This window comes from Granulosicoccus sp. 3-233 (genome assembly GCF_052681095.1).
In genome coordinates this window covers 230,686-288,356 of record NZ_JBQYLE010000005.1, presented here as the reverse complement: position 1 = coordinate 288,356, position 57,671 = coordinate 230,686, and the positions used below count along the sequence as shown (strand labels likewise).

At 58.5% G+C, this 57,671-nt stretch carries 51 protein-coding genes (2 of these 51 only partly in view); 27 read left to right on the top strand and 24 right to left on the bottom strand.

Annotated elements, in window-relative coordinates:
- Both ACUNV4_RS15395 and ACUNV4_RS15390 read left to right on the top strand, forming a co-directional pair.
- Positions 1-458, top strand: the 3' portion of a protein-coding gene (locus tag ACUNV4_RS15395) for a hypothetical protein (protein WP_430879469.1). The gene continues 346 nt to the left of window position 1, outside the view; the window shows 458 of its 804 coding nt (coding positions 347-804); its start codon lies off the left edge, out of view; it ends in the stop codon at positions 456-458.
- 250 nt (positions 459-708) lie between these two features.
- Positions 709-3,171, top strand: a complete 2,463-nt coding sequence (locus tag ACUNV4_RS15390; protein WP_430879468.1) for an alpha/beta hydrolase — start codon at positions 709-711, stop codon at positions 3,169-3,171.
- A 128-nt stretch (positions 3,172-3,299) separates the two neighbouring features.
- Here ACUNV4_RS15390 and doeA read toward each other — a convergent pair whose 3' ends face one another.
- From doeA to ACUNV4_RS15350, 8 genes are all read right to left on the bottom strand, one after another.
- Positions 3,300-4,466 (bottom strand): ectoine hydrolase DoeA, encoded by a 1,167-nt coding sequence (gene doeA, locus ACUNV4_RS15385; protein ID WP_430879467.1) that lies wholly within the window; start codon positions 4,464-4,466, stop codon positions 3,300-3,302.
- Between the two features lie 39 nt (positions 4,467-4,505).
- Positions 4,506-5,363 (bottom strand): ABC transporter permease, encoded by an 858-nt coding sequence (locus ACUNV4_RS15380; RefSeq protein ID WP_430879466.1) that lies wholly within the window; start codon positions 5,361-5,363, stop codon positions 4,506-4,508.
- Between the two features lie 3 nt (positions 5,364-5,366).
- On the bottom strand, positions 5,367-6,983 hold the full coding sequence (locus ACUNV4_RS15375) for an ABC transporter permease (protein ID WP_430879465.1): 1,617 nt from the start codon (positions 6,981-6,983) through the stop codon (positions 5,367-5,369).
- Positions 6,984-7,133: 150 nt separating this feature from the next.
- Entirely contained in the window at positions 7,134-8,264 is a 1,131-nt protein-coding gene (locus ACUNV4_RS15370; protein ID WP_430879464.1) for an extracellular solute-binding protein, read from the bottom strand.
- Between the two features lie 220 nt (positions 8,265-8,484).
- A complete protein-coding gene (locus tag ACUNV4_RS15365; RefSeq protein WP_430879463.1) occupies positions 8,485-9,600 on the bottom strand; it encodes an ABC transporter ATP-binding protein in 1,116 nt (371 codons plus the stop codon).
- A 270-nt stretch (positions 9,601-9,870) separates the two neighbouring features.
- A complete protein-coding gene (locus ACUNV4_RS15360) occupies positions 9,871-11,598 on the bottom strand; it encodes a sensor histidine kinase (protein ID WP_430879462.1) in 1,728 nt (575 codons plus the stop codon).
- Positions 11,599-11,898: 300 nt separating this feature from the next.
- The gene (locus tag ACUNV4_RS15355; RefSeq protein ID WP_430879461.1) at positions 11,899-12,150 is read right to left on the bottom strand and encodes a hypothetical protein; all 252 of its coding nucleotides are present in this window, start codon (positions 12,148-12,150) and stop codon (positions 11,899-11,901) included.
- A gap of 190 nt (positions 12,151-12,340) precedes the next feature.
- Complete coding sequence (locus ACUNV4_RS15350; protein ID WP_430879460.1) at positions 12,341-14,194, bottom strand: SLC13 family permease; 1,854 nt, start codon at positions 14,192-14,194, stop codon at positions 12,341-12,343.
- A gap of 418 nt (positions 14,195-14,612) precedes the next feature.
- Here ACUNV4_RS15350 and ACUNV4_RS15345 point away from each other — a divergent pair, with 418 nt between their 5' ends.
- Entirely contained in the window at positions 14,613-15,185 is a 573-nt protein-coding gene (locus ACUNV4_RS15345) for a hypothetical protein (RefSeq protein ID WP_430879459.1), read from the top strand.
- 49 nt (positions 15,186-15,234) lie between these two features.
- Here the strand turns inward: ACUNV4_RS15345 and ACUNV4_RS15340 are convergent, their stop codons facing one another.
- The gene (locus ACUNV4_RS15340; RefSeq protein ID WP_430879458.1) at positions 15,235-15,579 is read right to left on the bottom strand and encodes a RidA family protein; all 345 of its coding nucleotides are present in this window, start codon (positions 15,577-15,579) and stop codon (positions 15,235-15,237) included.
- 157 nt (positions 15,580-15,736) lie between these two features.
- Here ACUNV4_RS15340 and ACUNV4_RS15335 point away from each other — a divergent pair, with 157 nt between their 5' ends.
- A complete protein-coding gene (locus ACUNV4_RS15335) occupies positions 15,737-18,202 on the top strand; it encodes an endonuclease/exonuclease/phosphatase family protein (RefSeq protein ID WP_430879457.1) in 2,466 nt (821 codons plus the stop codon).
- Positions 18,203-18,247: 45 nt separating this feature from the next.
- Here the strand turns inward: ACUNV4_RS15335 and ACUNV4_RS15330 are convergent, their stop codons facing one another.
- On the bottom strand, positions 18,248-19,270 hold the full coding sequence (locus ACUNV4_RS15330; RefSeq protein ID WP_430879456.1) for a DnaJ domain-containing protein: 1,023 nt from the start codon (positions 19,268-19,270) through the stop codon (positions 18,248-18,250).
- Positions 19,271-19,414: 144 nt separating this feature from the next.
- Here ACUNV4_RS15330 and ACUNV4_RS15325 point away from each other — a divergent pair, with 144 nt between their 5' ends.
- A complete protein-coding gene (locus ACUNV4_RS15325; protein ID WP_430879455.1) occupies positions 19,415-20,350 on the top strand; it encodes an SRPBCC family protein in 936 nt (311 codons plus the stop codon).
- Here the strand turns inward: ACUNV4_RS15325 and ACUNV4_RS15320 are convergent.
- From ACUNV4_RS15320 to ACUNV4_RS15280, 9 genes are all read right to left on the bottom strand, one after another.
- Positions 20,319-21,818, bottom strand: a complete 1,500-nt coding sequence (locus tag ACUNV4_RS15320) for an aldo/keto reductase (protein ID WP_430879454.1) — start codon at positions 21,816-21,818, stop codon at positions 20,319-20,321. The genes ACUNV4_RS15325 and ACUNV4_RS15320 overlap by 32 nt on opposite strands.
- Positions 21,819-21,873: 55 nt before the next feature.
- Positions 21,874-23,160, bottom strand: coding sequence for an ABC transporter substrate-binding protein (locus tag ACUNV4_RS15315; protein WP_430879453.1), 1,287 nt, complete (start codon positions 23,158-23,160; stop codon positions 21,874-21,876).
- Positions 23,157-24,173 carry a branched-chain amino acid ABC transporter permease gene (locus ACUNV4_RS15310; RefSeq protein ID WP_430879452.1) on the bottom strand — a complete coding sequence of 339 codons (1,017 nt, stop codon included), beginning with the start codon at positions 24,171-24,173 and terminating at the stop codon, positions 23,157-23,159. Before ACUNV4_RS15310 ends, ACUNV4_RS15315 begins: the two co-directional genes overlap by 4 nt.
- Positions 24,170-25,081: a branched-chain amino acid ABC transporter permease gene (locus ACUNV4_RS15305; RefSeq protein WP_430879451.1), complete on the bottom strand. Its 912-nt coding sequence runs from the start codon at positions 25,079-25,081 to the stop codon at positions 24,170-24,172. Before ACUNV4_RS15305 ends, ACUNV4_RS15310 begins: the two co-directional genes overlap by 4 nt.
- Complete coding sequence (locus ACUNV4_RS15300; RefSeq protein ID WP_430879450.1) at positions 25,062-25,820, bottom strand: ABC transporter ATP-binding protein; 759 nt, start codon at positions 25,818-25,820, stop codon at positions 25,062-25,064. Before ACUNV4_RS15300 ends, ACUNV4_RS15305 begins: the two co-directional genes overlap by 20 nt.
- Entirely contained in the window at positions 25,817-26,614 is a 798-nt protein-coding gene (locus ACUNV4_RS15295; RefSeq protein ID WP_430879449.1) for an ABC transporter ATP-binding protein, read from the bottom strand. The genes ACUNV4_RS15300 and ACUNV4_RS15295 overlap by 4 nt, the downstream gene beginning before the upstream one ends.
- The gene (locus tag ACUNV4_RS15290) at positions 26,611-27,663 is read right to left on the bottom strand and encodes an aldo/keto reductase (RefSeq protein WP_430879448.1); all 1,053 of its coding nucleotides are present in this window, start codon (positions 27,661-27,663) and stop codon (positions 26,611-26,613) included. The genes ACUNV4_RS15295 and ACUNV4_RS15290 overlap by 4 nt, the downstream gene beginning before the upstream one ends.
- A 6-nt stretch (positions 27,664-27,669) precedes the next feature.
- Entirely contained in the window at positions 27,670-28,044 is a 375-nt protein-coding gene (locus tag ACUNV4_RS15285) for a TIGR04076 family protein (protein ID WP_430879447.1), read from the bottom strand.
- A 145-nt stretch (positions 28,045-28,189) separates the two neighbouring features.
- Positions 28,190-29,611 carry an alpha/beta hydrolase gene (locus tag ACUNV4_RS15280; RefSeq protein WP_430879446.1) on the bottom strand — a complete coding sequence of 474 codons (1,422 nt, stop codon included), beginning with the start codon at positions 29,609-29,611 and terminating at the stop codon, positions 28,190-28,192.
- Positions 29,612-29,824: 213 nt separating this feature from the next.
- On the opposite strand from ACUNV4_RS15280, the gene ACUNV4_RS15275 reads away from it, so the two are divergent.
- From ACUNV4_RS15275 to ACUNV4_RS15260, 4 genes are read left to right on the top strand one after another with little or no spacing between them, the layout of a single operon-like run.
- A complete protein-coding gene (locus tag ACUNV4_RS15275; protein ID WP_430879445.1) occupies positions 29,825-30,697 on the top strand; it encodes a MipA/OmpV family protein in 873 nt (290 codons plus the stop codon).
- On the top strand, positions 30,687-31,202 hold the full coding sequence (locus tag ACUNV4_RS15270) for a DUF3019 domain-containing protein (RefSeq protein ID WP_430879444.1): 516 nt from the start codon (positions 30,687-30,689) through the stop codon (positions 31,200-31,202). Before ACUNV4_RS15275 ends, ACUNV4_RS15270 begins: the two co-directional genes overlap by 11 nt.
- Positions 31,203-31,205: 3 nt before the next feature.
- Positions 31,206-31,904, top strand: coding sequence for a response regulator (locus tag ACUNV4_RS15265; protein WP_430879443.1), 699 nt, complete (start codon positions 31,206-31,208; stop codon positions 31,902-31,904).
- Positions 31,904-33,241, top strand: a complete 1,338-nt coding sequence (locus ACUNV4_RS15260) for an ATP-binding protein (RefSeq protein ID WP_430879442.1) — start codon at positions 31,904-31,906, stop codon at positions 33,239-33,241. The genes ACUNV4_RS15265 and ACUNV4_RS15260 overlap by 1 nt, the downstream gene beginning before the upstream one ends.
- On the opposite strand, the gene ACUNV4_RS15255 is transcribed toward ACUNV4_RS15260, so the two are convergent.
- On the bottom strand, positions 33,242-33,667 hold the full coding sequence (locus tag ACUNV4_RS15255) for a putative quinol monooxygenase (protein ID WP_430879441.1): 426 nt from the start codon (positions 33,665-33,667) through the stop codon (positions 33,242-33,244). It lies immediately after the preceding gene.
- A gap of 129 nt (positions 33,668-33,796) precedes the next feature.
- The gene (locus ACUNV4_RS15250; protein ID WP_430879440.1) at positions 33,797-34,534 is read right to left on the bottom strand and encodes a DeoR/GlpR family DNA-binding transcription regulator; all 738 of its coding nucleotides are present in this window, start codon (positions 34,532-34,534) and stop codon (positions 33,797-33,799) included.
- A gap of 189 nt (positions 34,535-34,723) precedes the next feature.
- On the opposite strand from ACUNV4_RS15250, the gene deoC reads away from it, so the two are divergent.
- The 7 genes from deoC (at position 34,724) to ACUNV4_RS15215 (ending at position 43,682) form a co-directional block, all read left to right on the top strand.
- Positions 34,724-35,743 carry a deoxyribose-phosphate aldolase gene (gene deoC / locus ACUNV4_RS15245; RefSeq protein ID WP_430879439.1) on the top strand — a complete coding sequence of 340 codons (1,020 nt, stop codon included), beginning with the start codon at positions 34,724-34,726 and terminating at the stop codon, positions 35,741-35,743.
- 5 nt (positions 35,744-35,748) lie between these two features.
- Positions 35,749-38,121: an aldehyde dehydrogenase family protein gene (locus ACUNV4_RS15240; protein WP_430879438.1), complete on the top strand. Its 2,373-nt coding sequence runs from the start codon at positions 35,749-35,751 to the stop codon at positions 38,119-38,121.
- Between the two features lie 49 nt (positions 38,122-38,170).
- A complete protein-coding gene (locus ACUNV4_RS15235) occupies positions 38,171-39,115 on the top strand; it encodes a ribokinase (protein ID WP_430879437.1) in 945 nt (314 codons plus the stop codon).
- Positions 39,115-39,990 (top strand): carbohydrate ABC transporter permease, encoded by an 876-nt coding sequence (locus tag ACUNV4_RS15230; RefSeq protein ID WP_430879436.1) that lies wholly within the window; start codon positions 39,115-39,117, stop codon positions 39,988-39,990. Before ACUNV4_RS15235 ends, ACUNV4_RS15230 begins: the two co-directional genes overlap by 1 nt.
- Positions 39,987-41,015, top strand: a complete 1,029-nt coding sequence (locus ACUNV4_RS15225) for a carbohydrate ABC transporter permease (RefSeq protein WP_430879435.1) — start codon at positions 39,987-39,989, stop codon at positions 41,013-41,015. The genes ACUNV4_RS15230 and ACUNV4_RS15225 overlap by 4 nt, the downstream gene beginning before the upstream one ends.
- 27 nt (positions 41,016-41,042) lie before the next feature.
- Complete coding sequence (locus ACUNV4_RS15220) at positions 41,043-42,491, top strand: extracellular solute-binding protein (protein ID WP_430879434.1); 1,449 nt, start codon at positions 41,043-41,045, stop codon at positions 42,489-42,491.
- 105 nt (positions 42,492-42,596) lie between these two features.
- Positions 42,597-43,682, top strand: coding sequence for an ABC transporter ATP-binding protein (locus ACUNV4_RS15215; RefSeq protein WP_430879433.1), 1,086 nt, complete (start codon positions 42,597-42,599; stop codon positions 43,680-43,682).
- Between the two features lie 12 nt (positions 43,683-43,694).
- Here the strand turns inward: ACUNV4_RS15215 and ACUNV4_RS15210 are convergent, their stop codons facing one another.
- On the bottom strand, positions 43,695-43,904 hold the full coding sequence (locus tag ACUNV4_RS15210; RefSeq protein ID WP_430879432.1) for a TOBE domain-containing protein: 210 nt from the start codon (positions 43,902-43,904) through the stop codon (positions 43,695-43,697).
- Between the two features lie 250 nt (positions 43,905-44,154).
- Between ACUNV4_RS15210 and ACUNV4_RS15205 the strand changes: the two genes are divergently transcribed.
- The 8 genes from ACUNV4_RS15205 (at position 44,155) to ACUNV4_RS15170 (ending at position 52,557) form a co-directional block, all read left to right on the top strand.
- Positions 44,155-44,904, top strand: coding sequence for a FadR/GntR family transcriptional regulator (locus ACUNV4_RS15205; RefSeq protein WP_430879431.1), 750 nt, complete (start codon positions 44,155-44,157; stop codon positions 44,902-44,904).
- A 218-nt stretch (positions 44,905-45,122) separates the two neighbouring features.
- The gene (locus ACUNV4_RS15200; protein WP_430879430.1) at positions 45,123-46,187 is read left to right on the top strand and encodes an ABC transporter substrate-binding protein; all 1,065 of its coding nucleotides are present in this window, start codon (positions 45,123-45,125) and stop codon (positions 46,185-46,187) included.
- A gap of 1 nt (position 46,188) precedes the next feature.
- Positions 46,189-47,004, top strand: coding sequence for an ATP-binding cassette domain-containing protein (locus ACUNV4_RS15195; protein WP_430879429.1), 816 nt, complete (start codon positions 46,189-46,191; stop codon positions 47,002-47,004).
- Positions 46,991-48,175, top strand: a complete 1,185-nt coding sequence (locus ACUNV4_RS15190; RefSeq protein ID WP_430879428.1) for a sugar ABC transporter permease — start codon at positions 46,991-46,993, stop codon at positions 48,173-48,175. The genes ACUNV4_RS15195 and ACUNV4_RS15190 overlap by 14 nt, the downstream gene beginning before the upstream one ends.
- A 20-nt stretch (positions 48,176-48,195) precedes the next feature.
- Complete coding sequence (locus ACUNV4_RS15185; protein ID WP_430879427.1) at positions 48,196-48,657, top strand: hypothetical protein; 462 nt, start codon at positions 48,196-48,198, stop codon at positions 48,655-48,657.
- A 28-nt stretch (positions 48,658-48,685) separates the two neighbouring features.
- Entirely contained in the window at positions 48,686-50,305 is a 1,620-nt protein-coding gene (locus tag ACUNV4_RS15180) for a GMC family oxidoreductase (RefSeq protein WP_430879426.1), read from the top strand.
- Positions 50,306-50,475: 170 nt separating this feature from the next.
- The gene (locus ACUNV4_RS15175; RefSeq protein ID WP_430879425.1) at positions 50,476-51,645 is read left to right on the top strand and encodes a mandelate racemase/muconate lactonizing enzyme family protein; all 1,170 of its coding nucleotides are present in this window, start codon (positions 50,476-50,478) and stop codon (positions 51,643-51,645) included.
- Positions 51,646-51,759: 114 nt separating this feature from the next.
- Entirely contained in the window at positions 51,760-52,557 is a 798-nt protein-coding gene (locus tag ACUNV4_RS15170) for an SDR family NAD(P)-dependent oxidoreductase (RefSeq protein ID WP_430879424.1), read from the top strand.
- Positions 52,558-52,591: 34 nt separating this feature from the next.
- Here ACUNV4_RS15170 and rnk read toward each other — a convergent pair whose 3' ends face one another.
- Positions 52,592-53,002 (bottom strand): nucleoside diphosphate kinase regulator, encoded by a 411-nt coding sequence (rnk, locus tag ACUNV4_RS15165; protein WP_430879423.1) that lies wholly within the window; start codon positions 53,000-53,002, stop codon positions 52,592-52,594.
- A gap of 430 nt (positions 53,003-53,432) precedes the next feature.
- Here rnk and ACUNV4_RS15160 point away from each other — a divergent pair, with 430 nt between their 5' ends.
- From ACUNV4_RS15160 to ACUNV4_RS15150, 3 genes are all read left to right on the top strand, one after another.
- Positions 53,433-55,304, top strand: coding sequence for a dihydroxy-acid dehydratase domain-containing protein (locus tag ACUNV4_RS15160; protein ID WP_430879422.1), 1,872 nt, complete (start codon positions 53,433-53,435; stop codon positions 55,302-55,304).
- A gap of 284 nt (positions 55,305-55,588) precedes the next feature.
- Positions 55,589-56,551: a 2-hydroxyacid dehydrogenase gene (locus tag ACUNV4_RS15155; protein ID WP_430879421.1), complete on the top strand. Its 963-nt coding sequence runs from the start codon at positions 55,589-55,591 to the stop codon at positions 56,549-56,551.
- 159 nt (positions 56,552-56,710) lie between these two features.
- Positions 56,711-57,220, top strand: coding sequence for a BLUF domain-containing protein (locus tag ACUNV4_RS15150; protein ID WP_430879420.1), 510 nt, complete (start codon positions 56,711-56,713; stop codon positions 57,218-57,220).
- Between the two features lie 14 nt (positions 57,221-57,234).
- Here ACUNV4_RS15150 and ACUNV4_RS15145 read toward each other — a convergent pair whose 3' ends face one another.
- Positions 57,235-57,671, bottom strand: the end of a protein-coding gene (locus tag ACUNV4_RS15145; protein WP_430879419.1) for a polyamine aminopropyltransferase. Its footprint extends 1,099 nt past the window's final position; 437 of the gene's 1,536 nt are visible here — the last part of the coding sequence; its start codon lies off the right edge, out of view; it ends in the stop codon at positions 57,235-57,237.

Genomic DNA, 57,671 nt, shown 5'->3' with positions numbered 1-57,671 from the left:
GGTCGAAGGATTGGGAGTCACGATCACGCTGGATCAGCCAGGACCGTCTGGATTCGATGCAGCTGATGGGGTCGGAAGGGGAAGGTTGCCTGAGAACCGAAACCTATGAAGTCACCCCGACGGATCGGATGGGCAAGCCTTTGCCGTTCTCGAAAACCAGCCTGACATGGTTGCCGGAATTGCAACTGGTGGAACGCTATCTGGTGCGTAGCACCGATTCACTGGGGCAGCGCCGCATCACCCAGTGGCGCATGGATGAACTGAAGACCGACAAGGCGTTGGTGCAACGCTCGTTGCAAGCCTTCGATGATTTTGCCGCAACGGACTATGCCGATGTCGGTGACAATGAGTCCGACCCCTTTCTGATGAAGATGATCAGGTTGGGATTCGTGCAACACGGTGCATCGGGATTCTACAATGCCGACGGTTCCCCGCTGTCTGGCGGGCACGTTCACTGATTCGATCCGGCCGTTCGAGCGTCATTGCCTCAATGCTCCAGCGGCCTTGACATCGTTTTTGTTTCCTATCCGGTATGCGAGTTGTTACAGCAATGTGACAGTTCCGGGCAAGTCTGTGTGCCCTGTTGAAAACTGGGTACACTGACTGCAGGCCCTTTCTGTCTGGCCGTAGCACTACCGCGGAGGTGTGATCTCCAGCTGAATGCCGTGCAACGTCTGACAGCGCCTGATTCATCTTGATCCGACGATAGTGGGAGAGGCCGTCATTCGCAGAACATTTCAACGATTCGCTTGTCTGGCAGCACTCGGCCTGAGCCTGTTCTGCTTCACGTCACCGCTACGTGCGGAATCTCTGCAAGTCAGCGTGGGAGAGCTGGGCGAGGCCATCGACAGGCTGGACAGCGAGCCTGACGCCGTGCAAAGGCTGGTTCTGCAGAAGATCCGCGATGAGTTGTCTGCTGCGGATCTGACGCTGCGCGAAGGTGAATTGCTGTTCAGCGATGTCGCCACAGATCTCGTGGCCAGCGGTAGTTGCAACCGCACCGAGGTACGCACGCTGAACACGAATGTGACGTTGGCCTCGAATACGCATCTGTATCTGTCGCTGGAGTCCATCGATCAGCCCATTACACTGGGGCTGGAGCTGGATGCGCAAATCGTGGCACAGGGGCGGGCGAAGCAGGTCTTCGGTGTTCGCCTTGGTGGCTGTCAGGAGCTGGCCAGCGACAGTTTCAGTTTCGACGCCAGTGGTACTGCCTCCTTGTCGCTGCAACTGGAACTGCAGCTCAATCCCGTGCTGGAAGCCGACAGGCAGCGCTTGATTCTGCGCCCCGACATCAACTTGAGCGGCAATCTGATCCGGCATGATATCCGCGCCGACGTGGATGATTCACTACTGCGCGATGTGCTGGAAAGTGTGCTGGAGGACGAGATCGAAGATGCGCTGGATCAGGGGGAGATCAGACGCATGGTGGATCAGTTGCAGCAGGATCTGCTCTCGGCGCTGGATGCCGAACTGGGCAACGGCTTGCTGATTGTCGATCTGCCGGACCCGTCCGATGAGCAGATCAATCGGCTGTACACCCTTCTGTCTCCGGAGGGGGACTTTTCACTGTCCCTCGGCTATCTTCGAACGCATCGTCAGGAGCTGCTGGCGGCTCTGATACTTGGTGATGACGAGCGTCTGGAAGAGCTCTTCGGCGGCGCTGCGCAGTGCGAAGCTGCCGGTATCCTGCAGGTGCCATTGTTGCATCAGCCGGTTTATGCCCTTGATGAGGCAGGGTGTTCGGCTGTGCAGATTCCCGCCACTGCAGGCCCTGATGAGGAGCTGCTGGTCGAACAGATCAACACCACCACCTGGTACGCCGACGAGTCCTGTCAATTACCTGTGGATTTCAAGGCGAGCAGCACCGTGGATTATTGCCAGGCAGTACTCGATCCGCTGCGTCTGGGCAATGCGGCCTCATTCAGTAATGAGCTGGAACGCTGGACGCTGTCCCCCGGAACGCGCTTCGACATCGGCGCCGTGCCGCTTGACGGCAAATTGCAGCCCTTCACCCAGCGTGTGAACTACAAGAGTGTCAGCACGGACATGGGCCAGTGCGAACTGGAAATGCGTATCCATGCACCACAACCCACGCCTGACGACCAGTCTGTCCAGACTTCGGCGTTGCGTCCCTTGATCGCGTTTCACGGCGGCAGCTGGCAGCGGCGTTCATCCGGTGCGCTGGGTATCGAGTCGTTTGCCACGCAGCTGGTCAACCAGGGATTTGTGGTGTTCGCACCGTTCTATCGGCTTATCGGTGATGCAGAAGGCACGATGGAGTGCAACAACGCCACGCTCGAACAGTTGCTGCAGGATGCCAGTGACGCACTGACCTGGGTGTTGCAGAACGGCTCGGCCTACGGTGTCAGTGGCAAACCGGTGCTGTTCGGTCAATCGGCCGGTGGCCATCTGGCCGGGGTGCTGGCCGTGGAACGCGCCGCAGAGATTGCCAGTGCCGTACTGTTCTATGCACCGGTGGACTTCAGTGACTTCGTGAGACAACTGCTCGAAGGAGAAATCGACACCCGGACGGGGCAGCGTATTCTGGAAGCCGTTGTCGGGCAGACGCTGGAGAACGTGGATGTGACTGCGCCCCTGATTCAACGCAATACGCTGCCGGATCGCGTGCTTATCGATTCGGCTGCCAGCCCACCCAAACCTCTACCGCCGTTCTTTCTGCTGCATGGTGAACAGGATACGGTATTGCCCTATCAGCAGTCGGTTCGACTGTGCAATGCGCTGGCAGACATCTCTCTGGATACACCGGCAGTGCTGCCATCGGCCACTGGTGAGTTGCGACGCATACGCCAGTGCGGGACCTCAGGCAGTCAGTTGCATCTGATTGCCGAAGGTGAACATGCCCTGGATTTGTGCATTGCCGACGAGCTGTGCCTGGCCGGCAGCCCTGCCAGCGCAGAGCTGACCCGGGATTCGATCGAACAGATGCTCGACTGGATCACGACAGTGGCCGAGACCTCGGTTGCCGATGATGTCCCTGCGGATGATGATGCCAGTGGTGCGGGGGCAGGGCAGTTGGCCGGTATATCCAGTGGTGGGGGGAGTCTGTCCACAGGATTGTGCGGCGGGTTGCTGTTGCTGCTTGCCGGGCGACGACTGGCTGGGCGTGGTCATCGCAGACCACCTGCCCGCAATACAGCCACCCGCTGATTTTCCAGCAGTTCTTCAGGCAGTTCTTCAGGCAGTTTTTCAGGCAGTTTTTCAGGCAGTTTTTCAGGCAGTTTTTCAGGCAGTTTTTCAGGCAGGCGCTGTGGCGCTGGCGAGATGATTGCCAGCTGCTATTTGACGGTAAGGCCACCGGGGGTGGTGCACAGGCATTCCACACCGTTCTCGGTGATGAGTATGGGTTCGGTCATTTCGATGCCACCATCGTCGAGCCACAGCGCCGGCATGAAATGAAAGACCATGCCTGCTTGCAACAGAGTGCGATCACCGCGACGAAACGACATGGTGCGCTCACCCCAGTCAGGCGGGTAGGACAGTCCGATGGAGTAGCCGCAGCGGCTGTCCTTTTCGAAACCCAGCCTGTTCAGCGTGTCATTGAAGGCATTGGCAATGTCTTCACAGTAGTTGCCCGGTCGGGCCATCGCCAGGCCGGCACTGACCGCTTCCTGCACGGCATTCTCGGCCGCTCGATATCTGGCCGGCGGTTCGCCGAAGAACAGGGTGCGTGATTGCGGACAGTGATAGCGGCGGTAGACGCCGGCGATTTCGAAGAACGTGCATTCACCGGCCTTAAGGGGGCTGTCATCCCAGGTCAGGTGAGGAGCGGTCGCATCCATGCCGGATGGGGTCAGTGGGACAATGGCCGGGTAGTCTCCCCAGCAATCATCCACGCCCTTGATGCCTGCCGCGTAGATGGACGCCACCAGTTCATTCTTGCGCAGACCCGGTTCGGCCTGTTCGACGATGGTCTGGTGCATATGCTCGACGATGCGTGCAGCGCGGCGCATGCAGTCGATCTCTGCCGTGCTCTTGACCGCCCTTTGCCAGTTGACCAGTCCGGTTGCGTCCACGAAGCGATGTTCCTTCAGCCGAGTGCTGAGGCAGGCGTGGGCGGCAGCCGAGTAGTAGTAGTTGTCCAGTTCCACCCCGATGCTTTCCGCCTTCCAGCCCCGCTCCAGAATCAGGGCGGCCAGAGTCTCCATCGGATGCTTGTCCGGGTTCTGTACATAGCTGTCTTCGTACCCGACGACATTGTCATCGCTCATGATGACGGTTCGCAATGCGCCCAGAGCATCCATGGAGCGACCCCACCAGACGGGTTCTCCCGATGGTGCGATCAGCACGGCCTGATGCACATAGAAGGACCAGCCGTCATAGCCGGTGAGCCAGGCCATGTTGGATGGGTCCGAGATCACCAGCAGGTCGATACCTTGCGCCTGCATTGCCTGGCGTGTGGCACTCAGGCGAGCAGCGTATTCAGCGGGTGTGAAAAAGGCCATGATGGTATCTCCAGGTCAGCCGCTGTGTGTGGCAGTTGCTCAGTTGGGACTGAGTCCGCGCAATCTTTCGGATCGACGCCGCAGCATTTCGAGCACGCTCAGCAAGACAATGGAGATGGCAACCATGATGGTGGCCACCGCCAGAATGGTTGGTGATATCTGCTCCCGGAGTCCGGTGAACATCTGCCAGGGCAGGGTTTTCTGCCCTGCCGACCCCAGAAACAGCACGACCACCACTTCATCGAAGGATGTGATGAAGGCGAACAGGGCGCCGGAGACGACACCGGGTATGATCAGTGGCATCTGCACCTTGAAGAAGGTCGTGACAGGGTCTGCCCCCATGCTGGCAGCAGCCCGTGTCAGGGAGCGATCGAAGCCGACCATGGTGGCCGTGACCGTGATGATGACAAAGGGTGTGCCCAGCGCTGCATGGGCCAGCACAACGCCCCAGTAGGTGCCCTGCAATCCGATGCGGGAATAGAAGAAGTACATGCCGGCGGCGGAGATGATCAGCGGCACGATCATCGGGGAGATGAGGATGGCCATGATCGCCCGGCGAAAGGGTACATGGCTCTGAGACAGACCGATGGCGGCCAGAGTACCCAGAGCCGTGGACAGGATGGTGGCAGCCGGGGCGATCAGAAACGAATTCTTCAGCGCCTGCTGCCAGTCACTGTTGGTGAAGAAGTCATGATAGTGCTTGAGCGAATAACCTTCCGGGCTCAATGACAGCATCGCCGGGGTGAATGTGAAGAAGTTCTCGGCGTTGAATGACAGCGGAATGATGGTCAGTATCGGTGCAATCAGAAAGAACAGGATGAACCCACAGATGACGTAGCGGAAGGTGTAATGCCAGATACGTTGTCCGGTCGAGGCATAGGGAGGAAGTGCGCTCATGGATTACCCCAGCTTCACGTTGTCGATGCCCACGATACGATCGTAGGTCCAGTAGAGTGCCAATACCAGAATCAGCAGAATCGAACCCAGTGCGGCTGCCAGACCCCAGTTGAGTGACGAACTGATGTGATACGCGATCCGGTTCGAGATGAAGACTCCCGTGGTACCACCCACCAGTTCGGGTGTGATGTAGTAACCGATGGACAGGATGAATACCAGGATGGAGCCGGCACCGATGCCGGGGACGGTATTGGGAAAATAGACTCGCCAGAATGCCAGTGAATCGCTGGCTCCCATGGACTTGGCGGCTCTCATGTAGGTGGGCGAGATGGTCTTCATGACCGAGAACAGCGGCAGAATCATGAACGGCAGCAGGATATGCGTCATGGCTATGATGGTGCCGGTCATGTTGTTGATCATGACCAGTCTGCCGGCTTCGTTGATCACGCCCGCCCAGACCAGCAAGTCATTGATGACCCCCTGTTGCTGCAGCAGCACTTTCCAGGCGCTGGTTCTGACCAGCAGTGACGTCCAGAATGGCAGCAGCACCAGTATCAGAACCATGTTGGATGCACGTACCGACAGATTGGCCAGAAGATAGGCCACCGGGTAACCCAGCAGTATGCAAGTGCCCGTGATGACCAGACTCATGAAAATGGTGCGCACGAAGAGCTTCAGGTAGAGGCGTTCGTTGTCCGGTTTGCTTTCGATGCCGTCTGCGGTGCGCTCGGCATCGATGGCGGCCAGAAAATAGCTGTCCACGATGGGAGGGGACAGTCGCTGCATGGCCTGCCAGTTGTCGATGTCGGCCCAGCCTTTCTCGATGTCGGCAAACTGCGCCTTGAAATCATCGCTGGGAATGGTGTCGATCTGACCGAGCAGATTCCTGAACAAGGCTGCGGCTTCGGTATTGCTGCTGTTGGCAAAGGCCTCGATAGCGGAAGCCGGCTGGCTCGCAAGATCGTGGTACAGCGCTGCGTAGGTGAACCCGTGGGGCACCGTGGTGGATGGGTCAAGAGGCTCCTTTTCCTCGGATTCGTACCAGGCATTCCAGTTTTGCCATGACTGGGCCGTGGCCGGAAATTTTCCTGGCCAGGCCTTCATGTTGCGCAGGGTGGTCCAGGCTTCAGGCGTCCCCCAGGCGGGGTCGATGGCAATGAATCCTGCCATGGCAGCTTCGTTGTCCAGGCCCTTGATTCTGCGTCCGCTCTTGCGGAATACGCTGGAAATGCCGGGTTGGTCGTAGTTGAGACGGCTGCCCAGTCGGGTATGTATCTTGACTTCCTGCGCCAGCATCATGTCATCGGCGAGGGCGGCGAAAACCGCTTCGTCGGGAAGCTCTCCGCTGTCGGCGTCCCAGCTGGCCAGCGCTCGCACGGTACCGGGAAGGGTCTGTTCCACGATCTTGTTCTCGACGGAGCGGAACAGCATGTCACCGATCGGCAGCACGAAACTGACGAGAATGAAAACCAGCAACGGAGCGATGAGTAGCAGTGCGCGAAGCTTTTCGCGGCGCAGGGCGCGGGCCAGACTGCGTTTGAGAGGTTGTCCATCCTTGGTCAGTGGGTCTGACTCCTGGCTGGATCCGGAATTTGACGATACCGTGGTAGATGCGCTCAAGGCCGGGGTTTCCTCATTCCGATTTCAGTATTGGGGCTGACCATGAAGGCATTGTCCGGTCGCCGCGGCGAGGCAGAACGACCGGTCTGGTCAGGGTGTGTATCAACTGTCGGATACACACCCTGAATCCTTCCACCAGATGGTGAGGTTTTACTGAGACAACCAGGACTGGAACTTGGCGTCCAGATCATCGCGGTTGTCAGCCCACCATTCGTAGTTGTACAGGAAGGTATTGGTCGCATTGGCCGGGTCGGTTGGCATGTGTGGTGCCATGTCGATACCCAGATCGGCATGCTGTCCTACCAGTGGTGCCGAGGATTTTCGTGCCGGACCATAGGAGATGTACTTGGACTGATCGGCCAGACGCTGCGTGTCGGTCGCGAACATGATGTAGTGCAGTGCGCGGTTTCTGCGCTCTTCACTCAGGCCTTCCGGAATGATCCAGCCGTCGAGATCGAATACCTGGGCGTCCCACAGCATTGCGACCGGTTGCTTCTGTTCCTCGATCACCGAAAACAGACGGCCATTGTAGGTGGAACCGATGACCGCTTCACCATCTGCCAGCAGTTGCGGAGTTTCCGCACCGGCGGACCACCAGATGACGTCGTCCTTGATGGTAGCGAGCTTGTCCAGTGCCTGAGTGACACCTTCATCGGTGGACAACACATCATAGACGTCGTCCTTGGCAACGCCGTCGCAGATCAGTGCCCATTCCATGTTGTTGATGGGCCGCTTTTCCAGCGCTCGCTTGCCGGGGTAGGTGGCTGTGTCGAAGACGGCACAGACATTTTCCGGAGTCTTGCCACCCCAGGCTTCGACGTCGGTTCGATAGCCGAATGTCGTGGAATAGACGATCTGTGGAATGAAACACTCGGATACCAGCAGGTCGCCGAAATCTTCCGATGCAGGGGTTCCATCCGGCGCTGCAGCCAGTTGCTCGTCCGGATCGATTTCCATCGCCAGTCCTTCATCGCACAGGCGAATGGCGTCGGAAGCCACCACGTCGACGATGTCCCAGGTGACATTGTTGGCTTCGTTCATGGCGCGCAGTTTCGGCACTGCTTCATTCGATGATTCATCGTTGATGATCTTGACGCCGGTCAGGGCCTCATACGGCTTGCTGTAAGCCTGGATCTGAGAGTTGGAGTAAGCGCCTCCCCAGGAGACGATGGTCAGTTCGTCCACACAGTTTTCGCAGGGAGGGAGCTCGTCTGCTGCCGAAGCAGTCAGAGCAACTGCACTCAGCGCAAAGGCGCCGGTGAGTCCGTATATGATCTTCATGCAGTAATTCCTCGTTGAATTCATACAAAAGCCTAACATAGCCGGCACGACTGTCGTGAATCGTGCGCACCAATCAGGGGCGTTATCGCGCCCTGAAACATTGTTTTGCGAACCCGTTTGGTGCAATCGACCAAAAAACCGGAAATTTCATATCAGTTGTTCCATGTAGCCGGCTGTCGATCAGTGATTTGGGATAGTCAGACCATCATTCAGCGGAACATCAGCTGACCGGATCCAGTGCCTTGGCATCGAGCGCACTCCAGCCCAGTTTGTAGACCTCGCCTTCCACCGGAAGCGTGCTGCGGCCCCCGTTGGGTACCTTGACAATGAATTCGTCATTGCCCGCGACACTCATGACGATGCGCAGGTGATCCCCCAGATAGAGCACTTCCTTGACCACGCCATCGACGAGATTGTCGCGGTTCTCCGACGGCTGCAGTTCGATGCGTTCCGGCCTCAGGGAAATGGTGGAACGGGAACCCGGTTCACCGATATTGACCGCTTCGGCCTCGATCTGCGTCCCGTCATCCAGCGTCAGACTGCACAGATTGCCGTTGCGTGCCGTCACCTTGCCGGAAAGCTTGTTGTTTTCGCCGATGAACTGGGCAACGAAGGAGTTCTGCGGGCTCTCGTACAGTGCATCGGGCGATGACAGCTGCTGGATGACACCATCCTGGAAGACGGCGACCCGGTCGGACATGGTCAGCGCTTCGGTCTGGTCGTGCGTGACATAGACCACGCTGACACCCAGGCTCTCGTGGATGTGCTTGATTTCATACTGCATCTGCTCGCGCAGCTGCTTGTCCAGAGCCCCCAGTGGTTCGTCCATCAACACCAGATCGGGGTCGAAAACCAGTGCCCGAGCCACGGCGACGCGCTGCTGCTGGCCCCCTGAGAGCTGGGCCGGGCGGCGATTACCGAAGGCACCGAGTTCTACCATGTCCAGGGCACGCTTGACCTTGGCATCGCGTTCGCTCTTGCCCAGTTTGCGTATTTCCAGTGGAAATGCCAGATTTTCGGCCACGCTCATGTGCGGGAACAGCGCGTAGTTCTGGAAGACCATGCCGATGCCCCGTTTTCGAGGTGGCACGTTGTTGATGGGTTTGTCGTTGAGAAAGATTTCCCCGTGGGTCGCTGGCTCGAAGCCGGCCAGCATCATCAGACAGGTGGTCTTTCCCGAACCCGACGGGCCGAGCATGGTGACGAATTCACCCGGGGCGATATCCAGGTTCAGATCCTTGACGACGAGTGTGATCCCATCGTAGCTTTTTTGCACGTGGTCGAAGCGCACCGCCGCGCCGCGTACCTCCGTGGAGGTCTGGGCTGTTGCATTCATGGTGTCTGTCAGTCTGCTATTGCTGGAATATCAGGAACTACGGGAGATACCATACCGGCTTCGAAAAGGAATTACATGCTCCCGTGTGATCCCGGACAAGTACGAATACTTGAACCGATGATGCAGTGCACTTCACCATGGGTCAAGTGCTCCAGCCACTTTGATCAGGTAACGTGTCGTTGCGCACACTCGCCTCGATGAGACATGGAGGTCAGCTCTGTCTGCTGTGGAGTGCACGGTGGACAGAGAAGCCCGGGGGACGCAGTTTTCTTATTGATGTTCCGTCACTGTACTGCCGAGTTCTCTGTCCGGGGTCTGCTCGCTGTTTACCAGGTAGTCCAGCAACTCCAGCAGATCATGGTTGTTGACCGGCTTTTGCAGCAGCAGAACATCCGGATACTCTCGGGCAACCTCTCCCTCGGCCAGAGATTCTCCGGTCACGATGGCGATCGGCAGATCGGGCCTGTGCTCATTCACCCAGTCGACGACCTTCAAGCCCGAGTCGTGGTTCTGCAGCCTCAGGTCGATCAGCATGACATCAGGGGTCTGCTGAACCAGAAACTCCAGAGTGCTGCTCGAGCTGGCCGTGATCGTCACCTTGCAACCGACCGATTGCAGGAACATCTCGACGCTTCTCTGTACGGCTTCTTCATCCTCGACCAGGTGGACCCAGATGCCCGGCTGCAAGGTGATGTCCGGGCTCGAAGGTGACTCTGCTGCCACTGCTGCCGCGACCTGGCTCTGCGTGCAGCGTTTCAGGCAGATGGTCACGTCAGTACCCTTGCCGACGCGAGACGTCAGCTTGATCGTATGGCCCAGATTGCGAATCAGACGCTCGACGATGGACAACCCCAGTCCCATGCCGCGCCCCTTGTCCCGTCCCGGGTTGGAGACCTGGTAGAACTCTTCGAAGACCTTGTCGCAGTCCGCGTCGTCAATGCCGATACCGGTATCGCTGATGGACAGAGTGACCGTTGATGGGCTGGCCGATGCCTGTATGCGGACATGACCCGTGAACGTGTACTTGATGGCATTGCCACACAGATTGCGGATGATCTGAGACAACATGGCCGCATCGGTCCTGACATACAGATCAGACGGAAGATCGCAGATGAGCTCGATACGCTTGTCGGCAGCCAGTTGCTGCATTTCCAGTTTCAGCTTGTCGGCCAGAGCGGACAGATTGACGGAGCGAATGACCGGTTTGACGGAGCCGGAGTCAAGCTCCGAGATATCCAGAAGCGCGTTGAGCTGCGAGGACAGTGACGTGACGGCGATATTCATGTTCTCGACGATATCACTGGCACGCGGACTCATCTTCTCTCTGGCAATGGCGGCGCCCAGCATATTGAGCACATGCACCGGCTGGCGCAGATCGTGGCTGGCCGCGGCGATGAATCGCGTCTTGGACTGGCTGCTGGCCTCGGCCTCGCTCTTGGCCTGTTCGGCAAGCTGCAGCGCATCCGACAGGTGTCGCGACTGTTCCTCCAGTTTGATGGATGATTCGATGGACAGGGCAAACACATCGAACATGAACTTTCCGTTCAGCAGCATCGTGAGTCCGACTATCAGCACCGAAACGCCCACGGCCACTGCCAGGGCAGGGTGCATGAGCTGATCGATATTGGCTATCCACAGGATTCCGAGGGTACCCAACAGTGGGCCGATATAGCTCAGCAGAATGGGACGATAGCCGAAGTTGGTGCTATGGGAAATGGTGCACAGGCCCAGCAGAATGGCGGTCAACATGGCTCTTTCAAAGGTGCCGACATGAGGGTAGAAGTACAATACAGACCCTATGGTGCAACCGAGCACCAGCGTCAGCAAGGTGGCTACCACCCGTTTTCCTGCCTCACTGAGATCGGCATGTCGAGTGACTGCGCGCAGCAGGATGACACGCACCACAATGACACTGCAACTGGCAAAAACCCAGAGTTGCAGAAGTCGATTGTCAACCTTGTTGGTCAGAACCAGTGACGTGAACAGGATGGCGAGCATCAGGGGGATTGCAGCTCGGGCACTGTTCCGACTGCATATCCGCAATAGCTGTTCGCTGACTCGATCGGATATCCGGAAATGGAGCATCATTGCAATACCGTGCGTATGCTGGCCAGCACTAGTATTGCACACGGCAAGCATGCTGTGGGCCGAAGCCGCCACCTGCTACTCGATTGTACAGGTGGTGCTGGCATGCTGGCGTTCAGCGGTCCCGGTCATCCGTGCCGGTTGCCGGGGCCGCTCCGGCAACATCACCTCCGTGTCATGATGCTGCCGGTCGGGCTGTCTTCTGCGCGCTGTCTAGCGCCAGTGATGGCGGTTGCCGCCGCTGAAATTCTCGCTGTCGTACCAGTCGGACGGCAACTGCTGCGAGCCGTGAGAGTAGTGTCTGGCAGAGTGGTCGCGTTTGCTGCGTTTGCCCTTGCGGCGTCTGGCCGACGTATCCAGCAGCAAGGAATCCATTTCGTCATCGAGTTCCACTTCATCCAGGTCATAGCTGGCAAAGTCGTCGATGAAATATTCGTCAGGCAGAGTCTTGTAGGTTTTTCCCATGTCCATACTCCAAGAAAATGTGCGCTCGCACGAATGCAATATCGGCTGGGGCGGGGTCGGGGTCAAGCACCCGACATGGGTTGAAAACGACAGGAGTTAGCTAACTGCGACCTTTGCGGCAAGCCGGGCGTTTCATGGGCTTGCGATACCGATGGGAAGAGGCGGGGTGCGCTCCGCCGCCGGTGATCCGTTACATGAACAGATTCATGACCACCAGGCTGACCACGAGGTACAGCACGGTCATGATGCCGCCGACGCGCATGAAGTCGGCCACACTGTAACCACCCGGACCCATGATCAGGGCGTTGACCTGATTGGTCGGAATCAGGAAAGCGTTGGACGTGGAGATGGCCACCGTCAGGGCGAACATGGCCGGGTCGGCACCGATGGTCACCGCGATATTGACGGCCAGTGGCACCAGCAGCACCGTTGCGCCGATATTCGACATCACCAGAGTGAAGAAGGTCGCAAGGCCAGCGATGACTGTCTGCATGACCCAGATGGGCACGTCGCCGATGACTGTCAACAGATGATTGGCTATCCAGATGGCCGCGCCCGAGTGATCAACGGCAATACCCAGCGGAATCAGGCAGGCGAGCAGAAAGACCGTCTGCAGGCTGACGGCATCGTAGGCTTCATCGATGGTCAGTACGCCAGACAGGATCATGCCCAGCGCACCGGCCAGCAGCGAGATGGAGAGGGTGTCCGTGAGCAGGAACAGGACCAGCGACAGAACGAAGAAGATGATGGCCGGCCGCAGCTTGTTGGTGCGGATGTCCTCGTATTTGACATCGGTGGCGACCACCACATCGCGGTTGCTTTTCAGCTTGTGCAGGTCTTTCCAGCTGGAGTGCACGACCAGCGTGTCACCTGCCTGCAGGACCGTATCGCGAAAGCCACTCTTGATGACGTGATCGGCGCGGTAGATCTGCAGGATGTTGGCGCCAAAATTGCGCCGTGGCTTGATTTCGCCAATGGCCTTTCCGACCAGCGTGGAAGCAGGGGGGATGACCACCTCTCCGATGCCGCTGTATTGCTGGTTGAGAACCTTGGCAAATCGATCCGGTTCACCGCGCAATGTCCAATGGTATTCCTTGCAGAAGGCCTCCACCTCTTCCGGATCGCCCAGCAGGCCCAGACGCGTATTCACCCAGACGGTCTCTTCCCTGTCGGGCGGGATCTTGACGACATCACCGCTGTACAGTGCCAGGATGAAGGGTGTGTTTTCGTAGGTCTCCTCGATCTGGTGGATGCTCAGGCCCACCATGGGACTGTCAACCGTTACCTGTGCCTCCAGCAGGTCTCCACTGATGCCGTACAGGCTCTGGAAATAGTCATCCGTTCGTGATGTCCGGTTGGAGTCGGGATCGTCCTTGGGTAGCACGAATCGTCCGGCCAGAACGAAGTAGAGCACGCCGGTAATGCTCAGGGCGATACCGACCGGCAAGACCGAAAACAGGCCGAAACTCTTCATCTGCTGGTCGGCAGGCAGCTGCTGGTTGGACGACAGCAGCAGATCGTTGAGCAGGATCAGTGGGCTGGAGCCGATCATGGTGGCGGTTCCACCCAGGATGATGCAGAAACCGACCGGCATCAGCAGGCGGCTCATGGGAATGCCGGTACGCGTCGAAACGCGACTGACCACTGGCAGGAACAGGGCGGCAACGCCGATGTTCTGCATGAAGCTGGAAGCCAGAGCTGCGATACCCGACATGAGCGGGCTGATACGGTTTTCGGTCTTGCCTCCGATGGAGAGTATCAGCTGGGCCAGTTTGCCCATGAGGCCGGTCTTGTCCAGACCCTTGCCGATGATCATGACGGCGATGATGGAGATCACCGCGTTACTTGAAAATCCCGAGAACAGTTCAGTCAGACTGAGGATGGGATCCAGACCGGGTACGCGGGAAACCAGTCCGAGTGTCACCATGATCATCAGGGCGGCGACATCGACCCGCACGACCGAAAATGCAAACAGATAGACCGTCGCGGCAAGCAAGAACAGCACAATTGCCATTTCTGCCGTTAGGACTACCATATCGGTCATAGTGAATTCAGGTTTCCAGATACTGTGGTTGGCAAGCGTACAGAGACAACGGACGCTGTGGTGACTGGCAGATGAAGCGTCAGTGCCACCGAATGATCAGGGCAAAAAGCACGCCATCCATGACACCGGAAGCGATGGGATAATGCCGGAGACTGGTCTATAGTCTAGCCAGAAGGACTCGCATTCCGAGATGATCGACTTGTCCGGAGCGCTTGCAGCCAGTGTACCAGCAGGGCCGGGCGGTTTGGCTACTGTCAAGTGTCAGCAATCTGTTAATTCTTACTATTGCGCCCGTATATCCTGTTTTCTTCGTCGCCCGAACATGATTGATCAGAATTCGAACTATATTCAACCCTAAGTCTGGCCCGCAACTGTCGTTCAATGACGGTAACGAACAGTCGTCTTCCGAATCGGATACATGAAAATACAACTCTCCAGTACTCTCCCGTTTACCCCGGTGCAACTCGACTCTCGGCATGACGCGCCGCGCCGGGCGGTTGGCCAGCTGTTCGGGTTCGACGGAACACGAGAATTCCGCACCGCCGTCTACGAATTCAGCCACGGAGATGACGATCGCATCCAGTACCAGATCGATCCGCGGGAACGCGTCTATCTGGATGATGTGGCCGCCAATGATGCCGATGCGCCGGCCTTGCCAGTGGACACTTCGGACAACGAGCCCGACGGTTCGCTGGAATGGGTCACGCACGACGAGTCACTCACCTACAAGCCTTACGCGTTTCTGGTCATGAACGCCATGACGAAGCTGGTCGGGCAGTGGGATGGTGTCGTCTACCAGGCGCCCAGTGGCGAACGTCTGCGAGATTCCGTCTGGAACGCTACCTTGCAGGTGGTGGACGCCTGCGTCTGCAACAAGCTGGGTCTGTGGGTCAAGGTCGACATGGCGGCCGACAAGGGGACTGCGAATGAAACGGTGCAGGCCGCATCCCGCTCACTGGGTTGGGTACCCTTGCAGGCGACTGCCAGCTGACAGTCTTGCAGCGCGCGCCGCACGAGCTGTGCGGCGACGCCTCAGCGACTCATTTTGCCGCAACGACCATCATTTCCACCCTGAACTCGGCAGTCGCCAGTCTGGGGGATTCGACACAGGCGCGAGCGGGCGGGTTCTCAGGGTCGATCCAGGCATCCCAGACTTCGTTGAGCTCGGCAAAATCGTCCATGCTGCACAGCCAGATGGTGGTTGTAAGCACCTTCGATTTGTCCGTGCCGGCCTTGGCCAGCAAGGCATCCACTTGAGCCAGAATGCCGGCTGACTGCTCGGCGACCGTCTCGCCCGAGGCGACCTGGCCTGCCAGGTAGACCGTATCGCCGTGTACCACGACCTGTGCCATGCGCTGGTTGGCGTCCATTCGGGTAATGCTCATCGTCTTGTCCCTATCCTGTCATTGCTGTTGTTGCCGAGCGGGCGATGATACACCGGGTCATGATGCTGTCACTGCGTCTCTATAGGCTGTGGACGCGAAATTGGGCATCATGTAACTTCCGGACCAGGGTCCGGCAAGCTGCGAGGGAAAAAAACGGATGAAACAGTACTACATACCGACATCGTTTCTGTTACTGGTTGCGGCCGCCTGGGTGCCATCATTGCGCGCAGCGGGTCAATGCGGTGAGGACACCGCCATCTTCGAGATCCAGGGGGCGACGCATGTCTCCGTCTTGCAGGGGCAAACGGTGGATACCTGCGGTGTGGTCACTGCCACCGCCTTCAACGGCTACTATCTGCAGGATGCAATCGGTGATGGGGATGACGCCACGTCTGATGGCATCTTTGTCCTGAACAGTGGCGAGCAGCCGCCGGTGGGAAGCGTGCTGGAACTGCGGGCCACGGTTGCGGAATTCATCGCGGGCGGCGTGTCGAGCGGAAATCTGTCCACGACCACACTGGTTGATGTCGAGGAAGTGAGCATTCAGGGCGAAGCCGAGTTGCCAGCGCCGGTGTTGCTGGGTCTGGATGGACGGCATCCTTCATCGACTGTCGTGATCAGTGACAGTGAAACGCTCACGGACATCAACCTGCAGCTGGCAAGCGATGCCGCGGAGACGCCTTTCAATCCGGATGTCGATGCCATCGACTTCATGGAGTCGCTCGAGGGCATGCTGGTCAGCGTGTCGAATCCGGTGGCTGTCTCCGGCGTGCGTCAGTTTGGCCGCTTCAGTGCCGAGGTTGTTGTGTTAGCCGATCGTGGCGCCCTGGTGGAGCCGGTGGAAGCGCTGGGCGAGCGTGGCGTTCTGTTCCTGCAGCCAGATATCGACAACCGAGGCGATCAGAACCCGGAGCGCATTCAGATCCAGTTCGACGGCACCCTCTACGGCAGTACCGATTACCCGAACATCAAGGTGGGCGACACGCTGGAAACCATCACCGGTGTCGTGGGGTACAGTTTCGGCAACTATGAAGTCAATGCACTTGGACCGGTAACGAGCGTTGATGGAGGTCTGCAGGCCGAACGCAGTACACTGGTGGGCAGCCCGTCCGACCTGTTGCTGGCCAGCTACAATGTACTCAACCTCAGCGCCGTGGAGGCCGATGCCGAGCAGCGACAGGCCATCGCCAGCCAGATTGTCGATTCACTGAACGGGCCGGATATCATTGCCTTGCAGGAAGTGCAGGACAACAATGGTGATATCGGCGATTGCAGCGGTGATGACACCTCCGACTGTGCCGGTGTGCTGGATGCCTCCGACACCTTGCAGGCGCTGGCCGATGCCATCGAGGAACAGGGCGGACCCGCCTACGCCTTTGTCAATGTCGATCCGCTGGTGGAAACCACGGATGACAACCGCGATGACATCGATACCTTCGGTGGCGCCTCGCTGGGCAATATCCGCAACGCCTTTCTATACAACCCGGAACGTGTCACCTTGCTGGACCATCAGGGCATTACCCGGGAACAGCTGGCCGAGCGAGGCTCGAGCGTGCCTGATGCCTTCGATACCTCGCGTGACCCGCTGGAGGCTGTCTTCGAGTTCAATGGTCGCCGTATCACGCTGCTCAACAATCACTTTTCCTCGCGCTTCGGGTCAAGCCCGATCTTTGGCGGACCGCAGCCCTTCGTGCAGGCCGGTGAAGAGGCGCGCGCGGCGCAGGCCCTGGCCATGCATGAACTGGTTGCCGCAGAGCTCGACGCCGATCCGGATGCCAGAGTCGTGGTTCTCGGCGATCTGAATACCTTTCAGTTCACGGATGAGCTCAGTGAGGTTCTGCCTGCTGCCAGTGATTCGCGGCTGTTGCACAACCTCATCGAGACGGTGCCCGGTGGTCAGGCGTATTCATTCAACTTCGAAGGCAATGCGCAGGCTCTGGATCATGTGTTCGTGACCGACTCCTTGTTGCAGGGCGCTCAGGCAGATTATGTCAACGTCAATGTCGATTTTGCACGGCTGTTCGATTCCGTGGTGGCCAGTGACCATGAGCCGGTGCTTGTCCGGGTCGACATGAGCGGTGCCGTGCAAGCCGAGACGCTGGCCTTGACCGGCGCGGTGTACTCCAGTACCGCCCTGGAGCTGTTCTGGAATTACGATGACCTGCAGACAAGCCCTGTTGGTGTCGACATCCTGCGAGACGGGGTTCGGATCGCGGGTAATGATGGCCGCAGTTTCTTTCAGGAGGGGCTGTCCCCGGACACGGTATATCACTATGAGGTCTCGGCCTTCGATGCCCGGGGTGACATCGTGGCGAGCGGCAGCATCAGTCTGCAAACAGCCGTGGGCTATCCCGTTGCGCCGGCAGTGCAGGTGGCCAGCCTCACCGGCCTGGTGTATTCCTCTTCCGCACTGGAACTGTTCTGGCAGCCGCCGGCGGACAGCGATGAGTATTACCTGTACCAGGTGGTGCGCGATGGTCACTTGCTGGAGACCAATGACGGACGCAGCTTCTTCGATTCCGGATTGCAAGCGGATACCGACTACGCCTACGAAGTGCTCACCGTGGATCGGCAAGGCATGGCCGGACCGGCGGTGTCCCTGTCGCTGAAGACCAACCCCTGATGCTGATGGCCGAGCCACCGTGCCTTGTTGACGGTGGCTCGGTGCTCAGGCAACCGTGGAGAAGACGGTTCCCGGTCGTGCCTTGATATCCAGGGTCAGAAATTCCAGGCCTGCCTGGAAGGTATCGCCGCCATTACCGGGCTTGCAATACCGAACCTGACAGATGGCTGTCAGGAGACTGGTTTCCAAAAGCACCTTTGCATTGCCTGTCAGTGCCTGCGCGCAGCCAATGGCACAGCCCGCCAGGGACAGGTCCTGCAGATTGCCGGTTATGGCAATATCCTTCGGCCAGCGTGTCCAGAGCGTTACCGTATCCCTGACATCGTGACGGTAGATGCGCCGAAGTTCGTCGGACAGGGATTGTGGCAGTTCTTCCATTGGCAGCGATGGAGCCGCACAGCGCAGACAGTATTTGGTGGCTCCGTAGGGCTGACGTCCAAGCGTGGCATTGGCTCGGGTGGCGCCACAGAACTGGCAGTGAGGTCGGGCGGGCAGGCTGCTGAATGTCGTTGCAGCCCGGTCTTCGTCGGTGTGCTGTCGCTGTCCGTTCGTCTGCCGGTAATGCGCCTTGCCCGAGTCTCCGGTTGGGCGGTTCGGCGAGTCATGCGGAGAGCTCGCTCGTGATTCCCGGGAGGTTTCATCGGTGGATTCGCGTGATTCGCGTGATTCGTGTGATTCGTGTGATTCGTGTGATTCGTGCGAAGCCTTGTTCGCGGAACCGCGCGACGCATCTTCCGTCGTGTGCGAGCCGGGCCGCTCCGCTGCCTGTGGGCGCGGAGTGCCGCCTGCGTTCTCCGAGGACGGTCGAGTGCCGGCAGCCGCTGGTGCGGACTGAGCTGCGGCCCGTCTGGCCATATCGCGCAGCTGCTCATCGTAGCGGGCACGGCGTTCCGGATCGCACAGAGTGTCGGCCGCCAGATTCAGCAACTGGGCCAGTGACGGATCGCCACCGAGATCCGGGTGATGTCGCAGTTTCTGCATCATTGCACGGTAGCTGGCCTTGATGACCGGCGCAGGGGCATCTGGCAGCACATGCAACAGCTGATAATAGTCTTGCCTGGTATCCACACCTCTCTAGCGGCGAATGGGGGTCTGTGCTGAAGGGCGCCTGCCGCAGATTCGGCATCATGCTGCCGGTATCCCGATTCTGGCTATACCCCCGCATGCCACCGTTTGCTAATCTGGGCAGGTTGCTATTGTGGAGTAACCAGCATGCCAGCACTCAATGCTCAAGCGTCCATCGATATTTCGGCTCCCCTGAAGGATGTCCATGATGTTCTGGTGGATTTCCACACCTGGCCAGTGTGGTCTCCGTGGCTGTACCTCGAGCCGGATACGCAGGTGAGTTATCGAGGAGAGACCGGTCAGACGGGTCATGGCTATGACTGGGTGGGCAACAAGGTGGGTGCCGGCGGCATGACGCTGACGGCAACCACGGGGGACAGGATCGAGTGCGACCTGCAGTTCCTGAAACCCTTCAAGTCCTTTGCCCGGGTGACGTTCGAATTGCAGGAAACGGCGCCGTCGAGTACTCGTGTGGTCTGGCTCATGGACAGCCGCCTGCCTTTCTTCATGTTCTTCATGAAGGACACCATGAACGGCATGATTCGCTCTGACTACCGTCGCGGGCTGGCCCTGCTGAAGGATCATGTCGAATCGGGAAAAGTGCCTTCCCACAGTGAATTCGTGGGTACCGTCACGGTTGATGGTTGTGATTACATCGGCTGCCGGTCCAACACCGACATGACGAACATCGCCGAGTCCGTGGAGCACAGCTTTCAACGCTTGTACGGGTCAGAGGCCGGCAGAAAGTTTCACAGCGGTGGCAGAGCGTTCTGCTTCTACGAGCGCATGGACTACAAGCGTGACGCCTGCGTGCACATCGCTGCACTGCCTACGCAGGGCAGGGTCGAGGTGGAGAGCCCGCTGCTCTCGGGCAAGCGACCCTCCTGCAATGCCCTGAAGGTGGTGCATACCGGTCCCTACCGACATCTGGGAAATGCCTGGTCTCTGTTGATCAGCGAGTCACGCCATCAGAAACTCAAGGCGTCCAGAACCGTGTCTCCGTTCGAATGCTATCTGAACGATGCGGAGACCACGGCAGAGGACGAACTGGTCACCGAGCTGTTTCTGCCGTTGCAGGGATGACGGCCTCTGCTTCGATCTCCACCCGGTATTCGCCGACCAGTCGACTGACCTCGATCAACGTGTTGGCTGGCATGCAGTGGCCCAGATAACGGCCATGGACACGCGATACCGTTTCCCAGTCATCTGCATTGCTCAGGTAGATGCGAGTTCGCACCACGTCATCCAGGCTGGCTCCCAGCGAGGACAGGCTGGCTGATATCTTGTCCATGACATAGGTGGTCTGGGCACGCAGGTCGTCAGCACCGATGACCCGGTCACTGTGGTGAGTGGCGGTGGTGCCACTGACAAGCACACGATTGCCGTCACGCACTGCCCGGCTGTATCCACAGATGGGTTCGAATTCGCTTCCACTGGAGATACGCCAGCGATCGTTGCGACCTGCCACAGCCTCTCTGGTGAAGACCGGCGGCAGGGAATCGAGATGGTCACTCAGATCCCCCGAGGCGGTGAGAAAGGGTGGGCGCCTGTACTCGGTGCCGCAATCCCCGGCGATCGGAGTCAGCTGACGGCTGCTGTCCGTGATGCTTGCCATGTCATCCGACGACAGATTCAGTGCCAGCAGTTTGCGGTTGTCTTCCCGGTGCTGACTGTCCGTCAGACGCGCGCCGACAATCACCCCGGTGACGGCCGCCTGCTGCATGACCCAGCGTGTCGCCACGTTGGCGATGGACACCTGGTGCCGTGCCGCGATATCTGCCAGCAGCTGCAACATCTGTTGATAGGCCTGCCAGCCACCCGCCGCCTGTATGAAGCGCTGATACTTCATCTTGCTCCAGTCGGGAACGGCCGCCGGTTCCGCAGCGCCGAGCCAGCGATCCGAAAGAAAGCCGCCCGCCAGAGTGCCGTAGGCCAGCAGACGCACGCCGCTGTCCCTGCACAGTTGGGTCATGTCGCCCAGTGCGCGAGGATCGAGTACCGACAGGCAGACCTGGTTGGAGACGATCTCGTGGCCACAGCTGAGCAATACGGCGAGATGATCGGTATCGAAATTGGTCAGACCCAGGTGACGTATCAGGCCTTCCTGACGAAGTTCCATCAGGTGATCCATGACATCGATGTATCCGGGATGATCAAAGCTCCACCAGTGCAATTGCAGCAGATCGATGGTCTCCATGCCGAGCCGCTCCAGGCGTTCCTCGATGCCGGTACGCACAGCCTCCCGCGTGCATTGGTGAGGCTGTGGGCACCATTTCGTGAAGAGTTGTATCGGGTTGTCTCCACGGTGGCTGGCATCGATCAGCTTCTGCCGGGCAAGGCCGGCAATCAGTTCGGCGCTACCATAATGATCCGCCATGTCGAAATGCGCAAAGCCTGCGGCCGCGTAATCCATGAGATCTGCGGCGGCCGCTTCTCTGTCCAGATCCTGACCACCACGCTCGAGGTCGGCGACCTGCCACAGACCGGTGATGAGGGGGGTGTCCTGCAGGCCCAGCGAGTGCAGGGCCTGCGTCTTGTTCTGATCTGTCATGTGCAGTCGTATGACTTGGCTGATTCTTCGTGCGTGTATCGAGAGAGGTCGGATTCTACTGGTTCGCCAGCGTACCGATGAAGGCGTCGACGTCAGCCAGAGGGTAATAGGCCGCTTCTTCCACACCGGTTTCACTGAACGTCCAGGCCACGGCCGGGGCGGAGACATCGCCATTGGCATCGAATACCACGGCACCGGTCGCGCCCTGATAGGAAATGTTCTCACCGGCTGCCAGCAGTTCGCGCGCCTGCTTCAGTCCTGCCACATCCGGGAAGATGGGCGTGCCATCGGGATCGGTGACCCGGGGCACACTCGCCGCAATGGTGGCACCTTCGAGCTCTGCGGCCGCGTCCATCGCCAGCAGGGAGATCATGACCGCATCAAAGCTGTTCGGCAGTCCGGGACCATTGGGCTCGGCACTGAACTTGGCCTTGTACATGTCGACAAAAGTGGTGGCCGAGTCGGTCCGCGGCGGGGCAGAATCATGGCCGATCAGTTTTTCCAGATACTGCATGCCGACGCCATCGCGAAACTCATCGGATTTGAGCGAGTTGGCTGCCACGAATTCCTGTGTGCCACCCAGTGACAACCATTCCCGAACCAGGGCGATGCCCTCGGTCGGGTACAGAGCCAGATAGATTGCCTCGGGTCCGGTCTTCAGCATCGAGGTCACTTCTGCCCGGTAGGATGGCTGTGCATCGTTGATTGCCGCAGAGGTCGTGACCTCGATACCCAGGGTCTCCAGGTCGGCGGCGACCAGCTTGCCGATATCCTGGCCCCAGTCATCATTCTTGTAGAAGATGCCGACACTCTTGTATCCGCGATCCTTGATCAGCTTGGCCGCGATGGCGGCCTGGTTGCGGGTGGTGGCAAAGGTTCTGAACCACAGGCCTTTGGTCTTGCCCTCTCTGGCGACATCGGTAAACGCGGTTGACGAGGAGCAGCAGGACATCTGCATGACACCGGAAGGCGCAGTGACCGATGTCAGGATGGGCATGGAGACGCCGCTGGACACGGCGCCAATCAGCACGGGCACCTTGTCCAGATCCACCAGCGCCTTGGCCGCATCCACACCGATCTTGGGATCGGTCTGCGTGTCTCGCAGCACCATCTCGACATCGCAGCCCTTGACACCGCCGGATTCATTGTAGAGCTCCACCGCAAACTGGGCGGTAGCAGCGATCGGTCGTCCCCAGTCCACCGAGGTCGGCAGAACGGCACCGATTTTCGTGGTGCAGTCGGCAGCCTGTGCAGAGGCAAGAGGCGCCATCAGGGACAGGCCTGCGAGCAACAGCAGGCAGGTTGAATACAGACGGGTCATGAATGCAATGCGTTTTTTCACTGTGTATTCTCGGCTGGGTGGCTTGGGGAACGGGATGAGGCTGATGACTGAGCTGCAGCATCAGGGTTGGCTGGTGGGTAGGGGTGGACACTGAGTTTCTCCGGCAGCAGGCCGCGAGGTCGCCACAGCAGGGAGAACACGATGATGGAACCCACCAGGATGTACTGGATGGAGCCGGTGTACAGCTGCAGATGGGTCGGTACGATGGCGGTCAGCAACCAGCCGCTGCCGACCCAGGCACCCCAGACCACCAGCGTACCGAGCACGGCTCCGGCATTGTTGCCACTACCACCGACAATCAGCATGGCCCAGATCTGGAAAGTCAGGATGGGGGCCAGATCCTGGGGACTGATGAAGGCGTAGAAGGTAGCGTACAGGGCACCGGACAGCCCCATGATCATGGCACCGATGATGAAGGCCGTGAGCCGTACCGCGGAGGGTGATTTACCCAATGAGCGGGCCGCCCGTTCGTTTTCCCGCACGGCCCTGAGCAAGCGGCCGAATGGGGAGCGCACCAGAATTTCCAGAAACAGGAAAACCAGACTGACACACAGCACCACGAAGAACAGAAACAGCAGGTTGTAGGCAAAGCTGTTGCCGACCAGCGCTTCGAACGGGCGTTCGAAGCCGCGCAATCCGGTGGCCCCGCCGGTCAGCCAGCTGGCATTGCGCATCAGGGATTCCATGGCGATGGCCACGCCGAAGGTGGCGATTGCCAGATAATCGTGGCGCAGCCGCGTGGTGGCCAGGCCGACGAGCAGAGCCAGCAGACCTGCGAGCGCTATACCGCCCAGCAGGGCAACAGGGTAGGGCAGGGAAAAGCCGCCTAGACCATCGATTCTGTCCGGCCCGCCCAGCAGGATGATGCCATAGGCGCCGGCCCCGAAGAAGGCAACGATGCCGCCATTGAACAGACCCGTATAGCCCCATTGCAGGTTGAGACCGAGCACGGCTATGGCCATGATCAGCGCGATGGTCAGAAAGAAGGCGAGATAGGAAATGATGCCGATCACCGTTCTTCTCCGAACAGGCCATTGGGGCGCAGATAGAGCACCAGCAGAATGATGAGGAACGGCACCGCCGGTTTGTAACCGGCAGGAATGATCAGCAATGCCAGGCTGGATGCAAGGCCGACGATCAGGCCGCCCAGGGCCGCGCCATGGATGCTGCCGATACCGCCGACGATGGCCGCGGCAAACAGCGACAGGACCAGATCACGGCCCATGACCGGGCTGAGCTGGTTGTTCAGTGCATAACAGACACCGGCGATGGCCGCCAGGGCGCCGCCGAGCAGCCAGGCCAGCCGTACCATCGACGCCAGATTGATGCCGTTGATCTGTGCCAGCACCGGATTTTCGGAAATGGCCTTGAGTGCAAAGCCCACCGAGGTTCTGGACATGAACAGGTGCAGTGACACCATCACCAGCAGTGTCAGTGCCAGGATGAACAGCTGGTCGGCCTTGATCAGCAACAGGGGATCGCTGCTGATCATCATCGCGAAGGCTATGTCGTTGTTGTAGTGAACCGACTTCAGGCCGTAGATTAGACCGATGACGTTGCGAATGATCAGACCGATACCAAAGGAGGCGAACACCATGGTCAATGGGCCGGCCTGTTCTCGCAGGCGCTTGAACACCAGCTTGTCGATGATGGCGGCAAGCACGCCAGTGATCAGCAAGGCCGCCAGCATGGCCAGCATCAGCGACACGGACACACTCAGCATCGGCAGTTTGCTGGACAGGGCACGGGAGAATGCAGTGAAAACGGCATCCAGCGTCAGGGTGAAATAGGCACCCATCGAAATCAGCTCGGCGTGAGAGAAATTGGCGAAGCGCAGGATATGCATGATCAGGGTCAGGCCTATCGCTCCGAGCGACAGAATCGAGCCCACCAGGATTCCGTCAAACAGACTTTGCAGCATGTGCCTCCACGCGTCGCGCGCCCATGTAGATTTCACCCAGAACAGGGTCATTCATCAATGCTCGGGCATCGCCCTCGTGCTGGTTGCGACCTTCGGCCAGCACATAGGCCCGGTCGGAGACTGTCAACGCTGCTCTGACATTCTGCTCCACCATCAGTATGGCAACCCGCGTGCGGGCAAGATCCGGCAGCATGCCAAGAACTTCCTGCGCGGCCTTGGGTGACAGACCGGCGCTGGGTTCATCCAGCAACAACAGGGAGGGCGAGGCAACCAGAGCCATCGCGATGGCCAGAAACTGTCGTTGTCCACCCGACAGGGAACCGGCTCTGGAGCTGTACCGCTCGGCCAGTACCGGAAAGAGTTCGAGCATCTCGTCGACCGCCTGACGCCAGGGCTCTTCACAGCGACGTGCTGCCAGTCGCAGATTCTGCTCGACGCTCATGGTGCGGAAGATATTGTCCAGCTGTGGCACCAGGGCAACTCCCGATTGCGAGAGTCGGTCCGGGCTGATGCCGGTGATGAGTCTGTCGTCGAGAGACACCGTTCCCGACTCCACCTTCAGCAAGCCTGCGATGGCTTTCAGCAGGGTTGATTTTCCGGCGCCATTGGGGCCGATGATACAGACGATCTCGCCATGCTTCATGGCCAGGCTGACATCCGAGATGATCGGCATGCCGGGAACATAGCCGGCGGTGAGCTGGTCGACCTTCAGGCCGGTGCTGAGTTGCGTGGCCATCATGCGGGAATGACGCTCATGTCGCCCAGATAGCTCTCCAGCAGTTCATCGCAGTCCATGGCCTCGGCCGCGGTGCCTGTGAAGATCACCCGGCCACTGGCCATGGCGATGATGGGCTGGCAATGCCGCATGATGAGATCCATGTTGTGTTCGATGATCAGAAAGGTGATGCCCTGATCATTCAGGGCATGAATCCTGTCCATCAGCAGGTTGGTCAATGCAGGGTTGACCCCGGCGGCGGGTTCGTCAAGCATGATCAGTTCCGGCTTGCCCATCAGCACGCGTGAAAGCTCCAGCAGTTTCTGTTGTCCGCCAGAGAGGTTCCTGGCAGCCTCGCCGGCAACCCGGGACAGGGTTGTGAATTCCAGGATCTCCTGCGCCCGCTGCAGATGTATTTCTTCCTGTCGGCGGATGGCCAGAGGACGAATCACGGGGGCCCAGAACGTTTCGCCCAGTTGGCCGGGTGCGGCAAGCAGCAGATTGTCCAGTACCGTCATTTCCGGAAACGGCTGCGGAATCTGGAAGGTACGGGCCAGTCCTGCCCGGTAGATCTGATCGGCCGACATGGCCTGAATGGCCTGGCCATTGAACAGGATGCTGCCTTCATCGGCACGTGCCTCGCCGACGATGGTTTCGAACAGAGTGGATTTGCCAGCGCCGTTCGGGCCGATGAGGCCGGTAATGGAGCCGCGCTCGATACTCAGGGAGACATTGTCGACCGCCGTCAGATCGGCAAAGCGTTTGCTCAGATTGCGCACTTCCAGGTGGGACGCATCCGGCGATGGGATGGTCGTCATTGTGGTGCGTTCAGGTTGTATTTCATGATGCGACCGTGCGGCCCATTGCGATCCTTCTCCAGCGCATAGACGTTGCCCAGTGGTCCGCGACGTTGCGATGTCACGGCTTCGATGCTGGCGTTCTGCGACTCGTCGAGACAGACAGCGGCGCTGGCCAGCGTGTTCCCGATGTTGGCTGCCGTGCGGGCGCCGATGATCGTGGCCGCCACCTGGGGCTGCTGCAGCATGTAGCTGGTTGCCACTGCCGAGAGCGGAACACCTTGTTGTCTGCCGATATCGGCCAGTGTTTCCAGAAGCGCCTGGAACAGGTCCCAGCCGCCGAAGTCCTCGATGATCAGACGATACTTGATGAGTGATCGGTTCTCGAATGCAAAGCCGGGGTCGGGCTGTCCCAGCCACCGGTCGGTCAGGAAGCCACCGGCCAGCACGCCATAACACAGGATCCGGATGTCATTGTCCGAGCACCATTGGCTGAAAGCGCCAGCGGGGCGATGGTCGAGCAGTGAGTATTGCACCTGTGCCGAGACCATGTCGAAATCCTTGTCGACGAAACCCTGCATGGCAGATTGGTCCCAGTTGGTGCAACCCAGGTAACGAATCTTGCCCTTGTCCCTGAGGGTCTTGAGCACATCCAGACTGGCCAGGGGGTCACCCAGTGAAAGGTCCCACCAGTAGAACTGCACCAGATGCAGTTGTTCCAGGTTCAGGCGCTTGAGCGATCGATCGATGATGGCTTCGATATCGCGATGAGTGATGGTGCTCAAGCTGTCAAGGTCCGGAACCAGCTTCGTATGCACCTGAATACGCTCTTCAACGGGGCCGCCGTCACGTTGTCGCAGCTGTTTGACGGCATCGCCGATCATCTCCTCGACGCCGGTGTAGATATCGGCGCAATCGAAGGTGGTGATGCCATTGTCTACGAAGCGCAACATGTCATCGACGGCCTGTTGGCGATCGAAGCTGCCATGCCCGCCAGCGAGCTGCCAGCCACCCTTGATGATGCGACTGATGGAATAGCCCGGACGCAGGTCGGTACGCGAAACACTCATGATCGATTATTGGCTGGATGAGGAATCTGCCCAGTGCGGGGTGCCGCGCTGGTCAGGCAGACCGGTGGTGCCGGCGTGGGTGAACCGGCGCTTGCCAGTACGTGTGATACGGAAGCGTCCACCGCAATGTGGATCGGGACAGGCAATGACAGCATCCGTGCTCATCCAGTCATGTTCACTGGTTTCTCGCTGCCGAGCCGGTAACAGCGGCAGCAGAGCAGCCAGCGGGTAGAGCGGAAATCGTCCTTCCGGACCGAAGACGAGATTTTCCCCGTGCATCATGAAGTATTGCCCTGGCTGGTGATCGCAGACCATGGGTCTGTCGGAACCGATGACCTCGATCTTGAGGTCGTACAACCAGAATTCTCTAGAGTCACTCATGAGACGGGGCAAGGCATGGGGGGCGGAAGGTGAGAAGTGACAATAATCTAACACGAACCCGGAGCGACCCGCGACCGGCTTGACCGGCGTCGCAGCGGTCAGCGATCCGGTCGGGGGAAGTCTGGATCAGTTCACAGTCTTGCAGTTACAGACAGTCTGCAGCCCCCGGCAGCAATCCGTCCAGCAGGAAGGTGGTGACGATCGAGTCCACACAGTCATTCTGACCGTTGAAGACGCTGGTATGTCCCTGATGGGAAGAGGCGAGATAATGCCCGCCAATGGCCCGTGCCATCTCTTCGGACCAGACCAGGGGAGTCTGGGCGTCCGAGGTTCCCCCAATGACCAGGGCGACGGGTGCCGTGCCGGTTGCAATCGGTGACAGTGGATCGATGCTCTCGGGCCAACCGGCACAACTGCCCGCTTGCCCGATGTAGGCTTCGGCGAACAGATCGGACAGTGCATTGAATGTCGGCAGACTGGCACTCAGTTGCTCTGCCGTCGGGCGGGTGGCGTCATCGGCACACAGTATGGCCTTGTGGATGAGCGTATCGTCCTCTGCACCGTCATCGATATCCAGTTCCAGCAGCTGCACCAGCAACTCCAGGCCGGAGCGATCCCCGCGCATCAGGTAGCTGACCAGAGGGGCAGTCAACAGTTCGCCCAGTGCCGGGTTCTGGCTGGCCTCGACTACCAGTTCTCCCAGCAGGGCCAGTTCGGCTTCCCGGTTCTCGCGCAGCAGCACGTCGACCTTTTCGATGAGCAGGTCTTGCAATCGTGCTGGATCGCAGTCGGGCTCACTGATGGTGCAATCCTGTAACAGGGCTTCCAGATTGCGCTGCATGGCTGACAGGGCTCCTTCCGCGAGCGCGCCTACCGAACTGTCCGGGCGCAGACTGCCGTCCAGAATCACTGCGCCACTGGTGTCAGGGTAGGTTTGCAAGTAGAGAGCGGCCAGTCGGGAACCATAGGAATAGCCGATGAAGTCAAGTCTGGGCAGGTCCAGAGACTGGCGAATCGAGTCCATGTCGCGGACCACATTCATCGAGCCCAGCTGCAGCAGATAGTCGCCTTCCTGCTCCAGGCAGCGTGCGGCCAGCTCGGCGCTTTGCTCGACGAACGCCTCAATGGCAGTGGCGTCCACCAGGTAATCACCGAGGAGGTCGACATCAGAGGTGTCACAGTCTATCGGCGTGCTCTCGCCGACGCCTCGTGGGTCAAATCCGATCAGATCATGATGTTGCCGAATGGCGTCCGGCACGCTATCGACCTCCTGCAGTATCTGCAGAACTTCGAGGCCGGAAGCGCCCGGACCTCCGGGGTTGAACAGCAGGGCTCCGGTAGAAGGTTGCTGGATGGCCGGTAATCGATTCAATGCAATGTCGATCATGCCGGCCCGATCATCACCGTAATTCATGGGCACTCTCAGGGTGGCGCAGTCGAGACTGTCATCTTCCGGGCAACTGCGCCAGGTCAGGACACCATCGGATTCCGCCACGGGATCATCGGAGGAGCAGGCGGTGAGCAGTACGCCACAGAAGGCCAGGGGCAGCAGTTTGTATCGTGTCATCATGGGGACTCCATTGACGGGGTTGATGTCGGGAATCACACGATAGGCAGGAGCCGTGTCGAATCGCGTAACGGTATGTACGCTGTGACGCTGCTGCGCTGGATTGCCAGGCGAAAGGTTGCCTGCGGGCGATGTCTGTTACGCAGCGTTACAATGCGCGAGCGGGCGATATGGGTCAATGAGGGCCAGCTTCATCACCACACGGTTTTCGACATGGAATACGGGAAAAGGATTGTATTGGCGGTGCTGGCCATGACGACGCTGGGACAGGCTCACCCTGTCTGGTCGGCGGCTTCAGCTCGCGACCGTGCACCACCGGCACCGGAGTCGGCCCGAGAGAACGGTGGTTTTCTGGAATTGGGTCTGACCGCGCAGATCGAACGCCACGCACTGGCTCACAAGAACCCAGACGACAATGGCGATGGTGATTTTTCACTCGGCGTGATGGTCAGCGCCGGCTATCAACATGATCGCTACTTCGTGGAAGCCACCGATAGCTGGTTCGGAGGCCTGAATCTGGGTGTCAACCTGTTGCAGACTCCGGAGCTCAGCGTCGATCTGCTGCTGGCGAACATTGCCGGTCATATCTCGATCGAATCAGACGAGCCGCCCGCACCCGTCACCGAACAGGAACGCAATGATGCCATTCTGGACAGGGACAGCTTGTTCATCGCAGCCGGCACGCGCATCACGGCCTACCGGGGTGACAGCCTGCTGCAATTGCGTCTGCTGTCAGACTGGTACGATGACAACGGACTGCAGGCCAGTGCAAGGCTGGGTCATCGATGGCAGGTCGGCAACTGGAATTTTCAGGGGATTGTCGGTGCGCGCTACTACTCATCCACATTCAACAACTATCTGTACGGTGTGACCGATGCAGAGGCTTCACAGCGTTTTCCTTCCCATACGACGGGTCATGCCTGGATACCGGAAGTGGAGCTGGGTGCCAGCTATCCGTTGAGCAGGGATTGGGTTTACACATCGCGTCTGCGTTTCAAGCAATTGCCGGCGTCGGTCACGGACAGTCCCCTGGTGACGGATGATCAGGAGATATTCCTGACGACGGGAATTCACTATGTATTCTGATCAGGTTGACAGCGGAGGCTGCGTCTCGTGTGGCGATGCCGTTGGCAAGCGGCGCAGCTCGAGGCTTGCACGACGGCTGTCCCTGACGATGATGGGGGTGCTGATCTGTCTGCAGGCATCCGGCTTCCGGGGAACAGGCTTGCGTCATGCGCATGCCGAAGAGGGAAGTGGCGAGCGTTCTCCGGCAGCGACGGTGCAGCTGCAGGTGACCCCCTCAAGCTGCGTCGCGCTGCATCGAGGGCAAGTCTGCTTTCAGCGATTGCAGCTTCGCTGGAACAACCCTGAAGGTCGTCGTCTGTGCCTGTTTCATCAGCCATTGGAAGAGGCTCTGCATTGCACCACAGTCTCACCGGCAGTCTATCGACATGAGTATCGCTCGGCGGAGTCGGAAGTCTTCATCCTGCGTGAAGCGGTCTCGGGCGAGGTACTGTCCACGGCTACCGTGACCACGGCCTGGGTGTATCGCACGGGTAAACGCAGCTCCAGTGGTTGGAGGTTGTTCTGAGCCATGCACAGTGAGACGACACAGCATGTCATGGTGGTGGAAGATGATGAATCGCTTGCCCGCTGGATTGCAGACTATCTGGTTTCCCACGGCTATCTGGTGTCGATTGCAACCCGGGGTGACCTGGCTCTGCAGATGTTGCGAAACGACATGCCGGATGCACTGATTCTCGATCTCAATCTGCCGGTAATGGATGGTATCGAGGTGTGCCGCCAGGCTCGCGAGTTCTTTGCCCGGCCCATCATCATGATGACTGCGCGCGATACCGAGGCCGATGAAGTGAACGGCCTGGAGAGCGGGGCTGATGACTATCTGGCCAAGCCGGTCAGGCCCGGCATTCTGCTGGCTCGACTGCGCGCCTTGTTGCGTCGATCCAATCAGGAGCTGGCACCTGCCCTGATACGTATTGGTGGTCTGAGTATCGACGTCGAATCGCGTAGTGCCAGCCTCAACGACGAGGCAGTAGCCCTGTCGACGCTGGAGTTCGATGTACTGCAACTGCTGGCCGCCAATGTCGGAAAGTGCATGCGACGCGAGGATCTGATTGCCGAGATCAGAGGCATCGAATACGACGGCTTCGATCGTTCGGTGGATGTCTGTATCTCGCGGTTACGTCGAAAGCTGGAAGACGATGCGCAGGAGCCTCGGCGGATCAAGACGCTGCGCGGGGTCGGCTATCTGCTGGCCGCGGATGCCTGGTGATGTTCCACGGTCGACAGTCATCCATGCGACGTTTGAGTCTGTCACTGCTGCTGGTGGTGATCGTGGCGATTGTCGGTGCCGGCTGGGCAATGGACCGACTGTTTGCCAGGCTGGATCATGGGGATGATGACGACTTGCAGATCGCCGAGCAGCTTGGCTATCGCATGGTCACCTGGCTCGATGGCATCGAGACACTGCCAGCCGAGTCTGTCTTGCCAGCGTCGGACGAGGCCTACGATGCCTACCTGATTGCCCGAGACAGCATCGCCTTGCCCGAGCCGCTGGGAGTGCAGCTGGCCGACGGTCAGGTCGTGATGCTTGAATCCCGAAGGGGTGTCGCCCTGCATTTCCTGCTGCCAAAGTCGCAACGCATTCTGGTGCTGACGGTTCCGCAGCCATCCTCCGGGGGGACAGCCTTGCGTCTTCTACTGACCATTGTCTTCTACAGCTGCATTATCCTGTTGGTGCTGGTCTGGTTGTATCCGCTGATACGGCGCCTGCAGAAGCTGGCCACCGCTGCAAGATGCATAGGACAGGGAGATCTGTCGCAACGAATCGAGACCCGTCCAGCCAGTCAGTTATACGATATCGAGTCCGAGTTCAACGCCATGGCGCAACGAATCCAGGTGTTGATGGAGGATAACCGGATGCTCAGCAGTGCCGTCTCCCATGATTTGCGAACGCCTCTGGCACGTCTGCGCTTTGGTGTGGATGCACTGGATGAAACCTCACTGGATGCCAGACAAGGCGACTATGTGGCCAGAATCAGCAAGGATCTGGACAGTATGGAGCAGCTGGTGAATGTGCTGCTGGAATTTGCGCGTCTGGAGCAGCGGCTGGATGAGCTGCCGCGTCGTGCGGTGTCTCTGCTACCCATCGTTCAACAAGCCATCGACTCGCAAAGCCCTGATGCGTCGATGCGTGTCGAGACGCTGGTGATCGGGGATGTTCCAACGGTCATGGCCGATGAGCGCTACACCCTGATGCTGATCAACAACCTCATGCAGAATGCCGTTGCATATGCACGCAGCAGAATCCGGGTGTCCATCTCGGTGCAGGATGGACGCGTCAAGCTGCAGATCGACGATGACGGCCCCGGGTTTCCCGAACTGGAGGTCGAACGGCTGTTCAAGCCCTTCCAGAAGGGGAGTCTGCCGAATGTGCCTGATCAGGCAGTCCATGGCTATGGACTTGGCCTGGCCATCGTGGAGCGAATCGTACGCTGGCTGGGTGCCAGCGTGTCACTCGGCAGAAGTAGCGATCTGCAGGGAGCCAGGGTGACGGTCGGTTTCGGCATGCCGGAGATCACCGGCATGGCAGCAGCCGCAGTTGATTGATCAACGCTGGCGGTAGAAACCCGATTCCACCGCGGCATAGCTGAAGTTGACAGCCGAGAACCGGTCCTGCCAATACGCACGAGTGTCCTCATCCCAGTCGGCGTAGATGACCAGATCTATCTGGCCGGTGAGAATGCCGTTCGATAGTTGTTCGATATGATGGGCGACATGATTGCTGCCCAGATGAGCTTCCAGGGCAGCGGAATCCTCGAAAACTTCCAGCCAGCGAAAAACGGTTTCTATCTCGTTGCGACTGGATTGTGTCAGGGCGTGCACCAGCATGCCGGGTTCCTTTTCACGCACCAGGTCATCGATGATCTGGCCGAGTTCCAGGTAACGGGCAACGTTTTCGTTGGGAACATGTTCAAAGGCTTCCAGTGCCATGATCTTGTTGTCGCTGGGTACAGTCGTCTGCTGCTGGGTCACGTTTCCGGTCCTCGGTGGCTCGATCAGAAATGGTTGTGCGGCCCGTCGTCGGTGGGAAACCGCTGTTGCAGTCTATGCAACAAATGTTAGAAATACAACAAATCGCGCAAGGCTTGAACTTGAGTGGATTCAGCTGTCCGTAGCATCGAATTCGAAGGGGCCCTGTTCGGTAAGTACCAGGTCGAACTCATCCAGGGCCGCATAACGGGCTGGCAGCACCTTGCCGATCTTGCTGCTGTCCGCCACCAGAATCTTGCGAGTGGTGCTGGCCATTGCAGCCTGTTTGACACGGATTTCGTTGAAGTGGGTGCAGGTAGCGCCCAGTTCGCCATGGATGCCTGCGGCCGAGAAGAAGCCTGTGTTGATACCGAGGCGATCGAACATGGACTCGGCGCCCAGGCCATGAAAGGAGGTAGTCGGTGGATGATATTCACCACCGATCATGATCAGTTTGACGTTGGGTTTTCTGACGGCTCGATCAGCAACATTCATGGCACAGCAGATAACGGAAATCTCCAGTTCCAGAGGCAGAAGGTCCATCAGGTGTACCAGAGTTGTACCACTATCGACGAATATCATGTCTGCGTTGATGGCATGTGGCAGGCATTGCTCGCAAGCCCGGATCTTTTCGCTTTCGTGCAGATCAGCGGCGAGCCCCAGGTCGTAGGGCCGTCGGTTGGACAGTTGATTGGCCGGCACGATATGACCGCCCAGATATTCGAACTTGTCCGGATTGGCCCGGATATCACGGCGGATGGTCATCTCCGAGACATCGAGTATCTCTGCCGCATCTCGAATGTGCGTACTGGACCGGGTTGTGATCAGGTCCAGCAATCTGGAGAGGCGATTTTGCTTGCGATTGCCCACTGTGAGACTCCGACTGTTAGCGGATGGGTTGAGGAGAACCCCACCAATAATGCCTGTTTCTGGAGGTGCTTTCAAAAATATATGTAAAAAACCTAACAAATAATGTTTACATTCTGACAAAAATAGGCGACTCTTATGTGGAAAGTTCAAAGGACCTATTCTCATGTTGGTATCCAGGCGACGTCTGTCATGAGTGACAGCGCCAGAAAAGCCGAAATCGTTGCCCCCGCGCCAGAACCTTCCGACGATCATGCCGTGACGGTGCAACGCAATACAGGCATGCCGTTGGACTCGGGGTTGGTCGAAGCTGTGCGCATCAACCGCTCGGCCGCAGACCGGCGCATCAGTGCGTTGTCGGGCAGGCGCTCCATCAAGAAGGACGCTCAGGCGGCCTGGTTGCTCAAGGCCATCAGCTGCATGGATCTGACAACGCTGAACGGTGACGATACGGAAGGGCGTGTGCGGCGTCTTTGCGCCAAGGCAGTCAATCCGGTCCGTCAGGATCTGCTGCGAGCCATGGGAATGGAACAGAGGCATATCACGACCGCCGCCGTGTGTGTCTACCACCGCTTCGTGCCTGTGGCGGTCAGTGCATTGCAGGGTAGTGGCATACCGGTGGCGGCGGTATCAACCGGGTTCCCGGCCGGCCTGTCTCCCCACCACCTGAAACTGCAGGAAATCGAGGCATCCGTGGCCGCCGGCGCCCGCGAGATCGATATCGTCATCACACGCGAACACGTGCTGACTGGTAACTGGCAGGCCTTGTATGCCGAAATGAAGGACTACCGTGAGGCCTGTGGCGAGGCACATGTAAAGGCTATTCTGGCCACCGGAGATCTCAAGACACTGAACAATATCGCGCGTGCCAGCCTGGTTTGCATGATGGCGGGTGCCGATTTCATCAAGACATCCACTGGCAAGGAAGCCGTTAATGCCACGCTGCCGGTCACGATGGTCATGTTGCGCATGATCCGTCAGTACCAGTCGCTGACAGGATTTCCTGTCGGCCATAAACCGGCGGGTGGGGTATCGAAGGCCAAGGATGCTCTGTCCTATCTGGCGCTGGTAAAGGAAGAGCTGGGCGATGCCTGGCTGACACCCGAACTGTTTCGTTTCGGGGCATCCAGTCTGCTGGGTGATATCGAGCGGCAACTGGAACACCATGTCGAGGGCGCTTATAGCGCTCATCACCGCCACCCGATCGGATAACCCACGTGAACGTAGCCAACTACTTTGACACCATGTCCTACGGTCCAGCTCCCGAGAGCGACAAGGAAGCGCGGCAATGGCTGGCGACCCATCAGAATGGCTTCGGTCATTTCATCAATGGTGAGTTCACTAGCGTCGGCGATGAAAGCTTCGAGACCTTCGAACCGGCAACGGGTGCCACACTTGCACGACTATCGACGGCTCAACAGAGCGATATCGATGCGGCAGTGAAATCGGCACGCGCTGCTCAGGCAGCCTGGGCGGCGCAACCCGGGCATGCTCGAGCAAAGGTTCTCTATGCGCTGGCAAGAATCATCCAGCGACATGCACGCCTGATTGCCGTGGTGGAAGCACTGGACAACGGCAAGCCCATCCGGGAAACCCGTGATATCGACATCCCGCTGGCCGCTCGTCACTTCTACCATCATGCCGGCTGGGCGCAGCTTCAGGACAGCGAGTTTCCGACTCATTCGGCCATTGGCGTTGTTGGCCAGATCATTCCGTGGAACTTTCCCTTCCTGATGATGGCCTGGAAAATAGCTCCGGCTCTGGCGCTGGGCAATACGGTGGTGCTCAAGCCCGCTGAATACACCTCGCTGACGGCGCTGCTGTTTGCGGAACTGGCAGCTTCTGCCGGTTTACCGGATGGTGTGTTGAACATCGTGACAGGTGACGGTAAGACCGGTGCATTGCTGGTCGAACATGCCGACGTGGACAAGATTGCCTTCACCGGGTCCACGGCTGTGGGCAAGTGGATCCGTAAAGCCACGGCCGGCAGTGGCAAGTCGCTGACCCTGGAGCTGGGCGGGAATTCACCGTTCATCGTATTCGAAGATGCCGATCTGGATGCGGCCGTCGAGGGTGTCGTTGATGCCATCTGGTTCAATCAGGGACAGGTCTGCTGCGCTGGCTCACGGATTCTGGTGCAAGAGGGTGTCGCCGAGGATTTTCATGCCCGATTGCGGTTGCGCATGTCGCATCTGCGCCTGGGTCTGTCGCTGGACAAATGTATCGATATGGGCTCACTGGTGGCCCCGGTACAGTTGCAACGTGTCGAAGCCATGGTGCAGCAGGGTGTGGAGGCGGGAGCGACGCTGTTCCAGCCTGACATCGAGATACCGGCCGGTGGCAGTTTCTATCCGCCGACACTGCTCAGCAATGCCGACCCGACCTCATCCGTGGTATGTGAGGAAATCTTCGGTCCGGTGGTGGTGTCCATGACATTCCGCACTTTCGATGAAGCCATCGCGCTGGCCAATCACACGCGCTACGGTCTGGCTGCCAGTGTCTGGAGTGAATCCGTCAATCAGTCACTGGAAGTGGCTGCCGCACTGGAGGCGGGAATCGTCTGGATCAACACGACCAATGCAATGGACGCCAGCGTCGGCTTTGGCGGGCGCAAGGAAAGCGGTTTCGGCCGTGAGGGTGGGCGTGAAGGCTGCCTGGATTACCTGAAGCCCGATGTCTGGATGAAAGCGCCGAAACGTGTCGATCCTGAAGGCATGGCCATTGCCGCCAAGGGGGCATCGTTCGGCATGGACAGAACCGCGAAGCTGTTCATCGGTGGTCGGCAGGCGCGACCGGATGGAAACTACTCTCGAGCAGTGGTATCCCCGAAAGGTGAATGTCTGGGAGAGGTGGGCGAAGGCAACCGGAAGGATATCCGCAACGCGGTAGAGGCAGCGAGAGGGGCGGCCAGCTGGGCGAGCAAGACTGCCCACAACCGAGCTCAGATCCTGTACTACCTAGCGGAAAACCTGTCGATACGCGAGGCGGAGTTTGCCGTCCGTGTTCGAGACATGACCGGTGTGACGGTCAAGCAGGCGCAGGCTGAAGTGGAGGCCTGCATATCGAGGTTGTTCAGCTATGGCGCCTGGGCCGACAAGTTCGAAGGAGCCGTACACCTGCCGCCCATCAAGGGGGTGACGCTGGCGCTACCGGAAGCGCAGGGCGTGGTTGGTGTCGTCTGCCCGGCGGAAGCTCCCTTGCTGGGATTCATCAGCCTGGTCGCACCGTTGCTGGCGACGGGTAATCGTTGCGTTGTCGTTCCCAGCGAAGCGGCTCCCTTGTCCGCCACGGATTTCTATCAGGTACTGGAAACCTCGGACGTACCAGCCGGGGTGATCAACATTGTCACGGGCAATGCGCTGGAACTGGCGGATACCCTGAGCAAGCACAACGATGTGGATGCGCTGTGGGCCTTCGGTGGGCCGACCATGACCAGACTGGTCGAAGAACAGTCGGCAGGCAATCTGAAGAGAGTCTGGAGTGGATTCGACAGACAGATCGACTGGTTGGATCCTCGGGTAGGAGAAGGCCACGAGTTTCTGAACCGGGCAACGGATATCAAGAATATCTGGGTTCCCTACGGAGAATAGACAGCCGTGCAAGTGGCATTGAAGGCAGATATCAGCAAGAGGTGGGGCAATGCGTGAGCAAACGGGAGTATCCGTACTGGGGATCTTTGTCGCGGACACGGCCTACCAGGCCTCCCGCATGCCGAGCATCGGCGAAACGCTGACGGGAAGCGGCTTCTCGATGGGACCCGGTGGCAAGGGTTCGAACCAGGCTGTGGCCGCAGCTCGTGCTGGTGCCGTCACCCGCTTCATCAGCAAGCTTGGCGATGACACCTTCGGCAAGCTGGCACTGGATACCTATCGTGAAGTCGGTGTCATTCCCGAACTGGACATCATGGCGGATTTTCCGACTGGCGCAGCTTTCATTTTCGTCAATGACACCACGGGGGAGAATGCCATCATCGTCTACCCGGGGTCCGGTGGCACGATAACGGCGCAGGATGTCGAGCAACGGCGCAGTGTCATCGAATCATCGAAAGTCTTTGTCACGCAGCTCGAACAACCCGTTGAGGCCGCTGTGCGCGGTCTGGAAATCGCTCGCAATGCGGGTGTCACGACGTTGTTCAATCCGGCGCCTGCCGAGCCATTCCCCGAGCAGATGCTGACACTGTGCGATTTCATCATCCCCAATGAGACTGAAACAAGGGACATTGTCGGCTTCCCGGTCACCACGATCGATGAGGCCAGAGCCGCCGCAGTCGAGTTACGCAAGCGTGGAGCCGGGGGCGCCCTGATCACTCTGGGGGAGAAGGGGGTCTATGTGCTCACGGATGAAGTCGATGCGCATGTGCCCGCGATGTGCAATGCGCCAGTGATTGATACCAGTGGTGCCGGAGATGCATTTGTCGGTGGTTTCTCGGCGGCTCTGGCATCTGGAGAAGCGGTGCTGGAGGCGGTGCGCTTCGGTTGTGCTACTGCAGGAGTTTCCGTCACCCGGCGTGGTACTGCGCCATCGATGCCCGACCGGCAGGAGGTACAGACCTTGCTGGATCATGTTGCAGGTGCTGTCAGCTGATGACTCGCGAAGATCCCGTCAAGCATTTCTTCCTGTGGCCAGCCGTGCTGATCGTGCTGGTCATGGCCATTTTTCCGTTGATCTATTCGCTTGCGAACAGCTTCATGAGTCTGCGGCTGATTCCACCCAGACCAGCGCGTTTCGTCGGACTGGAAAACTATGCCGATCTGATGGTGGACGATCGTTTCTGGCAGGTGGTCAGCACCACAAGTTTCATTGCCTTTACCTCGGTGACCTTGCAGTTTGTCATCGGTTTTGCCATAGCGCTGTCGTTGGTCAAGCGTGTGCCGGGCGCCGATTTCTTCCGTGTCAGTTTCCTGTTGCCCATGCTGGTTGCACCGGTAGCGGTAGCGCTGGTTGCTCGACAGATACTGAACCCGACCATGGGACCGCTGAATCAGCTGACCAGCTTTTTCGGTTTTTCCAATCTGCCGTTCCTGACGGAAACCAAGTGGGCACTGGGATCACTGATCGTGGTGGAGATCTGGCAATGGACACCGCTGGTGATCCTGCTGCTGCTGGCCGGGCTGCAGAGTCTGCCGGAAGATGTCTATGAGGCAGCCGAGCTGGAGAACGCCAGCGCCTGGCAGCAATTCTGGGGTATTACCTTTCCATTGATGCTGCCCATGTCGGCAGCGGTCTATTTCATCCGGATCGTGGAGAGTTTCAAGATCATCGACACGGTCTTCGTCATGACCGGAGGTGGGCCTGGTGTATCCACCGAAACACTGACATTGTATGCCTACCAGGAAGGCTTCAAGAAATTCAATCTGGGGTATACCTCGGCTCTGTCGTTCATGTTTCTGGCGGTGGTTCTGATCATCAGTCTGGTGTATCTGGCGATACTCAAGCCCCATCTGGAGAAGTACAAATGAGCGTAAGGGACCTGAAGGGCAGCAAACGCTACTGGGTGCTGTTCGCCTGCCTCATCTGGCTGGTATTCACCCTGTTTCCACTCTACTGGGTGGCCATTACCTCGCTCAAATCTCCGGTTGATGTGGTTGGCGGGCCGACCTACATCCCCTTCGTCGATTTTCAGCCCACGCTCAAAGCCTGGAGGGAGCTGTTCAGTGGCGCGCGAGGAGGGTTCTTTTCAACGTTCTGGGCTTCCACCATCGTCGGTCTGTCGGCATCCGTGATTGCCACTCTGATCGGTAGCATGGCCGCCTATGCGCTGGTCCGGTTTCCGTTCAAGGTACGACTGGCCAGTGGCATCGGATTCTTCATCGTTGCCATGGGAGGCTATCTGCTGGGTAGAGAGGTCTTCGGGGTCAATCCTGCAATGGCTTCGATTGTGGCATTCTGTATCGCGCTGGCCTTGTCGATCTTTCTCAACCGTTTTGCGCTGCCAGGACCGGTTCTGGGCAATGACGACATCATTTTCTGGTTTGTCAGTCAGCGCCTGTTTCCACCAATCGTTGTCGCCTTTGCCCTGTTTCTGCTGTACACCGAAATGGGGAAGCTGGGTTTCAAGATGACGGATACCTATTTCGGGCTGACACTGGCCTACATCGCTTTCTCGCTGCCCATTGTGGTCTGGTTGATGCGCGATTTCATCGCCATCCTGCCGGTGGATGTGGAAGAGGCGGCATTGGTGGAGAACGTACCATCGTGGCGCATTTTCTTCGGCATCGTCCTGCCGATGGCGCGGCCCGGCCTGATAGCAACTTTCGTGATTACGCTGGCGTTCGTCTGGAACGAGTTTCTGTTTGCTCTCTTCCTGACCAACTCCAAGTGGCAAACCCTGCCAATTCTCGTTGCCGGGCAGAACAGCCAGCGCGGTGACGAGTGGTGGGCCATTTCGGCGGCCGCTCTGGTGGCCATCATCCCGATGGTCATCATTGCGGGACTACTCGGACGCCTGATGCGCTCCGGGTTGACTATCGGCGCAGTCAAATAAGACAAGCTTTACCCTGAGGAGAAAACCATGAAGAAAGTGTTGAAGCAGACGTCCCTGGCAGTTGCTGCCGTGTTGGCAGCTCCGGCTGTCTGGGCCGAGTGTTCGCCGGATTTTTCCGGTGTCGAGATCACGGCTACCACCCAGACAGGTCCCTATATTGCTTCGGCCCTGCAAAATGCAGCGAAAGGCTGGGAGGCTCAGACTTGTGGTACCGTCAAGGTGGTCGAGTTCCCATGGTCGGAGCTGTATCCGAAGATCGTCACCACGCTGGCATCGGGGGATGATGCATTCGACGTGATTGCCTTTGCCCCGGCCTGGGCACCGGATTTTACGCCCTATCTGTCGGAAATGCCGGCAAGTTACCAAGAGGGTGAAGACTGGCAGGACATCGCTCCCGTTTATCGCGAATCTCTGATGGTCTGGAACGGCAAGGTCCTGTCACAGACCATGGACGGCGACGTTCATACCTATACGTATCGTATCGACCTGTTCGAAGACGAGGCCAACAAGGCCAGGTTCAAGGAAAAGTACGGCTATGATCTGGCCATTCCCACAACCTGGACAGAGTATCTGGACATTGCTGAATATTTTCAGGACAACGTCGACGGTGTCTGGGGCACTGCCGAAGCCTTCCGCCGGGGTGGTCAGCAATTCTGGTTCCTGTTCAGCCATGCGGCTGCCTATACCAGTCACCCTGATCACCCGGGATCGATGTTCTTCGATCCTGACACCATGGATGCCCAGATCAACAATCCGGGCTGGGTGAAGGGCCTGGAAGAGTATATTCGTGCCTCTGAACTGGCTCCACCCAGCGCCCTGAATTTCTCCTTCGGAGAAGTCAATGCCGCATTTGCAGGCGGGCAGGTTGCCCAGTCCATCGGTTGGGGTGATACCGGCGTCATTGCTGCCGATCCCGAGCAATCCAAGGTGGCGGGTAATGTCGGTTCCGCGGTGCTTCCCAGTGCCAGGGAGGTCTATAACTACAAGACGGGTGAGTGGGACAAGTTCGATGAAGTGCTGAACACGCCTTTCATGGCATTCGGCGGTTGGCAGGCAGCCGTGCCCGAGATGTCCGGCAAGAAGGACGCAGCCTGGGACTTCATTTCGTACCTGTCCAGTCCTGAAGTATCCGGAGAGGCGACAGTGACTGGCGGTACAGGCGTCAACCCATACCGGATTTCTCACACCACCAACATGGAACGCTGGGCCAGCATTTTCTCCGAGCGCGAAGCAACGGAATATCTGGGCGCACAGCAGGCATCGGTCACGGCCGACAATGTTGCCTTGGACATGCGACTGCCAGCGTATTTTTCCTATACGGAAATTCTGGAGATCGAACTGTCAAAGGCCTTGTCCGGGGATGTCACTCCCCAGGAAGCGCTGGATACCGTTGCAGCGGGCTGGAACGAGCTGACGGATGATCTGGGTCGGGAAGAGCAACTGGCAGCCTATCGGGCTTCCATGGGACTCAACTGATCCGGATTCGTTTCCATCAAGTGAAGACTGCTCTTTCGGGGTCATGCCCGGAGGAGCAGTTCTGAGACTGGCGATAGCCGAGTACGGCTGAATGAACACGTAGAAATGGCCACAATAAACATCGAGAATGTCACCAAGTCGTTTGGCGAAGTGGAAGTGATTCCCGCGCTTGACCTGCAAGTCGCCGATGGCGAATTCGTCGTGCTGGTCGGACCATCAGGTTGCGGCAAGACCACGACGCTGCGAATGATTGCAGGGCTGGAAACCGCCACAAGCGGAACTGTCAGCATCGGTCCGCGAGATGTGACTCATCTACGACCGGGCTTGCGCAATTGCGCCATGGTCTTTCAGTCCTATGCGCTGTTTCCTCACATGACAGTCGGTGAGAACATCACTTATGGCATGAAGGTTCGTGGAGAGGGCAAGCGGAAAGCCGCTGCAGCGATGAAGGAGGCATCCCGCATTCTCAATCTGGACGAGTATCTGGATCGCAAGCCTGCCGAGTTATCGGGTGGGCAACGTCAGCGAGTGGCTATCGGCCGGGCGCTGGTTCGCGATCCGGACGTTTTTCTGTTCGACGAACCCCTGTCGAACCTGGATGCCAAATTGCGTATCGAGATGCGCACCGAAATCAAGCAATTGCATCGACGACTCAAGAGCACCATCGTGTACGTCACACACGATCAGGTAGAGGCGATGACCATGGCTGACCGGGTGGTAGTGATGCAGGGTGGCGTCATAGAGCAGGCCGCTGATCCCATCACGCTGTACGAACGACCACGAAATCTGTTTGTGGCATCGTTCATTGGTGCTCCCAGCATGAATATGCTGGCAGGACAGATTGCCATGGAAGATGAGCAGCCTGTGTTTGTCAGCAACAGCGGCTTCCGTGTTCCGGCACCTGCCCATCTGGCCAGCGTTGCCGGCGAAGCGATGGTTCTGGGTATTCGTCCTGAGCATACCGGTGAGGATTCAACCCTGGGACCTTGCATCAATGCGTCGGTTATCGAAATGGAACCTCTCGGCCCGCATACCCTGCTGATAGGAAAGGTGGGGGACGAGAGGTTCACCGCGCAGATGCCAGCCAGCAACAAGTCGCAACCGGACGACATCGTCGAGGTGTATCTGGATCGCAGCAAGATGCATTTCTTTCGTGCTTCAGATGGGCTGGCACTGCGCGAGTCGGACTAGACCAGCCGGGTTTCAGTCCACAGCCACCATCACATCGGATGCCTTGACGATGGCGTAGGCCGTTGCGCCTTCCGTGAGTCCAAGATCGGCCACCGCGGCATTGGTGATCATGGAAGTGATGACGGCGCCATTGCCGACATCAATGCGTACCGTGCTGTTGACAGCACCTTTTTCGATGGCGATGACAGTGCCCTTGAGTTGATTGCGTGCGCTGAGTTTCATGCCTGGTAACTCCGATAGATGCAAGAGAGAGTGAAAATTCCGGGCGAACTTTTAACATGCCAATGCCGACTCAGGCAAGATTTTGCTGGTTCCTGGGGCGCAAAGAGTGCGACAGCTCCCGTTGGCGTTACCTTGAGCCATTCAAGGCAAGGAGGAGCATTGGTGAGTGATTACCGGTGGTTTCCCGGCGATCGTGGAAAAAGGAAAAGAAAAGTCTGGACAAGCCAAACATCAGATGTTTGAATAAGGCATGTCTGAATTACTCTACTACGATCTGAAAGGTGCTTCGGGCGTTGCCCCCGGATTGGCGACGCAGATCTGTCGCGAGATCGGCCGACGAATCGTGGCAGGCTCTCCGTCTGCGGGCGAGCTGATCAGCGATGAGACCACATTCGCCGAACGCTTTGGCGTGAGCAAGTCCGTCATTCGTGAAGCCATCAAATTGCTGGTCGGCAAGGGATTGGTTGAGGTCAAACGTGGAAGTGGCACGCGAGTCAGGGATCGTTCCAACTGGATGTTGTTCGACGACGATGTACTTGCCTGGCATCAATCGGCCAAGCCAAGCCCGGACTTCCTGCGTCAGTTGATGGACATACGCCTGGTGATCGAACCCAAGGCTGCATCCTGGGCTGCCAGCGTTGGAACGCCGGATAGCCATGCCGCGATCGAAGCCGCTCAGCTGAGAATGGAGCAGGAAAAGCGCGCCGTAGAAGACTTCGTGATGGCTGATGCCTTTTTTCATCGGGCCATTCTGCATGCCGCGAATAACGAATTCCTGCGCTCGATGGAAGGTGTCATCTTTTCCGCCTTGCTGACGTCCATCCGGCTGACCAATGATGATCCTCGCAAGAACGAGGATTCCATCCCATTTCACCGAGAGGTATGCGATGCCATTCTTGCACGCGATGCCGCTCTGGCAGAACAGAAGATGTCGACCTTGCTGACAGATGCCCACCAGCGTATGACGCGGGCGGTAAGCGACTATGGCAATACCGATTGATTGAATGAAGGCCGGCATCGATCGGCCACAGCGGTGATGCTCTTGTGCCAGCCGCTCTCTGAGTAATGCCCGGACTCGACCGGTGGGTGAGCCCGGTCCACAAGCAACCCTGGATTTTCGGCCTGGGCCTCCCCGTGCCCGCAGGAAAGTACCTGGAGTTGTTACCACCAACACCGCGACGCAGTGTTGCGTCATCAATATCATGAGGAGCGAAACAGATGATTTTCAATGAATGCAGACGTGCTGTGAGTATCGCCATGGCCTCGCTGATGCTGGCCGGGGCAGGTGCAGCCAACGCTGAAGACATGGTGGCCCTGCTGCTGCCCGAGAACGTGAATCCGCGTTGGGAAAGCCAGGATGCCATGTTCTTCAAGGAATCCATGGCGAAGCTGTCACCTAGTGTCAGAGTTGAAGTATTCAACGCCAACAACGACACTACAGCGCAACAGCGTCAGGCCGAGCAGGCATTGACACAAGGTGCAAAAGTGCTGGTGGTCATTTCGATAGACGGAGAGAGTTCGGCAATCATTGCGGACAGTGCCGCCGAAGCAGGCGTGCCGACCATTGCCTATGATCGCCTGATAAACTCGGAAAACAACGCAGTCTGGATCCAGGCTGATCTGGTCGGTATGGGCTACGACCAGGCCATGCATGTCATCGACAACACGGAGGACGGAGACACACTTGTCATGTTGAAAGGCTCTCCAACCGACCCGGGTGCTCACGATATCTACAAGGGCCAGGTCAAGGCGCTGCAACCGTTGTACGACAGTGGCAAACGAGTGCTTGGCTATGAGAACTGGACACAGGGTTGGGATCCTGCCATAGCCCGTCGTTCGATGGATCAGGCCCTGACTCAACTGAACAACGAGGTACAGGGTGTCGTGTCATCCAATGACGGTAATGCCGGTGCAGCGATCGCATCCATGGAAGAGCAGGGAATGGCCGGAACTGTGCCGGTATCCGGACTTGATTGCACCGTGCAGGCACTACAGTTGATGTTGCTGGGCAAGCAGACCCAGTGCGGCTGGAGGCCTCTGTCCGAAATGGCGCACGCCGCCGCCGAAGTCACCATACGCATGCTTGAAGGTAAGGATTTCTCGGACCTGGCGACAGAGACCGTGACGGTCGGCATGGGGGCCGAGGTGCCGTTCGTGCCTGTCGGTTCCTATTCGGCGGTAGGTGAAGAAGGTGTTGGCTACGTGATCGAGCATGATTCCTCGGTCAGCAAGGAAATGGTCTGCGAAGGTGTTGCCGCAGAAACAGATTTCTGCGCGAGCTGAAATGAGTTCTACAGCAGCAGTGGTGGGGCATCAGTCCCCACCGGCTCACCTGCAGGTGACGGGAATCGGCAAGAGCTTTGGCGGTGTGGAAGCGCTGCGTGAAGTCGATTTCGAAGTAGCTCGGGGTGAGGTCATGGCCTTGGTCGGCGACAACGGTGCTGGCAAGTCCACCTTGATGAAGGTACTTGCCGGAGCCATTGCTGCTGATCAGGGCAGTTTCCGGATGGATGGCGAACCGGTGAGTGTCGCTACACCATTGGACGCGACTGCGCTGGGTATCCAGATTGTCTATCAGGATCTTGCGCTTTGCGAGAACCTGGATGTGTCAGCCAATCTGTCTCTGGGAGCGGAGCCCTTGAAACCGGGGTGGACGTTTCTGCCGAGGTTCCTGCGTCCAATCGATGAAATTGAGATGGAAGTCAAGGCGAAGGCTGCCATCGACAGACTGCAAGTGCGGACCTTGCGCTCAGTCAGGGCGAAGGTAGGAGGCCTGTCTGGTGGACAGCGACAGGCCATTGCCATAGCGCGAGCTGTGGGAGCGGAGAGTTCGGTGGTGCTGCTTGATGAACCAACCGCCGCTCTGGGTGTTGCACAGACCCGACAAGTACTGGATGTGGTCAAGCGTCTGCGCGATACCGGTCATGCGGTTGTCTACATTTCCCATAATCTGCGCGACATCTTCGAGGTGGCAGACCGAATTTGCGTACTCAGGCATGGCGCGAATGTCGCCACCTGGCGTACCTCGGACACCACGCCAGATGAAATCGTGGTGGCCATGACACGTGGTCTGGAGGAGGGGTCCGATGACGCGATCTGATTCAGGATTGTCTGTGGGGCAACGATTCAGACAATTACGTGAAACGCGGTTCGGCGCTTTCGTCCCTGTCATGCTGGCGCTGATTGCCATATGGATCTACTTCGGCATCGCGGAACCGGCCTTTCTGAGCCCTCGTAATTTCTATTTTCTGTTCATGCAGTCGGCCGTGGTGGGCACGCTGGCAGTAGGCATTACCCTGGTCCTGCTGTTGGGTGATATCGATCTGTCCGCAGCGGCGACCGCTGGTGTCTGTGCGGCCGTACTGGCGGTGCTGATCGTCATGGGCGTTCCGGGGCCGATTGCCTGTCTCGCGGCCATGCTCACCGGCATCGTTCTGGGCTTCGTGCAGGGGTGGCTTGTGGCTTATGTCGGTATTCCCTCATTTGTCGTGACACTGGCCGGGTTGCTGGGTTTTCAGGGGCTGATGCTGAAGATTCTGGGGGCGCAGGGTGCCGTGAACATGCGAGACCCTTTTGTGCGATCTCTGACCACCGTCAGTCTGCCTCCCATGCTTGGCTGGGCTGTGGCCATTGTGTGCATCGTCGTTTTTGCGGTGGTGGTCCTGCGGCGGCAGTCACAACGCAGGCAGCGCGGTGTCGAGTTGGAATCGGCTCTGGCGCTGTGGGGACAGATCGGATTCTTTGCCCTCATTCTGCTGGCAGTGGTCATGACACTCAACAGCTACAAGGGTGTTCCGTTACTGGTGATCCTGCTGGTGGGGCTGACCGCCTTGCTGGGCTGGATCACGACGTCAACCCCCTTCGGTCGTTCGCTGTATGCCGTTGGCGGCAATGCCGAGAGTGCCCGGCGAGTCGGCATGAACGTCAACTACATTCGCATTGCTGCGTTCGCGATCGTCGGCCTCATGGCAGCCGTTGCCGGGATTCTCGGTGCTTCGCGCTACGCCTCGGTGTCCTTCAACGCTTTCGCCGGCGGCCCCTTGCTGCTGGAGGCGATAGGCGCTGCGGTCATTGGTGGAACGTCTCTGTTTGGCGGGCGTGGCTCGGTCTGGAACGCGATTCTTGGCGCGTTGGTGATCGGTTCGCTTGGCAACGGTCTGGATCTGTCGGGTGCCAGTGCAGCGGACAAACTGATGTTCTCTGGCGCCATACTGTTGTTGGCGGTCGCCATCGATGCGCTGTCCAGAGCCGGCAGTACGCAGCAACGCTAGCAACAGGCGAGGAGACCATCATGGGACATCAGTTGAGCAATGAACTTGTCAACGTGCTCGAGCAGATCCTGGAGCTGTTGATTCCAGGCAATGTGACGGCGGCAATCGAGTCCGGAAATTCGCCGGGCGTCATGGCATTCCTGCAGCAAGCGCTGCAGGACGACGATGTGCTGTACGAACGGATTCGGACGTTGCTGACTGCGGCATCCGAACCCACGAGAACCTCTGCCAACGCATCGCAAGCTGTACTCACTGCCGATCTGTTGTGTCTGCTCGAGTCCGATCATCCTCAGGCGTTTGCCAGTCTGTTGCGGTTGACCTATATGGCGTATTACAGCCGCGCTGATGCTCGCAGACAATTGGGTCTGGGGCCCTGGCCGGTACATCCTCAGGGTTATACGGTAGCTGCGGAGTCTGCGGAGTTGCTGCAGACCCTGACCGCACCGGTCAGGGCTCGTGGTCCTTTCTATCGGCCCTGCTGAACCATCAAGCTCCACGAGGTATTCGATCATGTCCAAAGAACCGGTTGACGTTCTGATCATTGGTGCCGGCGCGTCGGGCGCCGCCATTGCCTGGTCGCTGCTCGAGACACGCATGCAGATTGTCTGTCTTGAACAGGGTGGGCGCGTTCATGACAAGGATTTCCCCAGTCGTCGCGAGGATTACGAGCTGGCCCGCTATGCAGAGTTCTCCTGTGACCCCAATGTGCGGGGCTTGCCGGAGGATTACCCGATCAACGTGGCTGACAGTTGCATAGCGCCGGTCAACTTCAATGGGGTCGGCGGTTCGACGATCAATTTTCTCGGTCACTGGCCGCGCATGAAACCATCCGATTTCAAGGCTTTCACGCTGGATGGTGTGGCTTCCGACTGGCCCATCGACTATGCAACGCTGGAGCCGTTCTATGCGATGAATGATCGCAATACGGGGGTGTCGGGTCTTGCTGGCAATCCTGCCTATCCACCCTACGACCCCCCGCATCCGCCTATCCCGATCGGCAAACTCGGTCAGACTCTGGCACACGGGTTCAATGAGTTGGGCTGGCACTGGTGGCCTTCGGATGTGGCCATTCTGAGTAAGGATGTCGACGGACGACAGAAATGCGTGAACGCCGGAACCTGCGACCTTGGTTGCGCTGCCGGGGCCAAGGGTGGCAGTAACTTCACCTACTGGCCAGTTCTGGAGCAGGCCGGAGTAGAGCTCAGAACCCGGAGCCGAGTCCGTGAGATTCTGGTGGATGAGCATAGTGGGCTGGCGACCGGCGTGCTGTATCACGATGCCGACGGTCAGCTGCAGCGACAGGATGCCGAATTGGTGATAGTGGCCTGCAATGGCATCGGCACACCGCGGCTGTTGCTCAATTCCACCTCGCGATTGTTCCCGGATGGGTTGGCCAATCGTTCCGGCATGGTGGGCAGGAATCTGATGTTCCACCCCCTGAAGGGTGTCTCCGGTGTATTCGATGAGCCGATGGAGGGGCACAAGGGTCCCATGGCCTGTTCGATACTCAGCCAGGAATTCTACGAGACCGATCCGTCGCGTGACTTCGTGCGTGGTTACGGCTTGCATTCCGGACGCTCGACCACTCCGATGACCTTCGCCCTTGGAGGTTATGGCATCGATCGACCCATACCCTGGGGGCAAGCGCATCGCCAGGTCATGGATGATATCTATCCCTATCTCGCCAGCCTGACCATCGTGACTGAGGACCTGCCCGAGGAACACAACTGCGTGACTCTGGATTCCGAATTGACCGACAGCGATGGTATTCCGGCTCCGAAGATACATTACCGGCTCAGTGACAATACCCGCCGTATGCTCGCGCATGGCGAGGCAAGGGCCACGGAGGTACTCTGGGCGGCAGGAGCCAGAGAGGTGTTGGCGAAGCCCGATGGTGAGGTCTGGTGGCGAGCTGGTTGGCACCAGATGGGTACTTGTCGCATGGGAGACGATCCCGAGTCATCGGTCGTCAACGGCTGGGGGCGCAGTCATGATGTCCGGAATCTGTTCATCGTCGATGGTTCCACATTCGTCACGGCCGGTGCCGTCAATCCGACCTCGACCATTCAGGCCCTGGCGTTGTATATCGGCGACAGCATCAAGCGCAATATGGCAACTCTGTTCGACTGAGAAGCCGGCGCGCATCATTCGAAATCGTTGCCTGTGAACGGCATCGAATACGGCACCGATCTGCCATACGGTGGATACGGATAATCAGGTATGGGTCACGACTGTTGTTTTCGTGCCATGGGGGGGGATCCTGCCAGGCGCATCGGGTGTGACCGGAACAGGAGCGTTGCATGAAGATTACCGCCATCAAGAGTCATGTATTGCAGTACGATATGCCCGAGGAGCTGGGGTATTCGCAGCAGTATTACGCGAAGCGTTCGGCTCATCTGGTTGAGGTACAGACCAGCGAGGGCATTACCGGTTGGGGTGAGTGTTTCGGTCCCGGCAATGTGGCCCTGGCCAATAAATGTATCGTCGAGAAAGTGATTCAACCCCTGGTGCTGGACGATGACCCTCTGGACCGGGATGTGATCTGGCACAAGGTGTACAACCTGCTGCGCGACCATGGGCAGAAGGGCATGCCGATGCAGGCCTTGTCCGGTGTCGATATTGCCTTGTGGGATATCGCCGGCAAGCTGGCCGGCCTGCCGATACACAAGCTGATTGGCGGCGCTCATCGAAGCAGCGTTCAGGCATATGGTTACGGCATGATGCTCAAGCGAGAGAGCGTCGATGAACATGTCGCGCGATTCACCGATGAAGCCGCGCGCATTCGTGAGCAGGGCTTCGTCGCCACCAAGATGAAAACCGGGTTGGGTGCACGTGATGATGTGCGTCTGTGCGAGGCGGTTCGACAGGGGGTCGGGGAAGACTTCCGCTTCATGGTGGATGCCAATCATTGTTACACGACGTCGGATGCCTTCTACGTCGGACGTGCTCTGGAAGAATTGGATGCCTACTGGTTCGAGGAACCGGTTGCTCCCGAGGATCATGATGGCTACCGAGAACTGCGAGCGGGTCTGAAAGTCAACATTTCCGGTGGAGAAGCCGAATTCGGTCGCTGGGGCTGGCGAGCCATTCTGGAGAACCGCGGCCTGGATATCGCGCAGCCGGAAGTCTGTGCGCTCGGAGGTATCAGTGAGTATCTGAAGATCATGGCGCTGTGTCATGCGCACTTCACACCTGTCATCAACCATGTCTGGGGATCAGCCATCGCCGTGGCGACCAATCTGCAATTGCTGGCAGCCATGCCCCCGATGCCCGGTGGTTTGCATCCCTGGGAACCCATGCTGGAATTCGATACCACGGACAACCGTTTTCGTGATGAGCTGTTGGTCGAGTCACTCGACATACAGGAGCAGGTCAGGCGCCAGGATGGTCATGTCAGCATTCCCGATGGTCCCGGTCTGGGCGTGGAGCCGGATGCCGACTTCATTCGGCACTACGAGATCGATCTCTGATCTTGCAGCTGACTTGCGCAACCGTTATGTTGAGCCACTGAATCTGCCGGTTGCCTGTCTTCAGCTTCTCGTTGCAGACCTTATCCACCAACACGCAAGGGGAGCGCTGCAATCATGAGCGAGCAGTTCAGCAAGATGGGAAATGATCTGTCTTCGGATTTCGACGGCAAGGTCGTTGTCGTCACCGGTGCGGCCATGGGAATCGGACGCGCCTGTGCCGAAGGCTTTGTCGAGCGTGGTGGTTCGGTGATCGTTGCAGACCTGGATGCGGAAGCCGGCGCTGCGACGGCCCGGGAACTGGGCGAGCATGCCCTGTTCATTCATACCGACATTGCGGACATGCAGTCTGTCACGAACATGGCCGAGCAATGCGTGGCACGGTTCGGCGGTATCGATGTGCTGGTCAACAATGCCGGTCAGGCCATCAAGGGCGTGGTGGACGAGATGAGCGAGGAGCAGTTCGAGCGCACCATCAATATCAATCTGATGGGCTTCTGGCGAATGATGCGAGTCTGCATTCCGGAAATGAGAAAGCGCGGCGGTGGTGCCATCGTCAACATGTCATCGGTACAAGGTGCACTCGGCTTCGACGGCTACGCAGCCTATGCGCCGGCCAAGGGTGGGATAAATGCCTTGACGTGGCAATCAGCCGTGGAAATGGCGCCCCACGGCATTCGCATCAATGCCGTGGCGCCAGGTACCATCATGACGCCGCTGAACGAGAAGCTGTTCGCCTCGATGGATGACCCCAGCGAGCTGATCGAGAGCTGGAACAAGGCGCATCCGCTGGGCCGGTTCGGCTACCCTCCCGAAGTGGCCGAAGCGGTATTGTTTCTGGCCAGTGAGCGCGCCAGTTTCATAACCGGCGATGTGCTGCGGGTGGACGGCGGCTTGTCGGTACGCGGGGCCTGAATCCGTCTGATCGATTCCGTGGCAACCCGCCGGATCAGCGGTGAAATTCGCCGGCTCGTTCCGGTTGCCAGATGATTTCCTTGATTTTCACGGTCATCTTGCCACCACCGGGTTTCGGCCAGTCGATCTGCTCGCCAACCGACAGACCCAGCAGGGCGCTACCGACCGGTGCCAGAATCGACACCTTGTCGGCACTACCGTCGGAGTCTCTGGGGTAGACCAGTGTCAGATTGAATTCCTCGCCAGATTCCATGGCAAATCGCACCGTGCTGTTCATTGACACCACATCGGGCGGCACATCCCGGGGTTCCACCACCTCGGCGCGGTCAAGTTCTTCCTGCAAGCCTGCGTGCTGCTGGCGTTCCTCACGCGGCAGGGAGCCGAGCAGGCTCTCGAGACGGTCCACATCCAGTGATGAGAGGACGATGCCGGTTTTTACAGTCATTGGTTTCTCCAGAATCTTGTTTTTCTCAGCCGTGAATCGGACGTGAGGGCATACCTGCCGCGTGTCAAGCATGACGGTCGGCGAACGGTGGAAAAGGGGGTTGTCAGCGTCGGTTTTTCGGCTGCCCGCGTCAGGTACGGCAGCGGTGCTGCAATCGGCGCAGGCGCAAAGGTGACGTGTTCAGCCTGACATTTTTGTGAAGTATAACGCTCTGTGTGCGTTCCTGCCGTGGATCATCTTGTCTGGCTGCGACAGTTCAGCCTTGTGCCGTGGAGCAATCTGACCCGGAATTGACGCTGTATCAGCTGTCCCCGAAACACTCTCACCAGATAATTGTCAGTCCGGGTTGACCTAAAGCATCTAATTCGTCATCGTTTGCCGGCTGATTCAGGCAAAATTGAATAAATTCTAGGGAATAAGGGAAAGATCGATGTCTAACAAGTCGAAAGCAGTGGTATTCGACAACAACCCCGGCCGCAACGCGCAGACCTACGGGGTCGCTCGTCTGCTGAATACCGATCCGGAGCTGATTCACGAACCGTCGGTTGGCGTGATGGGTACCAAGGGCGACAGCCAGTGTTACGTGGGAGTGCAGCGCAAGGTCGAAGCCATCCACGAGCGACTGCGCCAGGCGCTGGGCCGTGAAGAGGGCAAGATGCACATGCGTCTGGTGCAGCCGGAGTACACGGTGGCCACATCCGACGGCATGCGCAACGGCACCCGCGAGATGCGCTATTCCCTGATCGGACGCGAAGTCACTCACGACACCGTGTGTGAACACCTGTCTGCCAGCGGACTGGAAGGCACGATTGCGGTTGTTGCCTGTGACAAGCCACCGGTGGGTACACTGGCTGGTCTGCTCGAGCACAATCGGCCTGCCATCATCATGTCGGATGGCCCGATCCGCCCGGGCCGCGATTCGGTCACCGAGCAGCCCATCGACATCGTCTCGGCTTTCCAGGTAGCCGGCGATACGGATGCCGATTTCAAGAAGCGCATTGCCAAGGAAGCCTGCCCGGGTTACGGCAGCTGTGGTGGCATGTTCACCTACAACACCATGCAGACCTTCATCGGTGTGGTCGGCATGCAGCCTTTGCACATGGTGGCGCCACCGTCTGACGACCCGCGCCGCCTGAACGATTTCCCCGAAGAGCTGGTTGGCTACTTGAAAGGCATGATCGAGCGCGGTGACACGCCTCGCGACATTGTCACGCGCGATGCCATTCGCAATGCTGTCATCGTTTCCATGGCGGTCGGTGGTTCCACCAATGTTCTGCTGCACGCTCCCGAGATTGCCCGTGCCGCCGGCTTCAAGAGCTTTGCCGAGGACATCATGTCACCGGAGGAATTCAACCATCTGTCGAAGAACGTGGTGCCGGTACTCACCGATGCCCGCCCGTATGGCAAGTATTCCATGGTCGATATCGACGAGAAGGGCGGTGTGCAGGTCATCGTCAAGGCCTTGATGGATGCCGGTCTGCTCAACGGCGACACACTGACCTGCACCGGTGAAACTCTGGCCGAGCAGGTCGCTCGACTCAACACGCCCGAGCCTGATGGCGTCGTGGTCTATCCCGTTGAAAAGCCTTACAAGCCGACTGGCGGCTTGCGTGTTCTCGGTGGCAACCTGTCACCCGAATTCAGTGCTGTGCTGAAACTGGCGGGTGTCGAAGGCGGTCTGGAAAACAATCGGTTCACGGGTCGTGCGCGTATCTTCAACGGCGAGCAGGACCTGCTGAATGCTCTGGAATCAGCCCCTGACAGTTTTCAGAACCACGATATGGTCATCGTGCGTTACGAAGGCCCCAGTGGTGCTCCGGGCATGCCCGAGATGCTCGATTCCACGTCACGCATCACCACTCTGTGCCGCGAGCGCGACATCGTGGTCGGACTGATGACCGATGCGCGTTTCTCAGGCGGTTCTGTCGGCCTGGTTATCGGACATGTGGGTCCGGAAGCGGCTCTGGGTGGCCCGATTGCCTTTGTCGAAGATGGCGATGAAATCATCGTTGATCTGGACACCAATGAGCTCAACTGCCCGGCGCTGGATGACCCCGCCATTCTGGCGGCACGCAAGGCGGCCTGGGAGAAAGTGGTGGCCGACAACGGCGGCATGCACCCCTTGTGTGGCGAGGTGGATACCCGCCTGCTGAACCGCATGCGACTGTCTGCCGTATCCGCTGTCTATGGTGCCGGCATGCACCCGGATCGTGTGCTGTGGGTGCCACAGCCACGTGAAGCTCAACGAACCGGTTTCGTACCGCACAACAAATACCGCGAAGGGTCGAAGCGGGAGTTCTGATTCGGTTCCAACGACTGTCAGTCAGCAAACCCCGTCGTGGCCAGCGTGCTCCGGCGGGGTTTTTTCGTTCTGGCTGATCCTGTCCAGCCTGTTTTGCCGATGTTGTTTCCGGGTGATTGAATGCTGATTGTGAGGGGTTTTGTCACGACCTTGAGTCAGCACTGGAGCTGTTTTGCCTTCAGCAGGTACAATCTGAAATCACCGCTTGCGCACACATCGCACTGCGCAACAGACTTGCCATTGATAATGAGACCCGAAGTCTCGATAACAGGAATACTGCCGAAATGCCCAAGCCCACCGTACTCGCACCTGCAGCTCTGCCTGCGCTCATCACCGAACAGCTTTCCGATCGCTATGAACTGATCGAGCTCGCCGAAGCCGACGATGCGGCTGGCGTTCTCGCTGAATGTGCCGAGCGGGTAAGGGCGATCGTCACGCAAGGGGCGGTCGTTGACCGCGCCTATATGGAGGCTCTGCCCAATCTGCAGATTGTCGCGAATTTCGGTGTCGGATATGACAAGGTCGACGCGGCTGCCGCTGCCGAGCTGGGTGTGATCGTGACGAATACGCCGGATGTACTGAACGAGGAAGTGGCTGATACCACCCTTGGATTGTTGCTGATGACGATCCGCCAGTTGCCACAGGCAGACCAGCATGTCAGAACCGGGGCCTGGGTCAACGATGCCTTTCCGTTGACACCGTCGTCGCTGCAGGGGCGCAAGGTGGGCATCATAGGCATGGGCCGGATCGGCGAAGCCATTGCACGTCGACTCGAGGCATTCGGCGTGGTGCCGGTCTATCACACGCGCACGCAACGCTCTCACCTTGACTACACCTACTACGACAATCTGCTGGCCATGGCGTCGGACGTTGATACCCTCATCGTGATCGTACCCGGTGGGCCGGCGACGCAGAACCTGATCAATCGTGAGGTTCTGGAAGCGCTGGGAGAAAACGGCATTCTGGTGAACGTGGCCCGCGGGTCGGTGGTCGACGAGCCGGCGCTGATCAAGGCCTTGCAGGACAAGGTCATTCTATCGGCGGGTCTGGATGTGTTTGCTGACGAACCCAATGTGCCGCAGGCACTGATCGATATGGAGCACGTCGTTCTGCTGCCACATGTCGGTTCTGCCAGCGTGCCATGTCGCAATGCCATGGGTCAGCTGGTTGTGGACAACATCGTCTCGTGGTTCCAGACGGGGGCGCCTGTGACGCCAGTTGCGGAAACTCCCGTCACCGTTCTCTGAACCGACGCATGACTGGCCAGGAGCGCATGAAGTGCTCCTGCAGGCACGTGATGTATTTCCCGGTTACTACCTGAACGACTGCCTGTTTCAAGGCAATTGAACGACATTCAATAACAGTCGCTGCCGATATCCTGTCCAGTGCAACACAGGAGAGGATTTGTGGAGATTGACACCATTGAGTCGGTAGGTGGCGTGAATGATGGATCGGATGCGGTCGAGGAAGTGGAAACCGTATATCAGATTCTCTATATCAGTGCGGCGACGCATGACTTCACCGAAGAGGAGTTGCAGGAACTGCTGACATTGGCCAGGACGAAGAATGAAGAGCGGGGTGTCTCAGGCATGCTGCTCTTTCATGAAGGTTCCTTCATCCAGGCGCTTGAGGGGAAGCAGGAACATGTCGAGGAGATCTACGGCAAGATCGGTCAGGATTCGCGCCATACGGAAACGCAGATACTGTTCAAGGGTGACATCGATCACCGTGATTTCGATGGTTGGTCGATGGGCTTCTATCGGTCGAACCAGAGCAGCGCCAGGAATCTGGAAGGATTTCACCAGTTTCTGCAGCGCGGCTTTCGCAACAAGGACGAAGAGACCAACAGTAGTCGAGCCCGCAAGGCGCTGCTGTCATTCCGGGAAGGCAATTGGCGGCAACACGTCGACGTCTGAATCCCCTGCCTGAACTATGACTGCAGATCCTGCAGATAGAGCTGGTAAAGCCGGGGCTCCATGATGGAGTTGACCGGCACATCCAGCGGCTGGATGTCCTTGCCGAAGACGCGGGCAGCCTGCATGACCTCCTCGGTCATGAATCGTGTTGGCACCTGAAACCGCAGCGAATCGGGTATGGCACCGCCGGCACTGCCCATGTTGAACCCCCACAGGCCGAATGAGGGAATACTGACCTGATAGCCGGTGGTGTCGTGAAAGATGCTGTCCAGCGTATGGTGAATGCTCCAGAAGGTTCTTCGGGTAAAGAACGGCGATGAGCTTTGCGTCACCACCAGCGCCTCGGTTGCCATGCGTTTGCGGATCATGGTGTAGAACTCACGCGAATACAGCTTGTTGATCGCCTCATTGTGCGGGTCGGGCATGTCGATGATGACACGATCGTAGAGCA

Excerpts from the sequence above, each read along its gene's own strand:
- ACUNV4_RS15285 (WP_430879447.1), bottom strand. The coding sequence starts at position 28,044 with ATGAGTGACTCTAGAGAATTCTGGTTGTACGACCTCAAGATCGAGGTC.
- ACUNV4_RS15185 (WP_430879427.1), top strand. The coding sequence starts at position 48,196 with ATGGGACATCAGTTGAGCAATGAACTTGTCAACGTGCTCGAGCAGATC.
- ACUNV4_RS15225 (WP_430879435.1), top strand. The coding sequence starts at position 39,987 with ATGAGCGTAAGGGACCTGAAGGGCAGCAAACGCTACTGGGTGCTGTTC.
- ACUNV4_RS15290 (WP_430879448.1), bottom strand. The coding sequence starts at position 27,663 with ATGAGTGTTTCGCGTACCGACCTGCGTCCGGGCTATTCCATCAGTCGC.
- ACUNV4_RS15305 (WP_430879451.1), bottom strand. The coding sequence starts at position 25,081 with ATGCTGCAAAGTCTGTTTGACGGAATCCTGGTGGGCTCGATTCTGTCG.
- ACUNV4_RS15175 (WP_430879425.1), top strand. The coding sequence starts at position 50,476 with ATGAAGATTACCGCCATCAAGAGTCATGTATTGCAGTACGATATGCCC.
- ACUNV4_RS15345 (WP_430879459.1), top strand. The coding sequence starts at position 14,613 with ATGAAAATACAACTCTCCAGTACTCTCCCGTTTACCCCGGTGCAACTC.
- deoC (WP_430879439.1), top strand. The coding sequence starts at position 34,724 with ATGAGTGACAGCGCCAGAAAAGCCGAAATCGTTGCCCCCGCGCCAGAA.
- ACUNV4_RS15370 (WP_430879464.1), bottom strand. The coding sequence starts at position 8,264 with ATGAAGATCATATACGGACTCACCGGCGCCTTTGCGCTGAGTGCAGTT.
- ACUNV4_RS15275 (WP_430879445.1), top strand. The coding sequence starts at position 29,825 with ATGGAATACGGGAAAAGGATTGTATTGGCGGTGCTGGCCATGACGACG.
- ACUNV4_RS15295 (WP_430879449.1), bottom strand. The coding sequence starts at position 26,614 with ATGACGACCATCCCATCGCCGGATGCGTCCCACCTGGAAGTGCGCAAT.
- ACUNV4_RS15155 (WP_430879421.1), top strand. The coding sequence starts at position 55,589 with ATGCCCAAGCCCACCGTACTCGCACCTGCAGCTCTGCCTGCGCTCATC.
- rnk (WP_430879423.1), bottom strand. The coding sequence starts at position 53,002 with ATGACTGTAAAAACCGGCATCGTCCTCTCATCACTGGATGTGGACCGT.
- ACUNV4_RS15270 (WP_430879444.1), top strand. The coding sequence starts at position 30,687 with ATGTATTCTGATCAGGTTGACAGCGGAGGCTGCGTCTCGTGTGGCGAT.
- ACUNV4_RS15365 (WP_430879463.1), bottom strand. The coding sequence starts at position 9,600 with ATGAATGCAACAGCCCAGACCTCCACGGAGGTACGCGGCGCGGCGGTG.
- ACUNV4_RS15170 (WP_430879424.1), top strand. The coding sequence starts at position 51,760 with ATGAGCGAGCAGTTCAGCAAGATGGGAAATGATCTGTCTTCGGATTTC.
- ACUNV4_RS15230 (WP_430879436.1), top strand. The coding sequence starts at position 39,115 with ATGACTCGCGAAGATCCCGTCAAGCATTTCTTCCTGTGGCCAGCCGTG.
- ACUNV4_RS15320 (WP_430879454.1), bottom strand. The coding sequence starts at position 21,818 with ATGACAGATCAGAACAAGACGCAGGCCCTGCACTCGCTGGGCCTGCAG.
- ACUNV4_RS15360 (WP_430879462.1), bottom strand. The coding sequence starts at position 11,598 with ATGCTCGCCATCCTGTTCACGTCACTGGTTCTGACCAACAAGGTTGAC.
- ACUNV4_RS15380 (WP_430879466.1), bottom strand. The coding sequence starts at position 5,363 with ATGAGCGCACTTCCTCCCTATGCCTCGACCGGACAACGTATCTGGCAT.
- ACUNV4_RS15355 (WP_430879461.1), bottom strand. The coding sequence starts at position 12,150 with ATGGGAAAAACCTACAAGACTCTGCCTGACGAATATTTCATCGACGAC.
- ACUNV4_RS15350 (WP_430879460.1), bottom strand. The coding sequence starts at position 14,194 with ATGACCGATATGGTAGTCCTAACGGCAGAAATGGCAATTGTGCTGTTC.
- ACUNV4_RS15340 (WP_430879458.1), bottom strand. The coding sequence starts at position 15,579 with ATGAGCATTACCCGAATGGACGCCAACCAGCGCATGGCACAGGTCGTG.
- ACUNV4_RS15220 (WP_430879434.1), top strand. The coding sequence starts at position 41,043 with ATGAAGAAAGTGTTGAAGCAGACGTCCCTGGCAGTTGCTGCCGTGTTG.
- ACUNV4_RS15280 (WP_430879446.1), bottom strand. The coding sequence starts at position 29,611 with ATGACACGATACAAACTGCTGCCCCTGGCCTTCTGTGGCGTACTGCTC.
- doeA (WP_430879467.1), bottom strand. The coding sequence starts at position 4,466 with ATGGCCTTTTTCACACCCGCTGAATACGCTGCTCGCCTGAGTGCCACA.
- ACUNV4_RS15265 (WP_430879443.1), top strand. The coding sequence starts at position 31,206 with ATGCACAGTGAGACGACACAGCATGTCATGGTGGTGGAAGATGATGAA.
- ACUNV4_RS15195 (WP_430879429.1), top strand. The coding sequence starts at position 46,189 with ATGAGTTCTACAGCAGCAGTGGTGGGGCATCAGTCCCCACCGGCTCAC.
- ACUNV4_RS15160 (WP_430879422.1), top strand. The coding sequence starts at position 53,433 with ATGTCTAACAAGTCGAAAGCAGTGGTATTCGACAACAACCCCGGCCGC.
- ACUNV4_RS15200 (WP_430879430.1), top strand. The coding sequence starts at position 45,123 with ATGATTTTCAATGAATGCAGACGTGCTGTGAGTATCGCCATGGCCTCG.
- ACUNV4_RS15335 (WP_430879457.1), top strand. The coding sequence starts at position 15,737 with ATGAAACAGTACTACATACCGACATCGTTTCTGTTACTGGTTGCGGCC.
- ACUNV4_RS15205 (WP_430879431.1), top strand. The coding sequence starts at position 44,155 with ATGTCTGAATTACTCTACTACGATCTGAAAGGTGCTTCGGGCGTTGCC.
- ACUNV4_RS15325 (WP_430879455.1), top strand. The coding sequence starts at position 19,415 with ATGCCAGCACTCAATGCTCAAGCGTCCATCGATATTTCGGCTCCCCTG.
- ACUNV4_RS15300 (WP_430879450.1), bottom strand. The coding sequence starts at position 25,820 with ATGATGGCCACGCAACTCAGCACCGGCCTGAAGGTCGACCAGCTCACC.
- ACUNV4_RS15260 (WP_430879442.1), top strand. The coding sequence starts at position 31,904 with ATGTTCCACGGTCGACAGTCATCCATGCGACGTTTGAGTCTGTCACTG.
- ACUNV4_RS15180 (WP_430879426.1), top strand. The coding sequence starts at position 48,686 with ATGTCCAAAGAACCGGTTGACGTTCTGATCATTGGTGCCGGCGCGTCG.
- ACUNV4_RS15190 (WP_430879428.1), top strand. The coding sequence starts at position 46,991 with ATGACGCGATCTGATTCAGGATTGTCTGTGGGGCAACGATTCAGACAA.
- ACUNV4_RS15235 (WP_430879437.1), top strand. The coding sequence starts at position 38,171 with ATGCGTGAGCAAACGGGAGTATCCGTACTGGGGATCTTTGTCGCGGAC.
- ACUNV4_RS15215 (WP_430879433.1), top strand. The coding sequence starts at position 42,597 with ATGGCCACAATAAACATCGAGAATGTCACCAAGTCGTTTGGCGAAGTG.
- ACUNV4_RS15210 (WP_430879432.1), bottom strand. The coding sequence starts at position 43,904 with ATGAAACTCAGCGCACGCAATCAACTCAAGGGCACTGTCATCGCCATC.